55 protein-coding genes and 1 pseudogene (2 of these 56 only partly in view) are annotated in these 57053 nt (G+C 61.9%); 38 read left to right on the plus strand and 18 right to left on the minus strand.

Going from position 1 to position 57053, the window contains the following annotated elements; genetic code table 11:
- On the plus strand, window positions 1-87 hold the 3' portion of the coding sequence (purN, locus tag PYR71_RS21750; RefSeq protein ID WP_275620783.1) for a phosphoribosylglycinamide formyltransferase. 585 nt of this gene lie to the left of the window's left edge; the window shows 87 of its 672 coding nt (coding positions 586-672); its start codon lies beyond the left edge, outside the window; it ends in the stop codon at window positions 85-87.
- On the opposite strand, the gene PYR71_RS21755 is transcribed toward purN, so the two are convergent.
- The 3 genes from PYR71_RS21755 to PYR71_RS21765 form a co-directional block, all read right to left on the minus strand.
- A complete protein-coding gene (locus tag PYR71_RS21755) occupies window positions 84-1253 on the minus strand; it encodes an alpha-D-ribose 1-methylphosphonate 5-triphosphate diphosphatase (RefSeq protein WP_275620784.1) in 1170 nt (389 codons plus the stop codon). The genes purN and PYR71_RS21755 overlap by 4 nt on opposite strands.
- Window positions 1254-1382: 129 nt before the next feature.
- Window positions 1383-1961, minus strand: coding sequence for an NUDIX domain-containing protein (locus PYR71_RS21760; RefSeq protein WP_275620785.1), 579 nt, complete (start codon window positions 1959-1961; stop codon window positions 1383-1385).
- Window positions 1958-4162, minus strand: a complete 2205-nt coding sequence (locus tag PYR71_RS21765; protein WP_275620786.1) for a molybdopterin-containing oxidoreductase family protein — start codon at window positions 4160-4162, stop codon at window positions 1958-1960. The genes PYR71_RS21760 and PYR71_RS21765 overlap by 4 nt, the downstream gene beginning before the upstream one ends.
- 16 nt (window positions 4163-4178) lie before the next feature.
- On the opposite strand from PYR71_RS21765, the gene PYR71_RS21770 reads away from it, so the two are divergent.
- Together PYR71_RS21770 and PYR71_RS21775 are read left to right on the plus strand one after the other, a co-directional pair.
- Window positions 4179-5048: a 23S rRNA (adenine(2030)-N(6))-methyltransferase RlmJ gene (locus tag PYR71_RS21770; protein ID WP_183915024.1), complete on the plus strand. Its 870-nt coding sequence runs from the start codon at window positions 4179-4181 to the stop codon at window positions 5046-5048.
- 56 nt (window positions 5049-5104) lie between these two features.
- The gene (locus PYR71_RS21775; RefSeq protein WP_275620787.1) at window positions 5105-5701 is read left to right on the plus strand and encodes a glutathione S-transferase; all 597 of its coding nucleotides are present in this window, start codon (window positions 5105-5107) and stop codon (window positions 5699-5701) included.
- An 83-nt stretch (window positions 5702-5784) separates the two neighbouring features.
- On the opposite strand, the gene PYR71_RS21780 is transcribed toward PYR71_RS21775, so the two are convergent.
- Window positions 5785-6420: an outer membrane protein gene (locus PYR71_RS21780; RefSeq protein WP_183915028.1), complete on the minus strand. Its 636-nt coding sequence runs from the start codon at window positions 6418-6420 to the stop codon at window positions 5785-5787.
- 364 nt (window positions 6421-6784) lie between these two features.
- On the opposite strand from PYR71_RS21780, the gene PYR71_RS21785 reads away from it, so the two are divergent.
- From PYR71_RS21785 to PYR71_RS21805, 5 genes are all read left to right on the plus strand, one after another.
- Window positions 6785-7552: an SDR family oxidoreductase gene (locus PYR71_RS21785; RefSeq protein WP_183915030.1), complete on the plus strand. Its 768-nt coding sequence runs from the start codon at window positions 6785-6787 to the stop codon at window positions 7550-7552.
- The gene (uvrC, locus tag PYR71_RS21790) at window positions 7549-9588 is read left to right on the plus strand and encodes an excinuclease ABC subunit UvrC (protein WP_275620788.1); all 2040 of its coding nucleotides are present in this window, start codon (window positions 7549-7551) and stop codon (window positions 9586-9588) included. The genes PYR71_RS21785 and uvrC overlap by 4 nt, the downstream gene beginning before the upstream one ends.
- A 165-nt stretch (window positions 9589-9753) precedes the next feature.
- Window positions 9754-10338: a CDP-diacylglycerol--glycerol-3-phosphate 3-phosphatidyltransferase gene (pgsA, locus tag PYR71_RS21795; RefSeq protein ID WP_275620789.1), complete on the plus strand. Its 585-nt coding sequence runs from the start codon at window positions 9754-9756 to the stop codon at window positions 10336-10338.
- 2 nt (window positions 10339-10340) lie between these two features.
- A complete protein-coding gene (moaD, locus tag PYR71_RS21800) occupies window positions 10341-10595 on the plus strand; it encodes a molybdopterin converting factor subunit 1 (RefSeq protein ID WP_183915035.1) in 255 nt (84 codons plus the stop codon).
- 259 nt (window positions 10596-10854) lie between these two features.
- Window positions 10855-11316: a molybdenum cofactor biosynthesis protein MoaE gene (locus tag PYR71_RS21805; RefSeq protein ID WP_275620790.1), complete on the plus strand. Its 462-nt coding sequence runs from the start codon at window positions 10855-10857 to the stop codon at window positions 11314-11316.
- Window positions 11317-11417: 101 nt separating this feature from the next.
- Here the strand turns inward: PYR71_RS21805 and PYR71_RS21810 are convergent, their stop codons facing one another.
- Window positions 11418-12314, minus strand: coding sequence for a branched-chain amino acid ABC transporter permease (locus PYR71_RS21810; protein ID WP_275620791.1), 897 nt, complete (start codon window positions 12312-12314; stop codon window positions 11418-11420).
- Between the two features lie 65 nt (window positions 12315-12379).
- On the opposite strand from PYR71_RS21810, the gene PYR71_RS21815 reads away from it, so the two are divergent.
- Window positions 12380-12925 carry a CGNR zinc finger domain-containing protein gene (locus PYR71_RS21815; protein ID WP_275620792.1) on the plus strand — a complete coding sequence of 182 codons (546 nt, stop codon included), beginning with the start codon at window positions 12380-12382 and terminating at the stop codon, window positions 12923-12925.
- A complete protein-coding gene (locus PYR71_RS21820; protein ID WP_275620793.1) occupies window positions 12922-13425 on the plus strand; it encodes a hypothetical protein in 504 nt (167 codons plus the stop codon). The genes PYR71_RS21815 and PYR71_RS21820 overlap by 4 nt, the downstream gene beginning before the upstream one ends.
- Window positions 13426-13510: 85 nt before the next feature.
- Here PYR71_RS21820 and ndk read toward each other — a convergent pair whose 3' ends face one another.
- A complete protein-coding gene (gene ndk / locus PYR71_RS21825; protein ID WP_004680549.1) occupies window positions 13511-13933 on the minus strand; it encodes a nucleoside-diphosphate kinase in 423 nt (140 codons plus the stop codon).
- A gap of 81 nt (window positions 13934-14014) precedes the next feature.
- Window positions 14015-14704, minus strand: coding sequence for a glutathione S-transferase family protein (locus PYR71_RS21830; protein ID WP_275620794.1), 690 nt, complete (start codon window positions 14702-14704; stop codon window positions 14015-14017).
- A gap of 138 nt (window positions 14705-14842) precedes the next feature.
- Between PYR71_RS21830 and PYR71_RS21835 the strand changes: the two genes are divergently transcribed.
- The 6 genes from PYR71_RS21835 (at window position 14843) to PYR71_RS21860 (ending at window position 22660) form a co-directional block, all read left to right on the plus strand.
- Window positions 14843-15352, plus strand: coding sequence for a DinB family protein (locus PYR71_RS21835; protein ID WP_275620795.1), 510 nt, complete (start codon window positions 14843-14845; stop codon window positions 15350-15352).
- A 143-nt stretch (window positions 15353-15495) separates the two neighbouring features.
- Complete coding sequence (locus PYR71_RS21840) at window positions 15496-16545, plus strand: GGDEF domain-containing protein (protein WP_275620796.1); 1050 nt, start codon at window positions 15496-15498, stop codon at window positions 16543-16545.
- A 109-nt stretch (window positions 16546-16654) separates the two neighbouring features.
- The gene (locus tag PYR71_RS21845; protein WP_275620797.1) at window positions 16655-18538 is read left to right on the plus strand and encodes an ABC-F family ATP-binding cassette domain-containing protein; all 1884 of its coding nucleotides are present in this window, start codon (window positions 16655-16657) and stop codon (window positions 18536-18538) included.
- Window positions 18539-18666: 128 nt separating this feature from the next.
- Window positions 18667-19509, plus strand: coding sequence for a polysaccharide deacetylase family protein (locus PYR71_RS21850; RefSeq protein ID WP_275620798.1), 843 nt, complete (start codon window positions 18667-18669; stop codon window positions 19507-19509).
- 65 nt (window positions 19510-19574) lie between these two features.
- Entirely contained in the window at window positions 19575-21617 is a 2043-nt protein-coding gene (locus PYR71_RS21855; protein WP_275620799.1) for a prolyl oligopeptidase family serine peptidase, read from the plus strand.
- Window positions 21618-21733: 116 nt separating this feature from the next.
- The gene (locus PYR71_RS21860) at window positions 21734-22660 is read left to right on the plus strand and encodes a Gfo/Idh/MocA family protein (protein ID WP_183915048.1); all 927 of its coding nucleotides are present in this window, start codon (window positions 21734-21736) and stop codon (window positions 22658-22660) included.
- A gap of 55 nt (window positions 22661-22715) precedes the next feature.
- Here the strand turns inward: PYR71_RS21860 and PYR71_RS21865 are convergent, their stop codons facing one another.
- Both PYR71_RS21865 and PYR71_RS21870 read right to left on the minus strand, forming a co-directional pair.
- Window positions 22716-23165: a DNA polymerase III subunit chi gene (locus tag PYR71_RS21865; RefSeq protein ID WP_275620800.1), complete on the minus strand. Its 450-nt coding sequence runs from the start codon at window positions 23163-23165 to the stop codon at window positions 22716-22718.
- Window positions 23165-24655 carry a leucyl aminopeptidase gene (locus PYR71_RS21870; RefSeq protein ID WP_275620801.1) on the minus strand — a complete coding sequence of 497 codons (1491 nt, stop codon included), beginning with the start codon at window positions 24653-24655 and terminating at the stop codon, window positions 23165-23167. The genes PYR71_RS21865 and PYR71_RS21870 overlap by 1 nt, the downstream gene beginning before the upstream one ends.
- Before the next feature lie 144 nt (window positions 24656-24799).
- On the opposite strand from PYR71_RS21870, the gene PYR71_RS21875 reads away from it, so the two are divergent.
- The 7 genes from PYR71_RS21875 to rsmA all read left to right on the plus strand — a co-directional run bounded on the left by PYR71_RS21875 (window position 24800) and on the right by rsmA (window position 33261).
- Window positions 24800-25573, plus strand: coding sequence for a phosphatase PAP2 family protein (locus tag PYR71_RS21875; protein WP_275620802.1), 774 nt, complete (start codon window positions 24800-24802; stop codon window positions 25571-25573).
- Between the two features lie 100 nt (window positions 25574-25673).
- Complete coding sequence (gene lptF, locus PYR71_RS21880; RefSeq protein WP_183915055.1) at window positions 25674-26855, plus strand: LPS export ABC transporter permease LptF; 1182 nt, start codon at window positions 25674-25676, stop codon at window positions 26853-26855.
- Window positions 26852-27940 carry an LPS export ABC transporter permease LptG gene (gene lptG, locus PYR71_RS21885; protein WP_064682109.1) on the plus strand — a complete coding sequence of 363 codons (1089 nt, stop codon included), beginning with the start codon at window positions 26852-26854 and terminating at the stop codon, window positions 27938-27940. Before lptF ends, lptG begins: the two co-directional genes overlap by 4 nt.
- Complete coding sequence (locus PYR71_RS21890; RefSeq protein ID WP_275620803.1) at window positions 27940-30270, plus strand: LPS-assembly protein LptD; 2331 nt, start codon at window positions 27940-27942, stop codon at window positions 30268-30270. Before lptG ends, PYR71_RS21890 begins: the two co-directional genes overlap by 1 nt.
- A gap of 184 nt (window positions 30271-30454) precedes the next feature.
- Window positions 30455-31399 carry a SurA N-terminal domain-containing protein gene (locus tag PYR71_RS21895; RefSeq protein WP_275620804.1) on the plus strand — a complete coding sequence of 315 codons (945 nt, stop codon included), beginning with the start codon at window positions 30455-30457 and terminating at the stop codon, window positions 31397-31399.
- A gap of 6 nt (window positions 31400-31405) precedes the next feature.
- Window positions 31406-32434: a 4-hydroxythreonine-4-phosphate dehydrogenase PdxA gene (gene pdxA / locus PYR71_RS21900; RefSeq protein WP_275620805.1), complete on the plus strand. Its 1029-nt coding sequence runs from the start codon at window positions 31406-31408 to the stop codon at window positions 32432-32434.
- Window positions 32434-33261, plus strand: a complete 828-nt coding sequence (gene rsmA, locus PYR71_RS21905) for a 16S rRNA (adenine(1518)-N(6)/adenine(1519)-N(6))-dimethyltransferase RsmA (RefSeq protein ID WP_275620806.1) — start codon at window positions 32434-32436, stop codon at window positions 33259-33261. Before pdxA ends, rsmA begins: the two co-directional genes overlap by 1 nt.
- A gap of 44 nt (window positions 33262-33305) precedes the next feature.
- Here rsmA and gmk read toward each other — a convergent pair whose 3' ends face one another.
- From gmk to fabD, 7 genes are all read right to left on the minus strand, one after another.
- A complete protein-coding gene (gene gmk, locus PYR71_RS21910; RefSeq protein WP_097580303.1) occupies window positions 33306-33968 on the minus strand; it encodes a guanylate kinase in 663 nt (220 codons plus the stop codon).
- 3 nt (window positions 33969-33971) lie between these two features.
- Window positions 33972-34859 carry a YicC/YloC family endoribonuclease gene (locus tag PYR71_RS21915; RefSeq protein ID WP_275620807.1) on the minus strand — a complete coding sequence of 296 codons (888 nt, stop codon included), beginning with the start codon at window positions 34857-34859 and terminating at the stop codon, window positions 33972-33974.
- 19 nt (window positions 34860-34878) lie between these two features.
- Entirely contained in the window at window positions 34879-36096 is a 1218-nt protein-coding gene (mltG, locus tag PYR71_RS21920; protein ID WP_275620808.1) for an endolytic transglycosylase MltG, read from the minus strand.
- Window positions 36097-36226: 130 nt separating this feature from the next.
- Window positions 36227-37489 carry a beta-ketoacyl-ACP synthase II gene (gene fabF / locus PYR71_RS21925; RefSeq protein ID WP_183915068.1) on the minus strand — a complete coding sequence of 421 codons (1263 nt, stop codon included), beginning with the start codon at window positions 37487-37489 and terminating at the stop codon, window positions 36227-36229.
- A gap of 92 nt (window positions 37490-37581) precedes the next feature.
- On the minus strand, window positions 37582-37818 hold the full coding sequence (locus tag PYR71_RS21930) for an acyl carrier protein (RefSeq protein ID WP_003547058.1): 237 nt from the start codon (window positions 37816-37818) through the stop codon (window positions 37582-37584).
- Window positions 37819-38104: 286 nt separating this feature from the next.
- Window positions 38105-38842: a 3-oxoacyl-[acyl-carrier-protein] reductase gene (fabG, locus tag PYR71_RS21935; RefSeq protein WP_010061153.1), complete on the minus strand. Its 738-nt coding sequence runs from the start codon at window positions 38840-38842 to the stop codon at window positions 38105-38107.
- Window positions 38843-38872: 30 nt separating this feature from the next.
- Window positions 38873-39817: an ACP S-malonyltransferase gene (fabD, locus tag PYR71_RS21940; RefSeq protein WP_275620809.1), complete on the minus strand. Its 945-nt coding sequence runs from the start codon at window positions 39815-39817 to the stop codon at window positions 38873-38875.
- 208 nt (window positions 39818-40025) lie between these two features.
- On the opposite strand from fabD, the gene PYR71_RS21945 reads away from it, so the two are divergent.
- From PYR71_RS21945 to alr, 9 genes are all read left to right on the plus strand, one after another.
- Window positions 40026-41069, plus strand: a complete 1044-nt coding sequence (locus tag PYR71_RS21945; protein WP_275620810.1) for an aldo/keto reductase — start codon at window positions 40026-40028, stop codon at window positions 41067-41069.
- Window positions 41070-41259: 190 nt separating this feature from the next.
- Window positions 41260-42579 (plus strand): hypothetical protein, encoded by a 1320-nt coding sequence (locus PYR71_RS21950; RefSeq protein ID WP_275620811.1) that lies wholly within the window; start codon window positions 41260-41262, stop codon window positions 42577-42579.
- Window positions 42580-42677: 98 nt separating this feature from the next.
- Window positions 42678-43034: a hypothetical protein gene (locus PYR71_RS21955; RefSeq protein WP_275620812.1), complete on the plus strand. Its 357-nt coding sequence runs from the start codon at window positions 42678-42680 to the stop codon at window positions 43032-43034.
- Window positions 43035-43289: 255 nt separating this feature from the next.
- Window positions 43290-43748, plus strand: coding sequence for a 30S ribosomal protein S6 (gene rpsF / locus PYR71_RS21960; protein ID WP_004680499.1), 459 nt, complete (start codon window positions 43290-43292; stop codon window positions 43746-43748).
- Between the two features lie 12 nt (window positions 43749-43760).
- Window positions 43761-44009, plus strand: coding sequence for a 30S ribosomal protein S18 (gene rpsR, locus PYR71_RS21965; RefSeq protein ID WP_004680498.1), 249 nt, complete (start codon window positions 43761-43763; stop codon window positions 44007-44009).
- A gap of 147 nt (window positions 44010-44156) precedes the next feature.
- On the plus strand, window positions 44157-45143 hold the full coding sequence (locus PYR71_RS21970) for a DUF2232 domain-containing protein (RefSeq protein ID WP_275620813.1): 987 nt from the start codon (window positions 44157-44159) through the stop codon (window positions 45141-45143).
- A gap of 21 nt (window positions 45144-45164) precedes the next feature.
- A complete protein-coding gene (rplI, locus tag PYR71_RS21975) occupies window positions 45165-45743 on the plus strand; it encodes a 50S ribosomal protein L9 (RefSeq protein WP_183915081.1) in 579 nt (192 codons plus the stop codon).
- A 370-nt stretch (window positions 45744-46113) separates the two neighbouring features.
- A complete protein-coding gene (locus tag PYR71_RS21980; protein ID WP_275620854.1) occupies window positions 46114-47610 on the plus strand; it encodes a replicative DNA helicase in 1497 nt (498 codons plus the stop codon).
- Window positions 47611-47729: 119 nt separating this feature from the next.
- Window positions 47730-48890 (plus strand): alanine racemase, encoded by a 1161-nt coding sequence (gene alr / locus PYR71_RS21985; protein ID WP_275620814.1) that lies wholly within the window; start codon window positions 47730-47732, stop codon window positions 48888-48890.
- A 10-nt stretch (window positions 48891-48900) separates the two neighbouring features.
- On the opposite strand, the gene PYR71_RS21990 is transcribed toward alr, so the two are convergent.
- Complete coding sequence (locus tag PYR71_RS21990; RefSeq protein ID WP_275620815.1) at window positions 48901-49536, minus strand: LysE family translocator; 636 nt, start codon at window positions 49534-49536, stop codon at window positions 48901-48903.
- Between the two features lie 166 nt (window positions 49537-49702).
- Here PYR71_RS21990 and radA point away from each other — a divergent pair, with 166 nt between their 5' ends.
- The 4 genes from radA to PYR71_RS22010 all read left to right on the plus strand — a co-directional run bounded on the left by radA (window position 49703) and on the right by PYR71_RS22010 (window position 54342).
- Complete coding sequence (gene radA, locus PYR71_RS21995) at window positions 49703-51103, plus strand: DNA repair protein RadA (RefSeq protein WP_183915087.1); 1401 nt, start codon at window positions 49703-49705, stop codon at window positions 51101-51103.
- Window positions 51104-51193: 90 nt separating this feature from the next.
- Window positions 51194-51808 (plus strand): CvpA family protein, encoded by a 615-nt coding sequence (locus PYR71_RS22000; RefSeq protein WP_275620816.1) that lies wholly within the window; start codon window positions 51194-51196, stop codon window positions 51806-51808.
- 223 nt (window positions 51809-52031) lie between these two features.
- Complete coding sequence (purF, locus tag PYR71_RS22005) at window positions 52032-53522, plus strand: amidophosphoribosyltransferase (protein ID WP_275620817.1); 1491 nt, start codon at window positions 52032-52034, stop codon at window positions 53520-53522.
- A gap of 79 nt (window positions 53523-53601) precedes the next feature.
- Window positions 53602-54342 (plus strand): SDR family NAD(P)-dependent oxidoreductase, encoded by a 741-nt coding sequence (locus PYR71_RS22010; protein WP_275620818.1) that lies wholly within the window; start codon window positions 53602-53604, stop codon window positions 54340-54342.
- Window positions 54343-54351: 9 nt separating this feature from the next.
- On the opposite strand, the pseudogene PYR71_RS22015 reads toward PYR71_RS22010, so the two are convergent.
- Window positions 54352-55102: pseudogene (locus PYR71_RS22015) on the minus strand (glycoside hydrolase family 25 protein).
- A 286-nt stretch (window positions 55103-55388) separates the two neighbouring features.
- Between PYR71_RS22015 and cysS the strand changes: the two are divergent.
- Both cysS and PYR71_RS22025 read left to right on the plus strand, forming a co-directional pair.
- The gene (gene cysS / locus PYR71_RS22020) at window positions 55389-56780 is read left to right on the plus strand and encodes a cysteine--tRNA ligase (RefSeq protein ID WP_275620819.1); all 1392 of its coding nucleotides are present in this window, start codon (window positions 55389-55391) and stop codon (window positions 56778-56780) included.
- Between the two features lie 163 nt (window positions 56781-56943).
- Window positions 56944-57053 carry the beginning of a GFA family protein gene (locus PYR71_RS22025; protein ID WP_275620820.1) on the plus strand. 367 nt of this gene lie beyond the right edge of the window, so the window shows 110 of its 477 coding nt (coding positions 1-110); it begins with the start codon at window positions 56944-56946; the stop codon falls past the right edge of the window.

Here is a 57053-nt window from a genome sequence, read left to right on the forward strand (position 1 = left end):
ATGCAAGGCGGCAAGGCGATCGGCGCCGAGGCTTCGGGCGTTGCGCCCAAAGCTGAGCTCATCTCGCTGATCGGCGATCGCGCTTAAGCCGCCAGCGCCCGCAACGGATGCAGCGTGCCGTCGCTGTAGACGAAGCGGCCGGCGCGGAAAGTGGCGCGGATGCGGTTGATGTCGCCCGGCTCGACCGCCACCAGATCGGCGCGCTGGCCGATGGCGATTTCGCCCCGGTCCAGGAGGCCGGCGGAGCGGGCGGCGTTTCCGGTCGCCATGGCGACGGCGGCCGGCAGGCCGCCATCCACCGTGTCGGCGAGCTTGAAGATGCCGGGCACGAAAGCGGCCGGGTGATAATCGGCAGCGATGACGCTGAGCAAGCCCGCCCTTCCGGCATCGAGAGCGCTGAGATTGCCCGACATCGACTGGCCGCGCAACGCGTTCGGCGCACCCATCAGCGTCCAGAGCCCTCGGCGGCGCGCCTCTTCGGCTGCCGGGGCGGTGACCGGAAACTCGCTGATGGTAACGCCGAGGTCGTGCATTTCGGCAACCTTCTCGACGCTGTCATCGTCATGCGAGGCAAGCGACAGCCTGTGCTTCAGCGACAGCGCGACGATCTCTCTCAGCTTGGCCTCGATGTCCGGGTTATTGCGCATGGCGATGCGCTTGGCGACGATCTCGGCGGCCATTTCCTCGGAGATGGCGCGGCGCTCGGAAATGCTGAGGATATAGCTTTGCAGGTTGTTGTACTGTCCCTGCCCCGGCGTGTGGTCGGTCAGCGAAACCATGTCGATCTGGTCGGCATTCAGCAGGCGCTCGAGCGCAGGCGCTGCGCCAACATTGGTGATTTCATAGCGGGCGTGGACGCGGTGGTCGATCAGCAGATCGTCGCGCAGCCGGTTGATGCCCTCGATCACCGCCGACGTCGTCTCCAGCGAGCGGACATGGCCGTAGACGCTTTCAGTGGCGAAGGAGACAGCGGCAAAGGCCGTCGTCACACCGGCGGCGGCAAGTTTCTTGTCGAGCTCGTGGATGCCGAAATCGATCGGCATGGTCGCATTCGGTCGCGGCGCGATCTCGCGCTCGATCATGTCACCGTGCAGATCGACGAATCCCGGCATCAGCAGCCGTCCGCCGCCATCAATCGCAGCCGCCACCACCGGCTCCGGCTGGATTTCGGCGATAGCGCCATCCTCAACACGCACGGAACCTTCGCTCACCACCTGGTCGGGGAGAACGAGGGTGAAATTACTGAGCCACATAGGCCTTCTCCTGACCGATCCGAGATTGGCAAGCCCGCAGCGGATAGAACCGCTCCATGACATTCGTATGAAATCGTAAGCGCTATTATCTCAACCTGGAAAACGTCATGGGCTCAACCGCCTCATCCGCTATCTGTTCAAGGCTGCCCACTGCAGCAGCACGATCGTCTTGGTGTCGAAGATCTCGCCGGTTTCGATCATCCGGGTTGCCTCGTCCAGCGGAATTTCAAGAACCTCGATATCCTCATGCTCCTCGGCCAGACCGCCGCCTTCCGCGATGCGGTCGGCGGTATCGATGAAAGAAACGAAGAAATGGACGACCTCGGCGATAGCGCCGGGCGAGGGATAGGATTTGAAAAGGAAGCGAGCCTCACGCAGGCGGTAGCCGGTCTCCTCCATCGCCTCGCGGCGGATCGCCTGTTCGGGATGGTCGTCGTCAAGAAGGCCGGCCGGCACCTCGATCATCCAGGCGGGATCGCCGTTGAGATGGACGGCGAGACGGAACTGGCGCACGAGGACGACGAGATCGCGTTTCGGATCATAGAGCAGGATGCAAGCGGCCGGCGTGCGGTGGTAGACCTCCCGCTTCAGCCGCTGGGTCGCGCCCTTGCGGTCGATATAGTCGAGCAAATAGCTGCTCAGCCGCGTCCATCCATTCGACAGGATTTCCTCGCCGACGATCTTCACCCGTGATTTCGGCTGCATCATACCGTGTCCTTACGAAGCCAGACCTTGTTGTCGTGCACGGCCGCGCCGCCATAAGGCGCGACCGGATCGGCGCCGGTCAGGACGTTGATCCCCTCGCCGTCGACATGCGCCTTGTTCGGCCAGAGGCCCTCGGCGATCAGCACGCCCGGCCTGACCTCGGTGGTGATGCGGGCGTGGATGCGCAGATCGCCGCGGCCGTTGCCAATGCGGACAAGGTCGCCATGCGCAATGCCGTTGGCCTCGGCATCAACAGGATTGATCATGACCTCGGGACGACCTTCCTTCTGACGCGACGTCTTGGTTTCGGAAAAGCTCGAATTGAGGAAGTTGCGGGCCGGCGACGTGGCCAAGCGGAAGGGATGCTCGGGATCGGCCACTTCGATGACATCGACCTGATCGGGGAAGACAGGAAGCTCCCCATGCGGGCCGAGCGCGCCGATCGCCGCCGGCGGCTTGTTCGGCGCCGGCTGGTTGATCCAGTCCGGCCGGAAGTGGAACTTGCCATCGGGATGGGCAAAACCGTTGAGGAAATGCGCCTCCTCGAAAGCCGGCTGACGATCGAACCATTTGTGTTCGAGGAAATAGTCGTAACCCGGCAGGCCACTCGATTCGAGCACGCGGTCGACCATCTCGCGTGCGGTGAAGCCGAAGCCGGGACGATCGGCGACGCCGAGGCGTTTTGCCAGCTCCTCGATGACGAAGAGATTGGTGCGCACGGTTGGCGGCGGCTCGACCAGCTTCGGCCCGAGCAGAATATGGTTCTGGCCGCCGGCCCGGTAGATATCGTCATGCTCGACGAACATCGTCGCCGGAATGACGATATCGGCGATCTCGGCAGTCTCGGTCATAAACTGCTCATGCACGGCGACGAACAGCTCGTCTCGGGCAAAGCCGCGTCTGACCAGGCGCTGCTCGGGCGCGATGTTGGCCGGATTGGTGTTCTGGATCAGCATTGCCGTTACCGGGCCGCGATGGCGCAGGGCCACCGGATCGCCGGTCAGCACGCGGCCGATCTGCGACTGATCGAGCATGCGGATATCGGCATTCTTCATCGAGCGGCCGGTCAGTTCCGCATTGTTCATGCGGAAGATATCGCTGTTCGAATGGAAGGCGCCGCCGCCCTCATATTGCCAGGAGCCGAGCACGGTGGCGACCGAGGCGGCCGCATGCATGGCGACCGCGCCATTGCGCTGGCGAGTGAAACCGTAGCCCAGGCGGAAAAAGGTCTTCTTCGTCGCGCCCACGAGGCGGGCGAAGGCCTCGATCTCCTCGGCCGAAAGGCCGGTGATATCGGCCGCCCATTGCGGCGTCCTGGTTTTCAGATGCGCTTCGAGACCTTCGGGATCATCGGCATATTTCGCCATATAATCCCGGTCGGCATAGCCGTCGCGGAAGGCGATATGCATGACGGCGCAGGCCAGTGCCGCGTCGGTGCCGGGCCTGACGATCAAGGCCATGTCGGCCTGCTTCATCGTCGGATTGTCGTAGATGTCGATGACGACGATCTTGGCGCCGCGCTCCTTGCGCGCCTTGATGGCGTGGGTCATCACGTTGACCTGGGTCGAAACCGCATTGGTGCCCCAGATGACGACGCAATCGGTGCGGCCCATCTCGCGCGGGTCGGGGCCGCGCAGCACGCCGGTCGCCACGGTGAAGCCGGTCCAGGCCGGATTGGTGCAGATCGACGAGAAGAAACCGGAATAGCGCTTGGCGTGGCGCAGACGGTCGATCGAATCGCGCTGCACCCAGCCCATGGTGCCGGCGTAGAAATAGGGCCAGATCGCCTCGCTTCCGTCACGTGCCTCGGCCTTGACGAAGGCTTCGGCAATCTCATCCAGCGCGTCGTCCCAGGAGATCTGCTGCCACTCCCCTGCCCCCTTGGCGCCGCTGCGGCGCAAGGGATGCATCAGCCGCTCGGGATGGTAAAGACGTTCGGCATAACGGGCGACCTTGGCGCAGATGACGCCCGCGGTGTAGGAATGATCATTGGCGCCGCGCACGCGGCCGATGCGGCCGTCCTCAGATAGTTCGACCTCCAGCGCGCAGGTGGAGGGACAATCGTGTGGACAGGCCGTGTGGCCCAGCCTGGTGTCCGACTTCGGGGATTTGGCGTCGATGGGGGTCGCAATGTTCATGGCATTTGTATATTCCAAGCCTGGAATGGCCAAAAGCCAGAAAAACTCCCCATGACGCGAATTCATACGGACATCAGCGAAAATGAACTACCGCCACATCTACCACGCGGGCAATTTTGCCGATGTGCTGAAACACGCCGTGCTGGCGCGGATGATCCGCTACATGCAGAAGAAGGAAGGCGGATTCCGCGTGCTCGACACGCATGCCGGCACAGGGCTCTACGACCTTTCCTCCGAGGAGGCGCAGAAAACCGGCGAATGGCTTGAGGGCATCGGCAGGCTGATGGAAGCCGACCTCGGACCGCAGGTTTCCGAGCTGCTGGAACCCTACCTCTCGGCAATTCGCGAACTCAATCCCGAGGGCGGCATACGCTTTTATCCCGGATCGCCGAAACTGGCGCGCATGCTATTCCGGCCGCAGGACCGACTGTCGGCGATGGAGCTGCATCCCGAGGACTATGCCCGCTTGCACCGGCTGTTCGAAGGCGATCACCATGCCCGCATCACCGAACTCGACGGCTGGCTGGCGCTCGGTGCGCATCTGCCGCCGAAAGAAAAGCGCGGCATCGTACTCGTCGATCCGCCCTTCGAGGAAGAGGACGAATATCAGCGTCTGGCCAAGGGGCTGGAGAGGGCCTATCGGCGCTTTCCCGGCGGCACCTACTGCCTGTGGTATCCGCTGAAGAAAGGCGCCCCGATCAAGGAATTCCACGAGACGCTGCAGTCGCTCGACATTCCGAAAATGCTCTGCGCCGAACTGACCGTGCGCAGCGATCGCGGCATAACGGGACTGACGGGCTCCGGCCTCGTTATCGTCAATCCGCCTTTCACGCTGAAGGACGAATTGCATCAGCTGCTGCCGGCGCTGAAAGACCATCTGGCGCAGGACCGTTTCGCTTCGCACCGCGCCTTCTGGCTGCGCGGCGAGAACAAGACGGCCGCGGGCGATTGACCCTGCAACCGGCTTCGGGGATAGTCCGCGCCATCCACAATCTCGTCAGGTGTCCCATGAAGCTCCTTTGTTCGCCCGCATCGCCCTATTCCAGCAAGGTGCGGATGGCCGCGCATTTCCTGGGTATCGAGTTGAACGCCATCCGAGTCGACACCAATACCGGGCCGGCGATCCTGGTGGACAACAATCCGCTCGGCAAAATTCCCACCCTTCTGACCAATGACGGCGCTTCGATCTTCGACAGCGTGGCGATCATGCATTATCTCGACCGGCTGGCGAAGGGCGGGCTCTATCCATCCAAGAAGAGCAAGCGCACCGATGCGGAAGTCCTCGAAGCGCTGTGCGACGGCGTTTGCGATTGCCTGCTCACGATCGTCTACGAGCGGCGCTTCCGCGACGAGGAAAAGGTCCATCAGCCCTGGATCGACCGGCAATGGAAGAAGGTGACGGCCGGGCTTGCCCATCTCAGCGCCAAGCCGCCGAAACTCGGAAAGAGGCTCAATGGCGGACATTTTGCACTCGCCGCCATGCTCGACTATCTCGACCTTCGATTCAAGGACCAATGGGAAGCCGATCATGGACCGTTGATCGACTGGCTGGCGCAATTCGAAAAGAAATTCCCGGCTCATAGCGAGCTCAAGGCCAGCGCCTGATCCGGCAGCCGATTTACGAAGGATCGTGCCAACAAAAAAGCCGGGCGACGTGCCCGGCTTCCTCGTATTTCTGTCCAGTCGGCTTAGAACTTGACGCCGATACCGAGCTTGACGCTGTTCTCGTCGTAACCGCGCGAGAAGCTGCCGGAGTCGAGGTCGTAATCCTTGCTCTGGTAGTCGGTGTAGCGATATTCCAGGCGCGTCGTGATGTTGTTGGTCACGAAGGCTTCAACACCGGCGCCGACCGTGTAGCCGTAGTTCGTTTTGCTTTCGTCCGAGGTGCCATCGGAAACCTTGACATTGCCGAGGGCAAGACCGGCCGTGCCGTAGAGCAGGAAGGGGTTCATGTCGTAGCCGACGCGGCCACGGACGGATCCGTTCCAGCCATACTTGTTCTTGACGCCGCCCGAGGAAACGTCGTCACCGCTGTAGCCGAGATCGGATTCAACGCCGTAAACGATCTGGCCTGCTTGCCAGTTATAGCCGGTGAAGACCTGGCCGCCGAAACCGTAGGTGTGACGGTCGGAGCCGAAGTCACCCATATTGTAGGTGCCGGCGCCGCCGAGGTAGAAGCCCTCCCAGTTGCCGGCCGGCTTGACCGGGGCGTCCTGGGCGACCGGTGCTTCCGGAACCTGATCGACGGCATCGGCCGCCTGAGCTGCCGAGATGCCCGCGATTGCAAAAGCAGAGGCCATGAGGCCAGCAATGAGTACACGCATACTTTTCTCCTTTCAGTCCCGCGCCGCTTTCATCTGTCTATCAGCGAAGCATTGGCGGGGAAATTGCCAGATGTCCCTTCCGGATCGAGGCTGAAATTGAAACTGAAATGCGGATTTGAAAGAGCCAAATTGTGATATCATTGTGGCGGCCGCATGGCTGAAATTCGATGTTGCTTAAGCGCAACATACACTTCATTAACCATACCAAAGTGTTAAACTTAAAATACTTATTTTAAGAAATCGCGTTCTTAAATAATACATAGAATATCAGGGCGACGAAGGCAGCCGCAGCGGCCTATTTATATAATCTCCCCGGCCACCTATATAGTCTGCCAACAGACTCGCGGGATCAGAAGGCAAGATTTTGAACCACAAAAGACTTCGCGCGGCCCTAATAACAGGGGCTGCCAAGAGAATAGGCCGGGCAATCGCCGAAGACCTTGCTGCACATGGCTTTTCCGTCGCCATCCATGCAAACGGCTCCCTCGGCGAAGCCGAAGAGCTGGCGGCGGAATTGCGGCGGAAGGCATATCAGGCGATCGCGCTCAAGACCGACCTTACCGATATCGGCGAAACTAGCGAACTGATAAAAAGAGCGTCGGAAGCACTCGGTCCGATCGACCTGCTGGTCAACAATGCCTCTATCTTCCGCCAGGATTCGGCTCGCGCTTTCGATGCGGAAGCATGGGCGCAGCATTTCGATATCCATGTGCGCGCGCCCTCGATTCTGGCCGCAGCCTTTGCCGAACAGTTGCCTGACGAAACGAACGGACTGATCGTCAACATCATCGACCAGCGCGTCTGGGCGCTCAATCCGGGCTTCTATTCCTATACGCTCTCGAAGGCGGCGCTGTGGACCGCGACGCAGACGATGGCACAGACCTTTGCGCCGAAGCTGCGAGTCAACGCCATCGGCCCCGGCCCGACGGTGCGCAGTGCGCGGCAATCGGAAGAGGACTTCCAGGCTCAGATAGACGGGCTTATCATGAAGGCAGGGCCGGGATTCGGCGAGTTCGGACAAACGATTCGCTTCCTCTTCGACACGCCCTCGATCACCGGCCAGATGATTGCCCTCGACGGCGGCCAGCACCTCGCCTGGCAGACGCCCGACGTGGCGGAGATTACGGAATGAACGGACGAAAGCTGCCGGATGGCGGCGTTCTCTACGACGATACGGATGAGAGCGAAGACGATCTCGAGGTGGAAGGCGAGGTTTCCGCCGCCCCCCTCGCGGCAGCGGTCGACTGGAACGCCGGCAGCCTCAACGAGACCGGACTCATCGGCGCAGAACTGATCGGCGAATTCGTCAAGCGGCTGCCGAACAGCCCCGGCGTATACCGCATGTTCAATGCCGAAGGCGACGTGCTCTATGTCGGCAAGGCGCGCAGCCTGAAGAAGCGCGTTGGCAATTACGCCGTCGGCCGCGTGCATTCCAACCGCATCGCCCAGATGGTGCGGCAGACGGCGAACATGGAATTCGTGACGACGCGCACGGAAACCGAAGCGCTGCTGCTGGAAGCGAATCTGATCAAGCGCTTGCGGCCGCGATTTAACGTGCTGCTGCGCGACGACAAGTCGTTTCCCTATATCCTGATTACCGGCGATCACCGGGCGCCGGCGATTTTCAAGCATCGCGGCGCCAGGGCGCGAAAGGGTGATTACTTCGGGCCGTTCGCTTCGGCCGGCGCGGTCGGGCGGACGATCAATTCGCTGCAGCGCGCCTTCCTGATCCGCACCTGCACCGACAGCGTCTTCGAAACGCGCACCCGCCCCTGCCTGCTCTACCAGATCAAGCGCTGCTCCGGGCCCTGCACGCACGAGGTCAGCGACGAGGGTTACGCCGAACTGGTGCAGGAGGCGAAGGACTTCCTGTCCGGCAAGAGCCAAAAGGTGAAATCGCACATGGCCGAAGCGATGAACCAGGCGGCTGATGATCTCGACTTCGAACGGGCGGCGATCTACCGCGATCGCCTGGCGGCACTTTCACATGTGCAGAGCCACCAGGGCATCAATCCTGCTGGAGTCGAGGAGGCCGACGTTTTCGCCATTCATCACGAAGGCGGCGTCTCCTGCATCCAGGTGTTCTTCTTCCGCACCGGCCAGAACTGGGGCAACCGTGCCTATTTCCCGAAGGCCGATCCGCAGCTTTCCAGCGCCGAAGTGCTGGGTGCCTTTCTGGCGCAGTTCTATGACGACAAGCCGGTGCCGAAACAGATCATGCTGTCGGAGACGGTTGAGGAACTGGAGTTGCTCGCCGCAGCGCTCAGCGAAAAGGCTGGCCACAAGGTGTCGATCCTGGTGCCGCGGCGCGGCGAAAAGCGCGATCTCGTCGACCATGTCGTCGGCAATGCACGCGAGGCGCATGGGCGAAAACTTGCCGAGACCGCGTCGCAGTCACGGCTGCTCGAAGGCTTCAAGGACACCTTCGGACTCGCCTATGCGCCGCAGCGCATCGAGATCTACGACAACTCGCATATTATGGGCACCAATGCCGTCGGCGGCATGGTGGTGGCGGGGCCGGAAGGCTTCGTGAAGAACCAGTACCGCAAGTTCAACATCAAATCGACCGACATCACCCCGGGCGACGACTTCGGCATGATGCGCGAGGTGATGACGCGGCGGTTCTCGCGGCTGATCAAGGAGGAAGGCATTCCCGACCGGACGGCGCAGGCAGCTGCCGCCGACGCCGCCGACATGCCCTTCCCAGCCTGGCCCGACGTGATCCTGATCGACGGCGGCCAGGGGCAGATGACGGCGGTGCGCGCCATCCTAGCCGAGCTCGGCATCACCGACAGCGTCACGGCGATCGGCATCGCCAAGGGTGTCGACCGCGATGCCGGGCGCGAACGCTTCTTTCCGCCGGGGCGGGAGAGCTTCACGCTGCCGCCGCGCGATCCGGTGCTCTACTTCATCCAGCGCATGCGCGACGAGGCGCATCGCTTCGCGATCGGCTCGCACCGGGCGCGGCGCAAGAAGGAAATGGTCAAGAACCCGCTCGACGAGATCGGCGGCATCGGCCCGTCGCGCAAGCGGGCGCTGCTGCAGCATTTCGGGACGGCGAAAGCGGTTTCGCGCGCCGCTCTTTCCGACCTGATGGCGGTGGAGGGCATCTCGGAGGCCGTCGCCAGGCAAGTTTACAACCATTTTCACGACGACGCCGCGAAATAGCCGGGGGCCGTCGTAAATTCCACGCAAAGGCAGTGAAAAGACAGAAACAATGTTGACGGTCTGCGGGCAAAGCCGTCATCTACGGCATCGGCCTCGAAAATCGGAATCGATTTTCGTAAAGACGCGCGGCGCTATCGCGGCGCATCAGTTCAGAGAAACGATCCCATGGCATCGCGTGCGTACAGCCTTCCCAACCTTCTGACTTACGGCCGCATCCTCGCCGTGCCGTTGATCGTCCTCTGCTTCTTCATCGAAGGCAGATTGTCGATCAGCAATACGGCGCGCTGGGTGGCGCTGTGGATCTTCATCATCGCCTCTCTCACCGATTTCCTCGATGGTTACCTCGCCCGCATCTGGAACCAGACGTCGAATATCGGCCGCATGCTCGATCCGATCGCCGACAAGCTGCTGGTCGCCTCGATCCTTCTCCTGGTCGCGGCCGACCAGACCATCGCCGGTTGGTCGATCTGGGCGGCGATCACCATTCTCTGCCGCGAAATCCTGGTGTCCGGTCTGCGTGAATATCTGGCGGCGCTGAAGGTCAGCGTGCCGGTGACACGGATCGCCAAGTGGAAGACGACGCTGCAGCTCGTCGCCATCGCCTTCCTGCTCGCCGGCCCTGCCGGCGACGAGATTTTCCCCTATACGACCCAGACCGGCATCGCGCTGCTGTGGATCGCCGCATTGCTGACCATCTATACCGGCTATGATTATTTCCGCGCCGGGTTGAAACATATCGTGGATGACTAGGAATGACGCGACTTGTCTATTTCGCCTGGGTGCGCGAGCGCATCGGCAAGGGTGAGGAGGAGATCGACCTCCCCTCTTCCGTCGTTACCGTCGCCGATCTTCTGAATCATTTGAAGAGCCTGGGCGAAGAATATCAGGCCGCACTTCAATATCCCGAGGTGATCCGCGTGGCGCTCGACATGGAGCATGTCGAGCATGACGAACCAATCGCGGGGGCGCGTGAAATTGGAATATTTCCGCCGATGACGGGGGGGTGATTGCGGTGACGGCCGTGCCAGATCTCCCTCCTCTGCCCTGCCGGGCATCTCCCCGACAGGTGGGGAGATTGGCTGGGAGTGCCGGCTCGCCCAAACAATCAATGTTTCAGCCCGGCGGAAAGGTAAAGGGGCAGGAAGGTCGTGCCACGTGTGATCTCCCCACCTGTGGGGGAGATGGCCGGCAGGCCAGAGGGGGGCTTCCGCGGTACAGCGTTTCCGCATTCTTTGCAGTTGCATCAAAGCAGCGGAGGATTTCGCTGTGACCATCACCCCCACCATCCGCGTCCAGCGCGAGGATTTCGACCTTCAGGCCGAGGTAGACCTGCTCTCCAAGGGCAAACCCGGCGTCGGCGCCGTCGTCACCTTTTCCGGCCTATGCCGCGATGACGGCGGCATGCTCGCCGCGCTCGAACTCGAACATTACCCCGGCATGGCCGAAGCCGAGATGAGCCGCATCGGCGCACTCGCCATCGCCCGTTTCGGGCTGCTCGGGCTGACCGCCATCCACCGCTACGGTAAGATCGCCGTGGGCGAGAATATCGTTCTCGTCGTCGCGGCCGCGCCGCACCGGCAGGCGGCGTTCGATGGCGCCAACTTCGTCATGGATTTCCTGAAGACCGCGGCCCCTTTCTGGAAGAAGGAGCACGGCAAGGGCGGCGCCGCCGGCGACTGGGTCGCGGCAAAGGATGCCGACGATGCAGCACGCGACAAGTGGAAATAAATCAGCGCATTTCCTGATTATCCGAGCGAGGGAAATGCGCTGCTCTTCTTGTTTTACGCAATTCCGGACGCAAAACCGCTGCGCACTTTTGCTGGAATTGCTCAGAGCACCACACGCTCTCTGCGGCTCATGACCAGCAATAGGACGAGCAGCGAGAAGATGACGAGATCGCGCCAGACGAAGGGGCCGTAGGCGCCCCATAGGGTTTCGACGACGGCAAGCGCGGCGGCGCCGCCGGCCGAGCGCAGGGGATCGGAATAGCCGCCGACAGCGGCGATCAGCAGCACTTTCAATCCGAACATCAGGCCGGCGCCGAAATCCATCGAGCCGTAATAAAAGGTGGCGAGGATGCCGCAGATCGTGGCGACCAGGGCCGCCGCCGCATAGGCAACGAGGAAGACGCGGCTGGCGCTGGTGCCGCAGAGCTCGGCGGCCAGCGGATCGTCGGTGACGGCGCGCCAGATGCGGCCCCAGGCGGTGCGCCTGAGGATTAACGCACCCACCGCGACGATGGCCGCCATCAGCGCCGTGTCGATCAGCTGGATATAAGTGAGGGTCACCTTGAACGGGCCGTCGCGCCAGAAGACGACCGTGTCGTTCAGAAACGGCGGCAGCCAGATCGCCCTTGTATCGGCGGCGAGCCGGGCGGTTTCCATCAGCACGATCATGATGCCGAGGGCGGCGACGATCACCGTATTCGGCGACTTGCTGATCAGCGGCAGCATGATCGAACGGCCGATCCAGATGCCTGCCGCCAGTGAATAGATGATCGCGGCACAGGCCCCGAGGGCAAGGGCCGCCGGCAACACCAGCCAGAAACGGTTGAAAGCGAGCTCGGTGAAAAGCAGCAGGATCTGGCCGGAGAAAGCGAAAATCGCCCCATAGGTGATGTCGGCCCGCTTGGTGACGCCGAAGGCGACGGCATAACCGAAGGCGAGCGCGGCATAGAGGGCGGCAAGCGGAACCGCATTCGCCAGCTGCTGCAGAAGATAGGCCATTCCGGACACTCCGCGTCGCCAAAATTATAACTGGTAAAACTCATTTCGCCAGTTATAATTTCATGATGAGCTTTTCCTGGACCCCTCACCGCTTTGCCGGCGGCGCGCTGGCACTCGATGTCGCCAACAGCGTCGTTCTGCGCCACGATGCAGCACGGCGGATCGACCGCTTTGCCGCCAGCAATCAGATGCGCGACTTTCCGCAGGCTGCCGCCGAATTCTGCGCCGAGCGCGCTCTCTTCGGCAAGATCGTCCCGGTGGCTAGGGAAAACGAGGCGGATTTCATCGCGCTGCGGGAAGCGATCGACCGCTATTTCCGCGAGCGTATACTAACGGGCGGCGACGACCAATCGCTGGCGGCACTGCTGGAGGCGATGGCGAAGGTGCTGCGCGAAGCCAACCCCGGCAGCGTGGCGGCGGCGACCGCCCATTCGGTGCTGCGGCTGATCGCCATGCCCGATCCGGAGCGCATGAAGATCTGCGGCAATTGCGGCTGGCTGTTCATCGACCGCAGCAAGAACAGGAGCCGGGCCTGGTGCGACATGGCGGTCTGCGGCAACCGCGCCAAGGCGAACCGGCACTACCGCCGCAAGAAGGAGGAAATTCCATGAGGAAACATCTGATCGTCACGGCGGCGGCAATTGGCCTGGCGTTGTCCGCCTGCCAGCGCCAAGCGGAAAACCTGGTCGAGGTCACCGGCCATCTTTTCGTCTTCAACTATCGGGTGGCGAGCGCCACCTATCTGCTGACGCTGAAGAAGACCGGTCCCATTCCCGACGGCTCGGTCATCATTGCCGAATTCGAAAATCCTCAGGGCGGCGCGCCGCTGGTGCTGAACCAGAAAATCTACCCCATCGACGACAAGATCGCGCTGCAGAGCGAAAGCCTGCACTGCGTGCGCAAGGACCGTCCCTATTCCGTCAGCATCCGGCTGGTCGACAAGGACGGCAAGGTGCTGCAGGAATTGAAGACGCAGTTCCGATCCGACCTGGATCAGACCGTATTGCCGAGCAAACCGCTCGTGGTTGGTGCGTTTTATGACAAGAACCCGGAGGTCTTTAAGCCCGACGGCAGCGTCGATTTCTCGAACACCGACAAATGCCCGGCCTAGAAGAAATGCATAGAGAAAGCCGGAGCGAAGCCCCGGCTTTCGAGAGTCAATTCAGGGCATTGCCAGCCAATGCCGAAGCGTGGGCTCAGCCGACGATTTCGGTGTCGGAGAACCAGTACTTGATTTCCTGGGCAGCCGTTTCCGGAGCGTCCGAGCCGTGAACGGAATTTTCGCCGATCGACAGCGCATGAACCTTGCGGATCGTGCCTTCATCAGCGTTTGCCGGGTTGGTCGCGCCCATGATCTCGCGGTTCTTCAGGATGGCGCCTTCGCCTTCCAGGACCTGAACGACGGTCGGGCCGGAGGTCATGCCTTCAACGAGTTCGCCGAAGAAGGGACGGTCCTTGTGAACGGCATAGAAGCCTTCGGCTTCGCGGCGGCTCATCCAGACGCGCTTGGAGGCGACGACGCGCAGGCCGGCATCTTCGAGCATCTTGGTGATGGCGCCCGTCAGGTTGCGCTTGGTTGCATCCGGCTTGATCATCGAGAAGGTGCGTTCAATCGCCATAGTCAAATCCTCTGTTTTCTCGGGAAAAGTGGGCGGTCTTTACCCGCCCCAACGCCCGAAAACAAGAGGTCGACGGCAATTTCACGCTGCTGTCACAGTCCGGCCGCGGCTTTCATGGAGATCGAGGCAGCGTTCGAACCAGGCCAGGACGGGATCGTCGACGGCCAGCATCGCGACACCAACGCAGACACGCAGCCACTGCAGCGCGCCGAAGACGATATAGTCGGCAAAGAGCGGCGTCTCACCGCCGATGAAAGGCTGGAACTTCAGCATGTGCCGGAGCGGCTCCAGCTTGGCGCCGAAGGCGGCTTTCTCCGCCTCACTGTCGGCGGCAATTACTTCCATCGACTTGCCGAGACGAGCTTCGCGGCTTTGACGGAAATAGGCCTTATCTCCCTCGTCGAGGATCGCATGGATGTCGAGAAGGGCGATCCGCATGATCGACGGATGGACGATCATCTGCGAATAGCCCTCCACCATGCGCGACAGCGCCTTGCCGCCCTCGCCGTTGAAGAGCGACGGCCGCTCCGGATAGGCCTCCTCCAGATAGAGAGCGATGGCGAAACTGTCGGGGATCAGCCTGCCGTTGTCATCGAGGACGGGCAAGGTCGGCGAGACACCGCCGCCGATTTCGCGGATTCGGGCGTATGTGGTCGGAATTTCTTCGAAATCGAGCCCCTTATGCGCCAACGCCATCACCGCCTTCCAGCAATGGGGCGAAAAGAAGCGCCGCTCATCGGCGCCGCAGAGGGAGTAGAGGGCTCTGGTCATGACAGTCCTTTCGAGATCGAAACTCTGTGCATTCGACGACAGAAAACGCCTGCGATCAAATCAGGAAATTTCATGGCGTCATCACTGCGATTTCGGCGGAAGCAAGCTAGATTGCCCTTCCCATGACAGGAGGAACGCATGCTCAGGCAATACAGGATGTTCGCCGCGTATAATCGCTGGGCCAATGCCAAGGTCTATGCGGCGGCGGCCGAACTCAGCGATCCGGAATTCCGCAGCGACCGCGGCGCCTTCTTCGGCTCGCTGCATCGAACCCTCAACCACCTGCTCGTTGCCGACCGGATATGGATGAAACGCTTCACCGGCACCGGCGAGGCGCCGACGAGCCTCGATGCCGTGCTCTTCGAGGAGTTCGATGCGCTTGCCGCTGCGCGTAAGGCAGAGGACGAGCGGATCATTGCCTGGACGGGCACGCTGGACGAAACAAGCCTTGCTGCCAACTTCACCTACTCGCCGGTGACCCAACCGATCGTGATGACCCAGCCGCTGTGGACCGCGCTCTCGCATCTCTTCAACCACCAGACCCACCATCGCGGCCAGTGCCACATGACGCTGACGGCGCTCGGCAAGCCGAGCCTCGGGCTCGACCTCATCTATTTCCTGCGCAGCGAGGGCCGCGAGTGGATGTGAGCGTCTCCGCATCAACAGGGCATTAACCGCCTTTACCGGTTGCGCCTGGAATCCAGCACTTCCCATCCAGAGATTCAGCCTCTCTTAAAAGCTTGAGGGGCATAGCGGAATGACGGAAAAGGCCGGGGCCGCGAGGGATCATCATGCCGAATGCAAGCGCAAACGCACTGGTGCCGCGCGAAGCGGTGCGCCCTGGACCTATCGCGGACATCCAGAAAATCGCCCAGCACATGGCGCGTCTCAACATCGCCGGGCTACCGCGCAATTACGAACTCTTCCATGAGGCGATCGTCGGGCTCAATGGAGGCCTCGCACAGGATATCGCCGCACTCGGACCTCACCCGCAACAAGCAATGCTTGACGAGCTCGGGTTGAAATACCGCCTCGTCGGCCATTGCGGGCTGGCTGGCGAGACCTCGCGGTACGAGGCGAGCCGTTTGCTGCGCGAGGTGGCGGAGAGGCTTGCCGAAGGGTTGCGGCACCGGGACGCCTTCGCGCGCGCCTGCGACACGATCCTGAAATCCGTCTCCGATCATGAAGACCAGAGCCTTGCCGCCTTCATCGGCGAGCTCGACTACCTCTCGGCCTCGCTGATGAGCGTGTCCGCTGCGGAGATGCAAATCGGTGCCAGGCTGGCGGATGACATCAAGAGACTGGAAACGCTCGAGCGCGGCATTTCGGCGATGCAGGCGGCCGCCGTCGCCGACAGGATCACCGGACTTCCCAATCGCATCGCGCTCAACCGCGTGATCGCCGACCTCTACGAGCGCGAAGAGGGTGCCGCCGGCAGTGCGCTTGTCATGGTCGATGTCGACAATTTCACCGATCTCAATGAGAGATATGGCACGCCGGCAGGCAACAAGCTCTTGAAGAAGCTCGCCGGCCTCTTCCAAAAGTCGGTCAAGAAGAACGACTTCGTCGTCCGCACCGAGGCGGACGAATTCGCCTTGCTGTTTTCCAATGTCGGCATGCAGGATGCGATGGCGATTGCCGAGCGCCTGCGCGCCTCCGTCGAAGACAATCTGGTCTTTGCGACCTCAGACAAGGGCGACAGCGGCAGGCTGACCATCTCGGTCGGCGTGGCGCTCAGCACGGACGCGGCAACACCGGGGCAGTTGCAGGCCAATGCCCGCGTTGCCCTCCTCGCCGCTCAATCGAACCCTCGCCAGCCGGTGCAGGCCTTCGGCCGCTGAGGCGGATTCGATCTCTTGCGGCGGATGAGAGCCCTGCCGGGCCGGCAAGCAAGCTGACCGGCGCCAAGTGCTCTTGCCTTGGCGGGCGCTTTCGGCGAAAACGCCGGCCATGATCACGCTCACCGAAATTTCCGCCCGCATAGCCGGGCGCCTGCTTCTCGACAATGCCAGCCTGTCGCTGCCTTCGGGCACCAAGGCCGGCCTCGTCGGCCGCAACGGCGCCGGCAAGTCCACGCTGTTTCGCGTCATTACCGGCGATCTCGGCCCAGAAACCGGATCGGTGTCGATCCCGAAGGCTGCGCGCATCGGCCAGGTGGCCCAGGAAGCGCCGGGAACCGAGCAGCCCCTGATCGAGATCGTGCTTGCCGCCGACAAAGAGCGCGCGGCCCTGCTTGCCGAAGCGGAAACGGCGAGCGATCCGCACCGCATCGCCGAAATCCAGATGCGCCTCGTCGATATCGATGCGCATTCGGCCGAGGCGCGCGCGGCGAGCATCCTCGCCGGCCTCGGCTTCGACAGGGAAGCGCAAGCCCGGCCCGCCTCCTCCTTCTCGGGCGGCTGGCGCATGCGCGTGGCGCTCGCCGCCGTGCTGTTTGCCGAGCCGGACCTGCTTCTGCTCGACGAGCCGACCAACTATCTCGATCTCGAGGGCACGATGTGGCTGGAGGACTATATCCGCCGCTATCCCCATACGGTCATCATCATCAGCCACGACCGCGACCTCTTGAACAATGCGGTCAATTCCATCGTCCATCTCGACCAGAAGAAGCTCACCTTCTACCGCGGCAATTACGACCAGTTCGAGCGGCAGAAGGCGGAAGCCGACGAACTGCAGACGAAGGCCAAGGCCAAGAACGAGGCAGCGCGCAAACATCTGCAGAGCTTCATCGATCGCTTCAAGGCCAAGGCCTCCAAGGCCCGGCAGGCGCAGTCGCGCGTCAAGGCGCTCGAGCGCATGGGCACTGTTGCGGCGGTTATCGAGGACCACGTACAGCCGATCACCTTTCCCGAGCCCGAGAAGCAGCCGGCCTCGCCGATCGTCGCGGTCCAGGGCGGCGCCGTCGGCTACCAGCCGGGCAAGCCGATCCTGAAGAACCTCAATCTGCGCATCGACAATGACGACCGCATCGCCCTTCTGGGTTCGAACGGCAACGGCAAATCTACCTTCGCGAAATTCATCTCCGGCAGGCTTGCCCCGGAGAGTGGCGAAGTGAAGCTTGCGCCCTCCCTGAAGATCGGCTTTTTCGCGCAGCACCAGCTCGACGACCTCATCCCCGAGCAGTCGGCGGTGGAGCATGTGCGACGGCTGATGCCTGGCGACCCGGAGGCCAAAGTGCGCGCCCGTGTCGCCCAAATGGGACTGGCGACCGAGAAGATGGCGACCGCCGCCAAGGATCTTTCCGGCGGCGAAAAAGCCCGCCTGCTGATGGGCCTTGCCGCCTTCCATGCGCCGAACCTGCTCATTCTCGACGAGCCGACCAACCATCTCGACATCGACAGCCGGCGCGCACTGATCGAGGCGCTGAACGACTACGAAGGCGCCGTCATCCTGATCTCGCACGACCGTCACCTGATCGAGGCGACGGTCGACCGGCTGTGGCTGGTCAACGGCGGCACGGTCACCGCCTTCGAAGGCGATATGGACGAATATCGTGACCTGATCGTCGCCTCGGGCAAAAAAAAAGAAGAAAAGCCGCAGCCGGCTGACGATGCGACCTCCAAGGCCGATCAACGCAAGCTCAATGCGGAAAGGCGCGCTTCGCTGACGCCGCTGAAGAAAAAGATCAACGAAATCGAATCGTTGACGGCGAAGCTGGAGAAACAGATTCAGGCGCTTGACGCGGAACTTGCAAATCCCGCTCTCTACGAGAAAACGCCCGCCAAGGCCGCCGAAAAGGTAAAGCAGCGCGGCGAGGCCGCGGCAAAACTCGCTGCTGCCGAGGAAGAATGGCTGATGCTGTCGTCGGAATACGAAGAAGCGATGGCGGGATAGCCACAGTCCTGGTCGAAAGCGCGGCGAAATGGCGCGCATCAAGACAATTCCCGGCGATCTCAACCGATCGTTAACCATAATTCGAAAGGTTGTCTCAACATTCATTACCGATTTGTTGAGCCCTTTCCATGCATCGCTTTTTCGTCCTGGCCTGCATCGCCCTCACGGCCGCCCTCTCCGCCTGCAGCACGACCAGACAAGCCCCTGACACATCGATCAAGACCTCCTCGGTGATCGTCCCCGAGGAGCACAAACTCGCCTATGCCCGCGACGAAGCGGTGCCGCGCATGACCGGCTGGCACCATCTGGCAGGACGGACGCTGGAAGTCTCCTCGCTCGCCGATCTCAAGCTGCAGGATAAGGAAGTGATCCTCAGCTTCGACGACGGCCCGATCCCCGGCCGGACCGACAAGGTGCTGGCGATCCTCGACCAGTTCGGCGTCAAGGGCGCATTCATGATGGTCGGCGCGATGGCGGAGATGCACCCGGCGCTCGCCCGCAAGGTGGCGATGGACGGCAATACGATCGGCAGCCATACCTATGACCATGCCGACCTCAGCTCGCTGAGTTTCGATGCGGCGATGGCGGAGGTGATAAAGGGCCAGCTGGCGGTGACCAAGGCGACGGGAAGCGACGTCTCCTTCTTCCGCTTCCCCTATCTCTCCGAGAGCCACAGGCTGCGTGCCGCGATCGCCATGCGCGACATGGTGGTCATGGATGTCGACATCGACAGCAAGGACTATTTCGCCACGACGCCGGCCTCCGTCACGCAGCGGACAATGGACCAGTTGCACAAGCGCGGCCGCGGCATCATTCTCATGCATGACATCCATAAGCGCACGGCGAAGATGCTGCCGACCCTGCTTTCGAAACTCGAAGCCGAAGGCTATAAGGTTGTGACGCTGAAGTTCAAGAAGACGCAGGCGCCGACCAATCTCGTCGCTTCGGCCGATTTCGTGATGACCCGCTAACGCGGGTTGTCAAGTCGAGACCGGCTGCCTAGATCTGATCGACGTCAACGGAAGCCGGTAGGGACATGAACCTTCATCTCGAAGCGGACGAGGATCCGCGCACCCGCCAGTTCATCGACGAACATAACGCGCTGTCCGACGCGGCATTGAGGACGCCGGGATTCGCTGAGGATCGCGACGCGATCAAGACTCTGATCGAGCGTCAGGACCGGCTGATCGTGCCGATGCGCCGCGGCGGGTGGCTGTTTGATTTCCGTCAGTCCAAGGACAATCCGCTCGGCGTCTGGCTGCGCCTGCCGGCCGATCAGCAACCGTTGCCGGAGGCCGATTGGGAGGAGGTCTTCGATCTCGACGCCTTCTGCCTCAGCGAAGGCAAGCGCTGGACCTGGCGCGGCGTCATCACCTGCCCCTGGGAACCGACGCGCGTGCTGCTCACGCTTTCGGACGGCGGCTCGGACCTTGTCCGCCTGCTCGAATTCGACGCAGAGAACAAAGAGATCGTGACGGGCGGCTTCGACACGCCGGCGGCGCGATCGCATGCCAATTGGCTAAGCCGCGACGAGATCTGCTATTTCGGCTCCATCGACCGATTTTCGGCGACCCGTTCGGGATGGCCGCGCGTCGGGCGGCGATTGAGACGCGGGCAGCGGCCGAAAGATGCCTCCATCCTCTTCGAAGCCGCCGACGAGGACGTCTATGGCTTCAATCTCGTAATCGACCCTGCCCTGTCGGGCACCTCAGCGGATGCCGGCTTGATCGACATCTTCGTCGCCGCGCACGAGATCGGCGTCGCCAGCGCCTATCTGATATCCGATGACGGCAGGCAACAGCGCATCGACCTGCCTAAGGAGGCGGACTTTCAGTTCAACCACGATCGCTGCCTCTGGCGGGCAAAGACCGACGAGCGCGTTCCGACAGGCAGCCTGGTGCTGCAGCGCTTCGATCCGAACTCTGAGACAGTTCCGCTCGGGCCGGAGCGGATCTTGTTTCAACCCGGTGAAGCCCAGTCGATCTCGCAGATGATGCTGATGCGCGAGTGGTGCGTGTTCATCGTCTCCGACGGGCTGCGCCCGCGTCTCATGGTGCTCGACCTGACGAAGCCCGATGCCGAACAGCGGGAAATCGCGCTGCCGGCGGATATCCAGACGGCTCATTTCAGGCCGCTCCATGCGGATCTGCATCTCGGCGACGACACGCTCTACATCGTCGGTCAGGGTTTCCTGCAGCCACCCACCTGCTATCGCCTCGAACTCTCCGATCGCAGCAAGCCGCCCGAGCCGGTGTTGACCGCCGTGGCGCCGAGCTATTTCGATGCGACCGGCATGTCATCCGAGCTGCTGGAGGCGGTTTCCGAAGATGGAACGAGGGTTGCCTATCGGCTGGTCCTGCCGAGACAGTGGGCTAGGGGCGCGCTGCCGGTGCTGATTTACGGTTATGGCGGCTTCGACGTTGCGCTATCGCCGAATTATTCCGGCGTGACCGGTCGCTGGCTTGAGCAAGGCGGCGCCTATGTACAGGCTTATATCCGCGGCGGCGGTGAATTCGGGCCCGACTGGTATCGCAGCGCCAAACGGCAGGGGCGAGACAGGGCCTTTGCCGATTTCGTCGCCATCGCCCGCGATCTCGTCGCCCGCGGCTACACCGTGCCGTCGCGGATCGCCTGCCAAGGCGGCAGCAATGGCGGTCTGCTGACCGGCGTAATGCTGACGCGCTACCCGCACGATTTCGGCGCGATCTGGTGCCAGGTGCCAGTGCTCGATATGACCCGCTTCCACCTGTTCAGCGCAGGGCAGGCCTGGATGGACGAATATGGCGATCCGGACGTTCAGGTCGATCGGGACTTCATGCTCGGTTATTCGCCGCTTCACAATGTCAGGCCGGCGAGCGAGATCGCCTATCCGCCGATTTATATCGAAAGCTCCACCAATGACGACCGTGTGCATCCCTCGCATGCGCGCCGCTTTGCCGCGCGGCTGGAGGAGGAAGGACACAAGCCGCTCTTTCATGAATTCGGCCTGGGCGGGCATGGCGGCGACGGCGATTCGCAAGAGCGCGCCGCCCGCGCGGCGATGGGTTACAGCTTCCTTCGCCAAACTATCATGAGATAGACGGCCATCATGGGGTAGGATGAAGCAATAGAATGAAGGGAGAGCTTGTCGGCGCTCCTCTTTCTGCTACAAGACGCGCAATAAATCATACTTTTCACAGGTTCGAGCGAAACACCATGTCCCCCATCAATCTCGCCATCGTCGGCGTCGGCAAGATCGTCCGCGACCAGCACCTCCCGTCCATCGCCAAGAACGCCGATTTCAAACTCGTCGCCACGGCCAGCCGTCACGGCACGGTCGACGGCATCAACAGCTATACGACGATCGAGGCGATGCTCGACGCCGAGCCTTCGATCGACGCCGTTTCGCTCTGCATGCCGCCGCAGTACCGCTATGAGGCCGCTTATAAGGCGCTCGTCGCCGGCAAGCATGTCTTCCTGGAAAAGCCGCCCGGCGCGACGCTGAGCGAAGTGGCCGACCTGGAGGCGCTTGCCGGAAAGCAGGGCGCGTCACTTTTTGCCAGCTGGCATTCGCGCTATGCGCCGGCGGTCGAAGCCGCCAAGGCGTTTCTTGCCTCGACGACGATCAAGAGCGTTCATGTGATCTGGAAAGAGGATGTCCGCCACTGGCATCCGAACCAGGACTGGATCTGGCAGGCCGGCGGTCTTGGCGTTTTCGATCCCGGCATCAACGCGCTGTCGATCGTCACCCACATCCTGCCGCGGCCGATCTTCATCACCGAGGCGGTGCTCGAATTTCCCGAAAACCGCGATGCGCCGATCGCCGCCGACATTCATTTCCGCAATGCCGACGGCCTGCCGGTCCGCGCCGAATTCGACTGGCGCCAGACCGGCAAGCAGAGCTGGGACATTGTCGCCGAAACGGCAGCCGGCCAGATGGTGCTTGCCGAAGGCGGCGCCAAGCTTTCGATCAACGGGACGCTGACCTTCGCCGAACCGGAGCAGGAATATCCCTCGCTCTACCGTCGCTTTGCCGAAATCATCAAGGCCGGCAAATCGGATGTCGATCTGGCGCCGCTGCGCCATGTTGCCGACGCCTTCATGCTCGGCAAGCGGAAATTCGTCGAAGCCTTCCACGATTGAGCCACTTGGCGGTCCTTGCCCGTCAGCCCGACGGCAAGGACCTGGAGGGGCCTGCTCAGGCCTTCTTCTCCCACCGTCCTTCCGGCGTCTGCTGCCAATAGGTGAGGTTATGCCCCTCGCCTTTCAGCCTCTTCCATTGCGCGCGCGCCGCTTCCAGTTGCTCCTGATCGTGACCGTCGAACATGAACACGATGCGCTCGTAAGGGTCTGCCGGCGGCGGCTCGGCGCCGTCGACGATGAAACGCACCGTCGCCGCATTGGCGTTGTCCGACGTGACCGTCAAAAGCACCGGCTGGTTCTCGGCGAAATCGGCCTGGTCGGTGCCGTGCGGCAGGAAACTCTCTTCGCGGAACGTCCAAAGATGCGCATCGAGGGCATCGCGCCGCGCCGGCTCACGCGTCTGAACGGCGACGCGCCAGCCGCGCTCGACGCTTTTGTCGATGAGCGGCGGAAGCGCGTCTTCCAGCCTGGTTTCGGTCAGATGATAGAAGAGAATGTCGGTCATCAGGCTTCATAATGGGCGCGGACGAGCTCGTCGAGCAGGCGCACGCCGAAACCCGATCCCCAGGACTGGTTGATCTCGTCCTGCGGCGAGCCCATCGCCGTGCCGGCGATATCGAGATGCGCCCAGGGCGTCTCCTGCACAAAACGCTTGAGGAAATGCGCCGCGGTGATCGAGCCGGCCTGGCGGCCGCCGGTGTTCTTCATGTCGGCGAACTTGCTGTCGATCAGCTTGTCATAATCCTTGCCGAGCGGCATGCGCCAGAGTTTCTCATTGGTCGAAAGGCCGGCTGCCGTCAGCTGGCCGGAAAGCTCATCGTCATTGGAAAACAGACCGGCATGAACATTGCCGAGCGCCACGACGATCGCGCCGGTCAGGGTGGCGAGATTGATCATGAACTGCGGCTTGAAGCGATCATTGCAATACCAGAGCGCGTCGCAGAGCACGAGGCGGCCCTCGGCATCGGTATTGATCACCTCGATCGTCTGGCCGGACATGGAGGTGACGATGTCACCGGGACGCTGGGCGTTGCCATCAGGCATGTTCTCGACCAGGCCGATGATGCCGACGGCGTTGACGGCCGCCTTGCGGGAGGCGAGCACATGCATCAGCCCGGTCACGGCTGCGGCGCCGCCCATATCGCCCTTCATGTCTTCCATCCCGGCGGCCGGCTTGATGGAAATGCCACCGGTATCGAAGACGACGCCCTTGCCGATGAAGGCGACGGGACGATCCTTGGATTTGCCGCCTTTCCACTGCATGATCGCGAGACGCGGCGGGCGCACGGAACCCTGGGCGACGCCGAGCAAGGCGCCCATGCCAAGACGGCGCATTTCCTTCTCGGTCAGGATTTCCACGTCGACGCCGAGCTTTTCCAGCTCCTTTGCCCTGGCGGCGAATTCGACGGGGCCAAGTGCATTCGGCGGCTCGTTGACAAGGTCACGGGCAAGATTGACGCCGCCTGCGATCGCTTCGGAATCGGAAAATGCCTTCTTGGCGCCGGTCGCATCGGCGGTGACGATCGTCACCTTGACGGGTTTCGCCGGTTTCTCCTCGTCGTCATTCTTCTTTGTCTTATAGGCGTCGAAGCTGTAGCCCCGTAGCAGCATGCCGAGCGCAAAATCGGCGGCCGCGCGCGCGTCCGTCGTCAGGCCGGGAACGTCGAGGAAGACGGCCGCCTTGTCGGTATTCTTGATTTTCGATGCCGCAGCACCGCCGGCCTTCAGCCAGTCGTGGGCGGTGAGTTCGGCGGCCTTGCCAAGCCCGAGGACGACGATGCGTTCGACCGGCGCACCTTCCGGGGCGACGATATCGAGCGCGGCCATGGATTTAGCGGAGAATCGAGCGATCTTCGCAGCTTTGGCGATCACGCCTGCCGGATCGGCCGTTTCAGCGCCTGCTGCACCGTCGGCCTCTGCAGTCTTCAGCAGGATCGCCAGCCCGCCATGGAGCTTCGCCGACTTCGAGAATGAAATTTCAAACTTTGCTGACATGTCTTCTCCGCTGGGATTCTCTGAAATCCGTCCCTGGCGGATAATTTCGCGTTTGTCGGGTCTGTCAATGGCTTGCGACACTTGTTATGGTCGCCCGCGGCCGTCCAGGCTCACATGTTTTCGTCAGTTTCGTAGATATTCGCGTTGGCAGTTTTTTCGAAAAATCGATGGCGGGGCCCGGTGATCCGCCTGCCGAAGACGAGTTTCGGTGCATTCATGCTGTTGTTCTGGGCGTGGTGGGGGCTGCTGATCGTCTTCCGCGCCTTCCCCGGGATCGACATCTATTTTTCCCAGCTTTTTTTCGTTGGCACCGAGTGCGACGCGACCGTCTCTGCCGGAAGCATCTGCGGCGGCTTTCCCTATCGCGACTCGGGAAACTTCGACCTGCTGCGCACCATCTTCTTCCGCCTCCCCTATGTCGTCGCGATCGTAATGGCGTGGAAACTCATCGAATGTTACCAGCAGCACGGCGCAACCTTCAACGCCGAGCGGGCGCGCAAGCTCAAAGTCGCCTTGGGAACGCTGCTGATCGGGCCGGTGCTGCTCGTCAATGTCATCCTGAAGGAACATTGGGGCCGGCCGCGGCCGGTGCAGACGGATATTTTCGGCGGCGCCCTGCATTTCGTCGAAGCCGGTTCGCTTGCCGGCAAATGCGTTTCAAACTGCTCCTTCGTCTCCGGCGAGGCGGCGAGCGCAGGATGGCTGTTCTGCCTGCTGCTTTTCGTCCCGAAATCGCTGCGCTACGCGCTGGTGCCGCCCATCGCCGCGATCTCGATCCTTACGCCGGCCATGCGGCTATCCTTCGGCGCGCATTACCTCTCCGACGTGACGCTCGGATGGCTGTCCTCGCTTGTCGTCTTCGCAGCGCTGCTGGCGTTAACTGAGTCGCAACAGAGCCAAAAAAATTCTGAAATTTGAATGAATTTTTGACACCTGCTTGTCGCAAAAGCGCGACAAAGAGCGTAGAGGGATTCTCCTGCAAGCCGTTTGGGGCCTGCAGGTGCTTTCAAGGGCCGGCATGAAACTACTCGAGACATACATATTGCGGCGCGTCGGCCAGATGTTTCTCGTGGCGCTCCTGCCCGTGCTGGCGATCATTTGGACGACACAGGTGCTGCAGCGCATCAACCTCGTCACCGACAGCGGCCAGTCGATCGGGTCGTTCGCCAAGCTGGCGACGATGATCCTGCCGTCGATCATTCCTGTCGTGCTGCCCTTCGCGCTTGTCATCGCCATCACCCAAACGCTGACGACGATGAACAACGATTCCGAGCTGACCGTCATCGACGCGGCCGGGGCACGGCGCAGCATTCTGATCCGCCCGATCCTGTTGCTTGCCGCCGTCATCAGCGTCTTTTCCTTCTTCGTCGACAATATCGTCGAGCCGCGGGCAAAGACCGTGGCGCGTCAGATGATCGCCGAAACCTATGCCGATCTTCTCTCCTCGGTTATCGAGGAAAAAACCTTCCGCAAGATCGACGAGGGGCTCTATGTGCAGATCTCGAAGCGTCTGGCGGGCCGCATGCTGAAGGGCCTGTTCGTCGCCGACGAGCGGGACCCGGCCTACGAGCTGATCTATTACGCCAAGGAAGGCGCGGTCGACGACACCGGCACGACGCTGATCATGCATGACGGCGAGGTGCATCGCAAAACGCCAGACGGCAACGTCTCGGTCATCAATTTTGATTCCTATTCCTTCGACCTCTCTGACATGACGGAGAGCCGCGGTCAGGCGACGCTGAAAGCCAGCGACCGCGACCTGTGGTTCCTGTTCAATCCGGATCCGAACGACAAAGACTATACGATCCGGCCGCAGAGCTATCGCGCCGAACTGCATCGGCGACTGACGGACTGGATCCTGCCCGTCGTCTTTGCCCTGTTTTCGCTGGCGATCGCCGGCGATGCGCGGTCGCATCGCGAAGCACGGCTGCATCCGATGGTGAGCGCGCTCGCCTATGCCTTCGCGTTCCGATGGGCTGCGTTCTACGCGGCGAACCAAATCGACACCGATCCGGAATATATCGCCGTTCTCTACGCCATCCCGATCGTCAGCAGCATCGTTTCGATCATCTTCCTCAGCATGCACAAGCGGCTTGTCATGCCTTCGTTCATCCGGGAGCGGATATCGGCTTCCTGGAGACGCACGCAGGAAAGACTGCTTGCCGCGACCAGCAGGTCCGGCGGGGGCGCTGCCCAATGATGTTCGGAACATTGTCGCGTTATTTCTTTCGCCGCTACCTGGCGACGACGGGCTGGTTCCTGATCGGCGTGTCGGCGATCGCCTTTCTCCTCGATTTCAGCGAGACGGCGGGCCGCATGTCCGGCCTGCCCGGCTACACCATCGGTGGCGGCATCGTGATGACCGCCGTGCGCCTGCCGCTCATCCTGCAGCAGACAATCCCCTTCATCGCGCTCTTCGTCGGCATGACGGTGCTGATCGGGCTCAATCGCAAATATGAGCTCGTCGTTACCCGCGCGGCCGGCATCTCGGTCTGGCAGTTCATGTTTCCCTTCATTGCCGGTTCGCTGGCGCTCGGCGTGCTGACGATGACTGCGCTCAACCCGCTTGCCGCCTGGGGGCAACGCCAGGCACTGCTCGTCGAATCCGACTGGCGCGGCGAAAACGCGGTTCTGCGTAAGGCACCGCAGATTCCGTGGCTGCGCCAGATCAGCGGCCGCGACGATGTCATCATCGGCGCCCAGACGGTCCAGGAGAACGGCACCAAGCTGGTTGACGCCGTGTTGATCCATTTCGATTCAAGCGGCCGAGTCATTCTGAGACAGGATGCCGCCACGGCAAAGTTGGAAGATGGTTACTGGCAGCTTAACGGTGTCGTTGAGCGTAAGCCTGGGGAAATCCCGCTGCGCAAAGCTTCGGTCCAACTTCGCACCAATCTGAAACAGGATTTCGTCCAGGAGCGGCTGACAGCGCCGGAAACAATTGGTTTCTTTGACCTTTCCAACCGCATCGCGGCGGCCAAATCCTTCGGCATCTCGACCAAGGCATTGGAGACGCAATTCAACTCTCTGTTGTCCCAGCCATTGCTGCTGGTGGCCATGACTCTCATTGCTGCAACAGTGTCCCTAAAATTTAGCCGGTTCAACCAATCCCGCCCCGTGATTCTGGGTGGAATCCTGTCAGGCTTCATGCTTTATGTCATCACCGTGCTTGTAAAAGCATTCGGAAGCAGTGGAGTCGTGCCTCCCTTCGTGGCGACCTGGATACCGGTGGTCGTCGCGCTGGCCTTGGGCGCGACTATTTTGCTTCATCAGGAGGACGGCTAGTGGCGGTAGGCGACCGCAAGTATTTTAGTAAACAACTGGTTGCCCTGCTTGTCGGTGCGGCTCTATGTTCCTATTTCGGCAGCGCCCCGGCATCCTACGGCCAGACCAGCACGCCTGAGCAAAATATCGAGAATAAGATTCCCGAAGGCGCCAAGCTGCTGCTTTCGGCCAATGAACTCGTCTATAATCGTGACGCCGACCTCGTCTCGGCGGTCGGCGGCGTGCAGATCAATTATGGCGGCTACAAGATGGTCGCGCAGAAGGTCGAGTACAATCAGAAGACCGGCCGGATGATGGCGATCGGCAATGTCGAGCTCGTCAGTCCCGACGGCAACCGCATCTACGCCGACAACCTAGACGTGACCGACAATTTTGCCGACGGGTTCCTGAACTCGCTGCGCATCGAGACCTCCGACAATACGCGTATCGTCGCCGAAAGCGGCGAGCGTGTCGGCGGCACGAAGATGATTCTCAACAAGGGCGTCTACACCGCCTGCCTTCCCTGCGCCGAAGATCCGAAGCGTGCGCCCTTCTGGCAGGTCAAGGCCAAGCGCGTGATCCAGAACGGCGAGACCCATACGATCCGTCTGGAGCGGGCCCGCTTCGAGCTGCTCGGTTACCCGATTGCCTTCGTGCCATTCATCGAGGTTCCCGACAATACGGTGAAACGCAAGTCCGGCTTCCTGTTCCCGACGATGAGCCTGTCGCAGAATCTCGGCTTCGGTCTTTCCATTCCTTATTATTACGTGATCTCGCCGAGCATGGATGCGACGGTCACCGCAACCGGCTACACGGCCCAGGGCTTCCTCGTCGAAGGCGAATTCCGTCAGCGCTTCGAAAACGGCACGCATATCCTGCGCGTCGCCGGCATCGACCAAGCGAGCCCGGGCAATTTCAGCTCCGGTACGAGCGATGCCGAAGCCGAACAGCGCGGCATGGTGGCGTCAAAGGCGGAGTTCCGCATCAATCCGCGCTGGACGTTCGGCTGGGACGTCATGATGCAAAGCGACAACAATTTCTCGAAGACCTACAAGCTCCGCGGTCTGAGCGGCACGGATCGCACGAACCAGATATACCTGACCGGACTCGGCAAACGGAATTATTTCGACATGCGGGCGTTTTATTTCGACGTCCAGGATGCCGACCGCACGAACACCGCCGAAAAACAGCAGGCGATCGTCTATCCCGCCCTCGATTATCATTATGTCGCTCCCCAGCCGCTTGCAGGCGGCGAACTGTCCGCGGATGTCAACCTGACGAATATTTCGCGCACACATGGCGACTTCTATACTGTCGACGGATTCGACCGCTTCCGCGGCCTGAAAGGCCAGACGTCGCGCCTGACCGCCGAACTTCAATGGAAACGCACCTACGTCACGCCGACCGGCCTGGTGATCACGCCGCTTCTGGCCGCGCGCGGCGACGCTTTCGCGCTCAATATGAACGATCCGACCGGTTACGCCGGCAATTACCTCGACGACAATTCCGCCACCCGTTCGATGCTCACGGCCGGGTTGGAGGTGCGTTATCCAATTCTGATGACGACGGAAAACAGCACGCATATCCTCGAGCCGATCGCGCAGATCTACGCCCGTCCCGACGAGCAGCTCGCCGGCCGGCTGCCGAACGAGGATGCACAAAGCTTCGTCTTCGATGCCACGTCGCTTTTCGATCGTGACAAGTTCTCAGGCTACGACCGTATTGAAGGCGGCACCCGCGCCAATGTCGGCGTCCAGTATACCGGAACGTTCGACAGCGGTTACAAGCTGCACGGCATCTTCGGCCAGTCCTATCAGATCGCCGGCCGGAACTCGTTCGCCACCGATGACCTCGTCAATGTCGGCGCGGATTCCGGCCTCGAAACCGACCGCTCCGATTATGTCGGCCTCGGCGGGGTCGAAACGCCATACGGTGTGTCCGTCGCCGCCTCCTATCGTCTCGACGAGAAGGATTTCGAGTTCCGGCGCGGCGACCTGACGACCGCATACCAAAACGACACCTTCCAGACGCAGGTGACCTACACCCATCTCAGCGCCCAGCCGGCCTACGGCTTCGCCGAGGACAATGACGAGATCCAGACCAGCAGCAAAGTCAAGTTCAAGGACTACTGGTCGATCTTCGGCGGCATCGCCTGGGATCTGAACAATGATGTGATCAGTCGCCGGACGCTCGGCCTTTCCTATGAGGACGAATGCACGATCTTCACGATCGCCTATACGGACAGCAGGGATTCCGAAGACGAGTCGGCAAGCGACTGGACGATCGGCGCGCGGCTGACGTTCCGCACGCTCGGCGACATCAAGATCGGCTCCGATACCCTCTCAAACTAGCAGGCGGACGGCGTAAACATGGCCGCAAGTCATTCTTTCGCCGTAAGCCTGTGCAGGACATTGCCGCCAGCCGATATCTGAGGCATAGGGGATTCGCGCCGTGACGGAAGCGATTTCCGCGTGTCTCGCACTGTGGTAAGAACGCCGCGAACAACGTCTCGCGGCGCTATTGGGAGGTCAACAGATGATTGACGCGAAAAAAGCCATAACCGCCTTTCTCGCCGGCGCAGCGCTTGCCTTGCTGACGGGCCTTGCCGGCCCGGCGCTGGCAGCAAGCGAAGTCCAGGCCGTGGTGAACGGCACTGCCATCACCAGCGGCGATGTCGCCAAGCGACAGGCGTTCCTGCGCCTGCAGCATACGGCAGCCGATGCCAAGACCGCCAAGGAGCAGTTGATCGACGAAACGCTCAAGCGGCAGGAGGTCGCCCGCGTCCATATGTCGGTTTCGCAGCAGGACGTCGATGCGTCTTTCGCGCGCTTTTCGGCCGGCAACAAGCTTTCCGTCGAGCAGATGTCGCAGATCCTCGATCGTGCCGGCGTCGGCGTCGACCATTTCAAAGGCTTCATCGCCGTGCAGATGAGCTGGCCGCGTGTCGTCAATGCGCGTTACGGCTCGACCTCGCGGCTGTCGAATTACGATCTCGTCTCGCGCATGATGCAGAACAACAAGCAGAAGCCGGTGACGACGGAATATATGCTGCAGCAGATCATCTTCGTTATTCCGCAAGCCAAGCGCGCCGCCATCACCGGCAAGCGAAAGGGCGAAGCCGAGGCGTCGCGCTCGAAATTCCCCGGCTGCGACCAGGCAAAGGTCTTCGCCGCAACGATGCGCGATGTCGCAGTGCGCGACCTTGGCAGGATGCTCGCTCCCGAGATCCCGCCGGATTGGAAGCCGCTCGTCGAGCAGGCCAAGGGCAACACGACCGGCACCCGCGTTACCGACAAGGGCGTCGAATACCTGGCGATCTGCAGCCAGCGCCAGGTCTCCGACGACCAGGCCGCTGAAATGGTCTTCCGTCAGGAGGATCTCGACAAGTCCAAGGCCGGCAAGAACGGTCCGCCGGAGAATGAGAACAGCAAGAAATACCTGGATGAACTGCGCAAGAAGGCGCAGATCGCCTATCGCTGACCGACGATGGCGACACCGTTCTCACGACCGCTTGCACTGAGCCAGGGCGATCCCGCCGGCATCGGGCCGGATATCACGCTGATGGCCTGGCTTCGGCGGCGTGAACTCGGGCTCCCGCCTTTTTTCCTGATCGGCGATCCTGATGTCTTGGCCTTGCGAGCCCGCCAGCTCAACCTGGCGGTTTCCATCCGTGAGATCGCCAGGGCCGACGAGGCCATCGGCATGTTTGCCGATGCGCTTCCCGTCATCAACGTGCCTGTTGGCATTGAGGTCGTGGCCGGTGAACCGCATGTGGCAACGGCGAAAGGCACGATCGCGGCGATCGAAAAAGCCGTATCGCTTGTCATCGGAGGCGAGGCGCTCGCGGTCGCCACCAATCCGATCGCCAAGGCCGTTCTCTATGAGGCGGGCTTCCGCTTTCCCGGCCATACCGAATTTCTCGCCGATCTGGCTGCCAGGGCAACCGGCAGCCCGGTGACCCCTGTCATGATGCTGTCCGGACCGAAGCTCAGGGCCATTCCCGTCACCATTCACATTCCGCTTCGGGACGTGCCGCAGGCGCTGACGGAGGAATTGGTCATGGAAACCTGCAGGATCGCTCACGACGATCTGAGGCAGCGCTTCGGTATCGATGCGCCGCGGCTCGCGGTTGCCGGCCTCAATCCGCATGCCGGTGAAACCGGGACGATCGGCAGGGAAGACGAGGATGTCATCCGCCCGGCCATCGAGCGCCTGCGCGACGAGGGCATTGACGCCATCGGCCCCCTGCCCGCCGATACGATGTTCCATGACGAGGCGCGGGCGCGATACGACGTCGCCATCTGCATGTATCACGACCAGGCCCTGATCCCCGCCAAGGCGCTCGGCTTCGACGACAGCGTCAACGTCACGCTCGGACTTCCGTTCGTGCGCACCTCGCCGGATCACGGCACCGCTTTCGGCATTGCCGGCAAAGGGCTGGCGCGCGAGCAGAGCCTCGTTGCGGCGCTGAAGCTCGCCTTTCACCTCGGCCGCACTTGGGAAAGCCGCCGCTGATGGCAGCACTCGATGGCCTGCCGCCGCTTCGCGACGTCATTCAGCGTCACGGCCTCGATGCGCGAAAGGCGCTCGGGCAGAACTTCCTGCTGGATCTCAACCTGACGCAGAAGATCGCCCGCACGGCCGGCGCGCTCGAAGAAACGACCGTGATCGAGGTCGGCCCAGGCCCAGGTGGGCTGACGCGCGCGATCCTGGCCCTCGGCGCCAGGAAGGTGGTCGCCATCGAGCGGGACACGCGCTGCCTGCCGGCTCTCGCCGAGATCGCCGATCACTATCCGGGCCGGTTGGAGGTGATCGAAGGCGATGCGCTGAAGACGGATTTCGAGTCCCTGGCGCCGGAAGGCCCGGTCAAGATCCTCGCCAACCTGCCCTACAATGTCGGCACGCAGTTGCTGGTCAACTGGCTGCTGCCGAGGGCTTGGCCGCCGTTCTGGCAGTCGCTGACGCTGATGTTTCAGAAGGAAGTCGGCGAGCGTATCGTCGCCAGCGAGGACGACGACCATTTCGGCCGTCTCGGCGTGCTCTGCGGCTGGCGGACCGAGGCGCGCATGGCCTTTGACGTGTCACCGCAAGCCTTCACGCCGCCGCCGAAGGTGACGTCTACGGTGGTGCATCTGACGCCCCGGGAAAATCCCATCCCCTGCTCCGTCGCCAATCTGGAAAGGGTGACGCAGGCCGCCTTCGGCCAGCGCCGCAAAATGCTGCGCCAGAGCCTGAAGTCCCTCGGCGGCGAGAGTTTGCTCGTCAAGGCCGGGATCGATCCGGCGCGGCGAGCGGAGACGTTGTCCGTCGAGGAATTCTGCCTTCTGGCAAACAGCCTTTAAAGCGCCCTCAACCGCTGCGCAGCCTTGCGCGATATGCTTTTAATTTAGAGCGACGGCGTCTCTTCCAGCAATCCACGGACGAAATCGAACATGCCATGGCGGCGGTCGCGGCGCAGGCGTTCGGCCTTGACGATCGACTGGACGGAGTCGAAGGCGGCGTTGAGATCGTCGTTGACGATGACATAGTCATATTCGCGCCAGTGGCCGATCTCGGCGCGGCTGTTGGCAAGACGCGTCTGGATGACCTCCTCGGAATCCTCAGCGCGGCGATGCAGCCGCGACTGGAGTTCCGTCATGGTCGGCGGCAGCACGAAGATCGAGACGACGTCGGCCGACATCTTCTCCTGCAATTGCTGGGCGCCCTGCCAGTCGATGTCGAAGAGCATGTCACGTCCCTCGGCCATGGCTTGCTCCACAGGCTCACGGGGCGTGCCATAGAAATTGCCATGCACCTCGGCCCATTCGAGCAGCGCGTCGCTATCGCGCAGCCGCTCGAACTCGCGCACACTCTTGAAGTGGTAGTGCACATCCTCGACTTCGCTCGGGCGGCGCTGCCGCGTGGTGACGCTGACGGAGAGGCCGATTTGCCTGTCCTGCTCCAGCAGCGTGCGCGCGATGGTAGACTTGCCGGCGCCGGACGGCGACGAGATGACAAGCATCAGACCGCGACGGGCGATCTGCACGGGCGAGGATTTCGCCGGTTTCATGTCCTACTCCAAATTCTGGACCTGCTCGCGGAACTGGTCGATCACGACTTTCAACTCGATGCCGGCGGCGGTAACCGCCGAGGCATTCGACTTCGAGCAGATGGTATTCGATTCGCGGTTAAATTCCTGTGCAAGGAAGTCCAGCCGGCGTCCGGCAGGTCCGCCTTTCACCAGGAGATCGCGCGCTGCAGCGATATGCGCCTTCAGGCGGTCGATTTCCTCGCGCAGATCCGCCTTGGTCGCCAACAGCGCGGCTTCGGCATGCAGTCTGTCGCGGTCGAGCGCGGCCATGCCGTCCATCAACAAGGCGACCTGTGCCGCGAGCCGGGAGGCGATCTCCTGCGGCGAGCGCGAGGGATCCGTCTCGATCGTCCGCGTCAGGCCCTCGATCGTTGCGACGTGGTCGAGAAGGATGCGGGAGAGCGCCGCGCCTTCCTGCTCGCGCATCGCCCGGAGGTCGGCAAGCGCGCCCATGAGGCCGGCGGCAATATCGGCATCCCGGGCGGCCAGCGCCTCCTCGCCGTCCTCACCCTCGCGGAACTCCACGATGCCGCGCACCAGAAGCAGCGTATCGAGCTTCAGCGGCGCCGGATCGATTACGTCCACCAGCTGCTCGCGCATCGCAAGCACGGCGGCAAGCGCTTGTCTGTTCAGCACCGCCTCGAAACGGTTCTCGTCGGCAGTGACCGAAAGCGAAGCCTGCAGGTTGCCGCGGCTGAAACTTTCGCCGGCAAGGCGGCGGACCTCCGCCTCCATGCGTTCAAGGCCGGGCGGCAGGCGCAGGCGCAGGTCGAAGCCCTTGCCGTTGACCGAGCGCAACTCCCATGCCCAGCGCCAGCGGCCGCTCGTTCCCTCGCGCCGCGCAAAACCGGTCATGGACTGCAAAGCCATGCGAGCCTCCCGAAATCTGTCAGTTGATCTTCTTTTTCTTCGGCGGCACGACAGTTGCGCCGTTCTCGCCCGGCTGCTCTTCCGGCTGGCCATCGACCGCAATGTTCGGATCCGAACCCTTGTCAGCCTCGAGCTTGCGCCAGCGCTTGACGTTGGCATTGTGCTCTTCGAGCGTCGCGGCGAAAACGTGGCCGCCAGTGCCGTCGGCGACGAAATAGAGATCCTGGGTTTTCCAAGGGTTGGCGACGGCTTCCAGCGCATCCTTGCCGGGATTGGCGATCGGCGTCGGCGGCAGACCCTTGATGACATAGGTATTGTAGGGCGTGTCCCGCTTCAGGTCCGACTGGTAGATCGGCCGGTCGGCCGGCTTTCCCTCGCCCCCGAAGAGCCCGTAGATGATCGTCGGATCGGACTGCAGGCGCATGCCCTTGCCAAGCCGGTTCAGGAAAACGGAGGCGACATGGGCACGTTCGTCGGGAACGCCGGTCTCCTTCTCGACGATGGAGGCGAGGGTGACGAATTCTTGCTTGGATCGCAGCGGCAGCGAGGAATCACGCTTGTCCCAGACCTGATCGACGAGCTTCTGCTGTGCCGCCGCCATCTGTTCGATGATTTCCGAACGCTTGGTGCCACGCGAGAACTTGTAGGTGTCAGGACGCAGGCTGCCTTCGGCCGGCAGTGCGGCCGGCAGGTCACCTTCCAGGACCGGATCCTGCAGCATCCGGTCAAACATCTGGCGAACCGTCAGGCCTTCGGGGAAGGATACCGAATAGAGAATGGACTTGCCCGATTTCAGCAGCTCCATGATATCGCTCATGGAGGCTTTCGCCTTGATCTCGTATTCGCCCGCCTTCAAGCTCTCGCCGGCGGAAAGATGCGTCGCCGTCAGATATCGGAAGATGCGGGCATCGGAGATGATCGCATTGCGCTCGAGGTTCGAAGCGATTTCGGCGAGACCCGCGCCGTTGCGGACGATGAAATTGGTGTTCGTCTGCAGCGGACCCGGGCTCTGATAGGTCGATGTCGCGTAGTAGAAGGCGATGACCGCGACGACGCAGACCAGGACCGCCATCGTCATGATGAAGTTCAGAAAGAGGACGATCTGGCTGCGCGCGTTCCTGGAGCGCTTCGGCGGCTCCGGAACACGCTCCGGACGCAGGGCCTCGTTCGGCGACTTCGGGATGATCGGTCCCTTCTGCGCTTGGCTGTCGTTGCTCTGGTTCGTCGTATCGCTCACCGGCAATCCTCTAAAACTTGGCCCTCATTCCGCTATTTCGCGAAGCAATGCGGCAAAAGCAGGTTCTGCCACAGTTCAACGAAGCCGCTGCCGGTCGTTCAACTCCAGCGCGCCCGCTATGGCAAGCCCTTTACTGCGCGTAACGGCGCAGCACGAGCGACGCGTTCGTGCCGCCGAATCCGAACGAATTGGACAGGGCCACGTTGATTTCTCGCTCGCGCGCCTTGTGCGGAACAAGATCGATCGCCGTCTCGCGTTCGGGATTGTCGAGATTGAGCGTCGGCGGCGCGATATTGTCACGAATGGCCAGCGTCGCGAAGATCGCCTCGATGGCGCCGGCCGCGCCGAGAAGGTGTCCGGTCGCCGACTTGGTTGAGGACATGGAGATCTTCGACGCCGCATTGCCGACCAGCCGCTCGACCGCTCCGAGTTCGATCGTGTCGGCCATGGTCGAAGTACCATGGGCGTTGATGTAGTCGATATCGGCCGGCGTCAACCCGGCGCGCTTCAGCGCCATCGCCATGCAGCGACCGGCCCCCTCGCCGTCTTCGGACGGCGCGGTGATATGATAGGCATCGCCCGATAGGCCGTAACCGACGACCTCGGCGTAAATTCTGGCGCCGCGCGCCCTGGCATGTTCCAGCTCTTCGAGCACGACGATGCCGGCGCCCTCGCCCATGACGAAGCCGTCTCGGTCGCGGTCATAGGGGCGCGAGGCCTTCTGCGGATCGTCGTTGTGCTGGGTCGACAGCGCTTTGCAGGCGGCAAAGCCTGCGAGCGAAATGCGGCTGACGGGGGATTCCGTGCCGCCTGCGACCATGACGTCGGCATCCCCAAGCGCGATCAGCCGCGCGGCATCGCCGATCGCATGCGCGCCCGTCGAGCAGGCGGTGACGACCGAATGATTGGGTCCGCGCAGCTTGTGGCGGATCGACACCTGACCGGAAACCAGATTGATCAGGCGGCCGGGAATGAAGAAGGGGGAGATACGGCGCGGGCCCTTGTCGCGCAGGGTGTAGCCTGCCTCGACGATGCCTTCGATGCCGCCGATACCGGAGCCGATCAGCACGCCGGTGGCGATCTGGTCCTCGTCGCTCTCGGGATGCCAGTTCGCGTCGGCAAGCGCCATGTCGGCGGCGGCCATGCCGTAGATGATAAAGGGATCGACCTTGCGCTGTTCCTTCGGCTCCATCCACTGATCGACATTGAAGGTGCCGTCGGCGCCGTCACCGAGCGGAATACGGCAGGCGATCTTGGCGGGAAGGTCGTCGACCTCGAATTCGGTGACGAGGCGGGCGCCGTTCTGGCCGGCGAGCAGCCGCGACCACGTCACCTCAGTCCCGCATCCCAAGGGTGATACCATGCCGGTACCAGTGATGACGACACGTCTCATCGCGTGCTTCCCCCGTCTCTTATGTTCTATGGAGAAATAGGCCGAAAAGAAAAGGGCGGACTCCAGGCCCGCCCTTTCTCAAATCTACAGGATCAGGCCTGGGCCTTCTCAATAAACTTCACTGCATCGCCAACCGTCAGGATCGAGTCGGCAGCGTCGTCGGGGATTTCAACGCCGAATTCTTCTTCGAAAGCCATGACAAGTTCGACCGTGTCGAGCGAGTCGGCGCCCAGATCGTCGATAAAGCTGGCGCTCTCGACGACCTTGTCGGCATCGACGCCAAGATGATCAATAACAATTTTCTTTACGCGTTCTGCGATATCGCTCATGTCGGTTTCCTCGACCTTATGTCCTGATCGGAATGCCGTTGCGGCACCCCTACCCTGTTTCAGCCTGCGATGTATTCAGACATCCTCGGCAAACTCGTTTACCCGGCTTCAGAGATTTCCGAGGCTTGCGAAAAGCCCGCCGGTCCGTCTGCTTTCTCGGGACGACTGTTCACAGTCATGGCCCGCTTAACATGGTTTAAGTCTGCCGCAAAGCCAGAAAATCAACGCTTCGTGATTGCTCAACATGCTATTGGCGGAATTATCCCTGCGCCGATGGTTTGTCGTTTCAGATCATCGCCATGCCGCCGTTTACGTGCAGCGTCTGACCGGTCATGTAGGCAGCCTCGGAGGACGCAAGATAGGCAACCGCCGAAGCGACTTCGCCGCCCGTGCCCATCCGCTTCATCGGGATCGCCCCCATGATAGCTTCCTTCTGCTTATCGTTCAGCTTGCCGGTCATGGCGCTTTCGATGAAGCCGGGTGCGACACAGTTGACGGTCACGTTGCGGGTGGCGATTTCCTGCGCCAGCGACTTGGTGAAACCGATCATGCCGGCCTTGGAGGCGCAATAGTTGGCCTGCCCCGGATTGCCGGTAACGCCGACGACGGAGGTGATGTTGATGATGCGGCCATAACGGCGGCGCATCATCGGGTGCGTCAACTCGCGCGTCAGGCGGAACGTCGACGTCAGATTGACTTCGAGGACGGCGTCCCAGTCCTCGTCGCTCATGCGCACGAAGAGGCCGTCCCTGGTGATGCCGGCATTATTGACGAGGATATCGACGCCTTCGAGTTCGGCTTCGGCCTTCTGGCCGAGCGCCTTGACCTCGTCGCGGTCCGACAGGTTGGCCGGGAAGATCTTGACGCGCTCGCCGAGCTCGGCCGCCAGCGCTTCCAGCTTCTCGACGCGGGTGCCGTGCAGGCCGACGATGGCGCCCTGCTTATGAAGAAGGCGGGCGATTTCCTCGCCGATACCACCCGATGCGCCGGTGACGAGAGCCTTGCGGCCGGAAAGATCGAACATGGAAACGTTCCTTATATCTGGAGATATCAATCAGGCCATGAGGGCGGCGACGGCCGCGTCGATATCCGCCGGGCCGCCGATGGAGATGCCGTTGACTGTTTTGTCGATGCGGCGAGCAAGACCGGTCAGCACCTTGCCGGAACCGAGTTCATAAAGCGTGGTGACGCCATTGCCGGCGAACCACTCCACGGTCTCGCGCCAGCGGACCTGGCCGGTCACCTGTTCGACCAGGAGGTTCGCGATCTCGTCGGCACCGGTCACAGGGGCGGCGCGAACATTGGCGATGAGGGGCACGAGCGGATCGGACTTGGCGACCGTCGCCAGCGCCGCGCGCATGGCCTCGGCCGCAGGCGCCATCAGCTTGGAATGGAAGGGAGCCGAGACGGGCAGCAGAATGGCGCGCTTGGCGCCCTTGTCGGTTGCCAGACCGGCGGCCTTTTCGACGGCTGCCTTCTCGCCCGAAATGACGATCTGGCCTCCGCCATTGTCGTTGGCGATCTGGCAGGCGCCGGTGGCGGCGGCCTCTTCGCAGACGGCGGCGACATCGGCATGTTCCAGCCCGATGATCGCCGCCATGGCGCCGATGCCGACGGGAACGGCGGCCTGCATGGCATTGCCGCGAATGCGCAGCAGCCGCGCCGTATCGGCGAGTGAAAAGGTGCCGGCGGCGCAAAGTGCCGAATATTCGCCGAGCGAGTGGCCCGCGACATAGGCGACCTTGGACTTCAGATCCAGCCCCTTGGCTTGGAGAACACGGACCACGGCGATCGAGACGGCCATCAGCGCCGGTTGGGCGTTCGCCGTCAAGGTCAACGTGTCCTCCGGACCGTTGAACATGACGTCCGAAAGCTTTTCACCGAGCGCCTCGTCGACTTCTTCGAAAACGGCGCGGGCTTCCGCGAAATTCTCGGCCAGATCCTTGCCCATGCCGACGGCCTGACTGCCCTGGCCGGGAAAAGTGAAAGCAATGGTCATTCTGATGTCCCTGATTGCGCCCCTGAGGCTGTTTTGCCTCCAATTGACATTCTTTCCGGCAGAGTCAAGTGGCGGCACCTTCTGCGCAAAGCCTTTCGCCCCGGCGCAAAAGCCCGGTTTTTGCTCTTGCGCTCTGTCGAATCCGGCCTAGATTTGCCCGGTCCTCCCAAGGCTTCCATCTCCAGATCGTTCCCAGGGTTTTTTCTCCATGAAGTACAAGTCACTCGGCCGCACAGATATTTCCGTTTCAGAAATCTGCCTTGGCACCATGACCTGGGGCTCGCAGAATAGCGAAACCGACGCGCATGCGCAGATGGATTACGCCGTCGAAAAGGGCGTCAATTTCTTCGATACCGCCGAGCTCTACCCGACAACGCCGGTCTCGCCCGAAACGCAGGGCTGGACCGAAGACTATATCGGCAGCTGGTTCAGCAAATCAGGCAAGCGCAGCGATATCGTCCTGGCCACCAAGGTCGCCGGCCGCGGCCGCGATTATCTGCGCGGCGGCGAGGGCGCGAATGCAAAAAACGTCCGCCTGGCGCTCGAAGCCAGCCTGAAGCGGCTGCAGACCGATTACGTCGATCTCTACCAAGTCCACTGGCCGAACCGCGGCCATTTTCACTTCCGCCAGAACTGGGGCTACAATCCGTTCACCCAGGATCGCGAGAAGGCCGTCGCCAACATGCTCGAGATTCTGGAGACGCTCGGCGCGCTGGTGAAGGAGGGCAAGATCCGCGCGATCGGCCTTTCCAACGAAACCACCTGGGGCATACAGAAATATCTGACGCTCTCCGAACAGAAGGGCCTGCCGCGCGTCGCCAGCGTCCAGAACGAATACAATCTGCTCTACCGCCATTTCGACCTCGATCTCGCCGAGCTCTCGCACCACGAGGACGTCGGACTACTCGCCTATTCACCGCTCGCCGGCGGCATACTGACCGGCAAATATGTCGATGGCGGCAGGCCGAAGGGGTCGCGCGCTTCGATCAATCCCGACATCGGCGGTCGCCTGCAGCCGCTGCAGGAGCCGGCAACCAAGGCCTATCTGGAAATCGCTGTCCGATACGGTCTCGACCCGGCGGCCATGGCGCTCGCCTTCTGCCTGTCGAGACCCTTCATGACATCGGTCATCATCGGCGCGACGTCGATGAAACAGCTCGATACTGACCTGAGTTCCGTCAATCTCAAGCTGTCGATCGAGGTTTTGGCTGAAATCGAAAAGGTTCACCGCCAGTACCCGATGCCGATGTGAGGCAAACGGAGATCCCGCAATCGATGCGGCCATTCGCGGTCGGAACCCTCCCGCCGAGCGAACATCGCCCAGCCCTCGCACCACGAACTGCAACGACGAGTTCACGCTCCGGAGGCGATTTCGCTTCTCCGTTCTCGGCATTTCAGCTAGATTTATATAGTTCTGGCGGCGCCGCAGGAGCGCTCACCCCGTGGAACGAAAGCTAGCAGTGATACTTGCCGGCGACGTTGCCGGTTACACTCGCCTTGTTGCAGCCAACGAGGAAGACGCCCTTGCGACACTCAGTGTCTATGGCGCCACCATCGGTGATCTGGTGCGCGAGCATGGCGGGCGGATTTTCGGCAGCGCCGGAGATAGCGTGGTCGCCGAATTCCACAGCGCAGTACAAGGCGTCCGTGCAGCCGTCGCGATCCAGCGCGCCCTCCATCGCCGAAATGCGGACCTGCCTGTGGATCGACGCATGGAGTTCCGCCTTGGGCTCAACCTCGGCGATGTCGTCGTCTCCGGAGACAACTTGCTTGGCGACGGCGTGAACGTCGCCGCCCGCCTTCAAGAAGTGGCGCTGCCTTCAGGTATCTGCATTTCCGGGGCTTTGCGGGAGCAGATCGAGGGCAAGCTGGACTTTCCGCTCGTGTCGATGGGCGATCGCGCTCTGAAAAACATTCCCCGCCCCGTGCCCGTGCATCGAGTTGACTGGAGCCGCGAGGATCCTGTTGAAGCGGGGGTGCTCGGCGGACCACTCAGACTGCCTGACAAACCCTCGATCGCCGTATTACCCTTCGTCAACATGTCCGATGACCCGGAGCAGGAGTTCTTCGCCGATGGCTTGACCGAAGACATCATCACGGCGCTCTCGCTTTATCGCTGGTTTTTCGTCATCGCTCAGAACTCGTCCTTTGTGTTTAAGGGGCGCGCGGTTGATGTGAAGCAAATCGGGCGCGATCTCGGCGTGCGCTATATCGTAGAAGGCAGCGTGCGCAGGGTCGGGATGCGTATTCGCGTCACAACCCAGTTGATCGAGGCGGAAAGCGGCGTGCACCTCTGGGCACAACGCTACGACCGTGAAATCGCCGATATCTTCGCCATTCAGGACGAACTTACCCAAAACGTCGTCGGGGCCATCGAGCCTGAAATCCTTATCGGCGAGAGACGCCGTGCGCTGCTGCGAACCACGGACAACCTGGATGCCTACGAGAGCCACATGCGCGGCACCTGGCTGCATAACGCACAGGATACGGCCGAGCATTTCACCGAGGCCATCATCTGGCATCGGCGAGCCATCGAACTCGATCCCAGCTTTGCGCGCGCCCACATGATGTTGGCCCGCTCGCTCTACGCCCGCTGTCTCCGCGGCTTCAGCGACGACGTCGACAGGGACAGTACTGAACTTCGCCTCGAGGCAGAGCGTGCTGTCGCGCTCGACCCGCGCGATCCCTACTCTCATTATGTTATGTGCCTCGGCCATTTTGCGGCCCATAACGCTCCAGCCGCGGTCGAGGCGTCCCAGTAGGCGATCGATCTCAACCCCAATTTTGCACTAGCGCATATGGCGTTGGATGGGCTCGCATTTTCGCCGGCCATTTCGCCGAAGCCTGCGACCCGCTCCACATGGCCCTGCGGCTCAGTCCGCATGACCCCTTTACCTATCTCTTTTTCGACCGACTAGCGTTGTCTCATTACCATCTCGGCAACTACGAGGAGGCCACTCACTATTCCGAACGCGGACTGTCGCTCCGCCGCGCCTATTTCAACCGACTCGTGCTCCTCGCGAGTCTAGGACAGCTCGATCGCCACGACGAAGCGCGGCGGCTAATACCGGAAATTCTAGCACACGCACCGATGGACCTCGAACACTACTGGAAGTTTCTGACACCATATGTCGCCACCAACCACTACGACCATTTCGTCGACGGTTTACGCAAAGCAGGACTACCTTTGTTGAACTCGCCGCGAGAACAATGCTGACTGTCCCTTGCGTTTCGCGCAAAAATCCGTATAAGCGCGCCTGTTCGTTAGCCCGGTCTTCTGGCTGGTGGCTGAACGGAGGGCCGGTTTCCTCTCGGAAATCGTTCGGAACGGAAGCGTTCCAGCCTCCCGTGTCTCCGCTCTCGACCGTCTCGGAAACGCTTTTCTTGCCTGGGTCAGCCCAATCAGGAGCAGTCGTTGAGGCTTAGCCGCCGAATACCGGGTTGAACCAAACGCAAGAAAGGCAAAGCTGTCATGGCTCTTTATGAACATGTATTCCTTGCCCGGCAGGATATTTCCGCTCAGCAGGTCGATGCCCTCGTAGAACAGTACAAGGGTGTGATCGAAGCAAACGGCGGCAAGGTCGGGCGTATCGAGAATTGGGGCCTCAAGTCCCTCACCTACCGCATCAAGAAGAACCGTAAGGCGCACTATGCGCTGATGGACATTGATGCCCCGGCTGCTGCGATCCAGGAAATGGAACGCCAGATGCGCATCAGCGAAGACGTCCTTCGCTACATGACCATCGCCGTCGAAAAGCACGAAGAAGGCCCGTCTGCCATGCTGCAGAAGCGCGACCGCGACGACCGCGGCCCGCGTGAAGGCGGCGACCGTGGCCCGCGCCGCGAATTCGGTGACCGTCCGCCGCGCCGTGACGGCGACTTCCAGCGTGGCCCGCGTCCGGATCGCGCCCCCCGCGAAGACCGTGCATAAGGAGATATAAGAATGTCTGAAGCTTCCTCCGCACCGGTCCGCCGCCCGTTCCATCGCCGCCGCAAGACCTGCCCGTTCTCCGGCGCAAACGCTCCGCGGATCGACTACAAGGACGTCCGCCTGCTGCAGCGCTACATTTCCGAGCGCGGCAAGATCGTTCCGTCCCGCATCACGGCCGTTTCCCAGAAGAAGCAGCGCGAACTCGCCCAGGCGATCAAGCGCGCCCGTTTCCTCGGCCTGCTGCCGTACGTCGTCGCCTAATAGAATATGTGACCCCCGGATTTCTGATCCGGGGGTTGCTCCCTTCCGCGATGGGCGCGGATCGGAACTGTTAAAACCCATGTTGAGACGTTTCTGAATTCGATTCAGCAACATCCTCTAACTGCTTGATGAAGCAGGACAGCGACCTTGAAACGACTGGATCTTAAAACGCTGCTGACCGGCGCACTCGCCGGCTTGACCGCTGCCCTGCTGGTGCTGGGCGCGAGCGTGCAGCCGTCGTTTTTCAGTGCGCTCCTCTATACTGCTTCGGCACTGCCGATCCTGCTTGTCGGGCTCGGCTGGGGCAATGTCGCCGCGATTGTGGCCGTCGTCACTGCAGCCGCACTCGGCGCGGTCTTCATCTCGCCCTCCTTCGCGCTGATCATGACGCTGGTGACGCTGCTGCCGGCCGGCTGGCTCAGCCACCTCGCCAATCTCGCCCGCCCCGCATCCGAACTCGGCGGTCCGGACCACCTGCTCGCCTGGTATCCGCTCTCCGATATCCTGCTGCATCTTTGCGGCCTGGTGACGTTCGCCGTCATCGTCATCGGTGTGATGATCGGCTACGGGCCCGAGATCACCGATTCGATCGTCGACCTGCTGATTGCCTCGGTCAAGCAGCAGCAGCCGGAATTCATGCCGGATCCGGCGGCGACCGCGCAGACCAAATCGGTGATCTTGCTGATGCTGCCGGCTTTGCAGGGCGGCATGTGGGTGACGATGCTGTTCGCAGCCTATTATTTCGCGGTGCGCATTGTCGCAGCATCCGGCCGCGGCCTTCGCCCCCGCGAGGACATTCCCTCGTCGCTGCGCATGAACCGCAACTCGATCTTCATCTTCCTGGCCGGGCTTGCCGCCTGCTTCTTCGGCGGCGTTCCGGCGCTGATCGGCGCAACCGTGATCGGCACTTTCGGCGCTGGCTTCATGCTCTCCGGATTCGCCTCGCTGCATTTCCGCACGCGCGGCAAGGACTGGCGTTTGCCGGCCCTCATCCTCTGCTACCTGGCTTCGATGCTCATGCTGCTGCCAGCCCTCCTCATCCTGGTCGTGGGTCTTAGCGATACGCGCAAGGCGATCGCGCTGACCCCGACGAAAGATGCCGATACCCCGAAACAATCCGATACGAAAATCTGAGACACAAGAAAGGAAAAGAAAATGGAAGTCATCCTTCTCGAACGCATCTCCAAGCTCGGCCAGATGGGCGAAACCGTAAAGGTTCGCGACGGCTTTGCCCGTAACTACCTGCTGCCGCTCGGCAAGGCGCTGCGCGCCAACGCCGCCAACAAGACCCGCTTCGAAGCCGAGCGCGCGACACTTGAAGCCCGCAACCTCGAGCGCAAGTCGGAAGCCCAGAAGGTCGCCGACGTTCTCGACGGCAAGTCCTTCATCGTCGTGCGCTCCGCCGGCGAAACCGGCCAGCTCTACGGCTCGGTCGCTGCCCGTGACGTCGTCGAGATTCTCGCCGCCGAAGGCTTCAACATCGGCCGCAACCAGGTGCACCTGAACACGCCGATCAAGGCGATCGGCCTGCACAAGGTCGAGCTGCAGCTGCATGCCGAAGTCGAAATCCATGTCGAGCTGAACGTTGCCCGTTCCGCCGAAGAGGCTGAGCGCCAGGCCAAGGGCGAAGAACTCACCTCGGTCGACGCGATCTACGGCGTCGACGAAGACGCGCTGCGTCCGGAAGATTTCTTCGATCCGGAAGCCGACGGCATCGACGAAGACGAAGCATAAGGTTCGTCGGACACAATCCGCGACAGGAAGCCCGGCCGTTGCGCCGGGCTTTTTCGTTCGTCCGCTTCATGGGAAACAACCGGGGAGACACCTTTTACCGGGGATTTCCTGATGTTTTTGCTGCGTGCCCGATGTCATCGCGTTACCATGTCCATCTCCGGAACGAATGAGCTGAGTCGGCTCCGTGCCGTGTCCTCAGGGTGACACTTCCGGTATTTCTCGCTTGTGTCGCTGAGGACTGTGGAGAAGTCGAACAACGTGCACAGCGTTCGAGATTAAGGCGATGCGGGCCTCCGCTCCTTTGCAGCCCCTTGATTTTCTCCATCCGGAATTGCAAATCCGGAGTTGGAAAAAGACAGAACGGATGATGATGAACGACGCCGCTCGAAAGATTGCAGCCGTTGCTCCCTCGGAGCAGCATTATCGCGAAGCACCCAACAACATCGAAGCTGAGCAGGCGCTTCTGGGTGCCATCCTGATGAACAACGACGCCTATTATCGGGTGTCCGATTTCCTCAAGCCGATCCATCTCTACGAACCGCTGCACCGGAAGATCTTCGAGGTCGCCGGCGACATCATCCGCATGGGCAAGATCGCCAACCCGGTGACGATCAAGACCTTCCTCAAGGCCGACGAGAAGGTCGGCGAGATGACGGTTTCGCAATATCTGGCAAGCCTCGTCAGCAATGCCGTCACCGTCATCAACGCCGAGGATTACGGCCGGGCGATCTATGATCTCGCGCTGCGCCGGGCGCTGATCACCATCGGCGAGGACGTCGTCAACATCGCCTATGACGCGCCGCTCGACATGCCACCGCAGTCGCAAATCGAGGATACCGAACGCCGGCTCTTCGAGCTCGCCGAAAATGGCCGTTACGATGGCGGCTTCCAGTCCTTCAACGATGCCGTGGCGCTCGCCATTGACATGGCGGCCGTCGCCAAGGAACGCGACGGTGGCCTTTCCGGCATTTCCACCGGCATCCATTCGCTTGATGCCAAGATGGGCGGCCTGCAGCGTTCGGACTTGATCATCCTCGCCGGACGCCCCGGCATGGGCAAGACCTCGCTTGCCACCAACATCGCCTACAATATCGCCGCCGCCTACGAGGGCGAAGTGCAGTCGGACGGCAGCATGAAGGCTAAGAATGGCGGCGTCGTCGGCTTCTACTCGCTCGAAATGTCGTCAGAACAGCTCGCCACCCGTATCATCTCCGAACAGACGGAAGTCTCCTCCTCGAAGATCCGCCGCGGCGACATCAACGATGCCGATTTCGAAAAGCTCGTCGCCTGCTCGATGATGATGCAGAAGGTGCCGCTCTATATCGACCAGACCGGCGGCATCTCGATCGCCCAACTTTCGGCGCGCGCGCGCCGTCTCAAGCGTCAGCGCGGCCTCGACGTGCTGGTGGTCGACTACGTGCAGCTGATGACCGGTTCGGGCAAATCGAGCGACAATCGCGTCCAGGAAATCACCCAGATCACCACTGGCCTGAAGGCGCTCGGCAAGGAGCTCAACGTTCCGATCATCGCGCTGTCGCAGCTGTCGCGTCAGGTCGAAAGCCGTGACGACAAGCGGCCGCAGCTTTCCGACCTTCGTGAATCCGGTTCGATCGAGCAGGACGCCGACGTCGTGCTCTTCGTGTTCCGCGAGGAATACTACGTCAAGAACCAGGAGCCGCGCGATCCCCATGATCCGAAATATCCGGAATGGGAAGCGCTGTTCGACAAGGTGAAGGGCACGGCCGACGTCATCATAGCCAAGCAGCGTCACGGCCCGACGGGCACGGTGAAGCTCGCCTTCCAGGCGGAATTCACGCGTTTTGCCGATCTCGCCGATCCCTCCTTCATACAATATGAAGAGCATTGATCACGATGAAGAGCATTGATCACGGTGCGGCTGTCATCCGGCCTCGGCCTTTCCCTCGACAGGGTTGAGCTTTAGACTGGCCGGAGAATCCTTCTCCGGCCTCTTTTTCGACGGGGATCATGAGCGAATTTCTGGACGCCTCAGACGACGACAATTTTGCCTCGGCGGGTCTGCGGCTGACCGTCGACCTCAGCGCGCTGACGGAAAACTGGCGCGACATGGCGCGCCGTTCGGGCGCCGCGCGCGCCGCAGCCGTTGTCAAGGCCGATGCCTACGGCCTCGGCATCGAGGATACCGGCGAAGCGCTCTACACGGCAGGCGCACGGGATTTCTTCGTCGCGACCGTCGATGAGGGCGTGACACTTCGCCTCTATGCGCCGGATGCGCGCATCTTCGTGCTGGCAGGCATATGGCCGGGCACGGAACGGCGCTTCTTCGACAATGACCTGGTGCCGGTGATTTCCTCCGACGAGCAGTTCGCCTTCTGGATGGCGGTGCTTGCCGATTATGGCGATTACCCTTGCGCGCTGCATGTCGACACCGGCTTCAGCCGGCTAGGGCTGCGTATCGACGATGCGATCGCGCTTGCTGACGACGTGTCACGGCCGGCAAGCTTCGCACCGGTGCTTGTCATGAGCCACCTCGCCTGCGGAGACGATCCCACCCACGTCATGAACCGGCAACAGCTCGAATCATTCCGCAGGGTTACCGCCGCCTATGAAGGCATCGATTCAAGCCTTGCCGCCTCGGCGGGCATCTTTCTCGGCGAGGACTATCACTTCAACCTGACCCGCCCCGGCATCGCGCTCTATGGCGGCGAAGCTGTCTTCGGCATGGCGAACCCGATGCGCCCGGTCGCCACCGCTGAGGCGCGCGTCATCCAGGTGCGCAGCGTCGAAGCCGGTGAGAGCGTCAGCTACGGGCGGGCGCTGGAGTTGCGCCGCGACAGCCGGCTGGCGATCGTCTCGGCCGGTTATGCCGACGGCTATATGCGCAGCCAGTCGAGCGGCGGCGTGCCGCTGCGCCAGGCCGTGCCGCAGGGCGGACATGGCTTCATCGCCGGACACAAGGTTCCGGTCGCCGGCCGGATCACCATGGATCTGACGATCTTCGACGTCACCGATCTGCCTGAAAACGCGGTGCGCGCCGGGGACTATGTCGAGCTGTTCGGAAAGAATATGGCTCTGGACGAGGTGGCACGCGCGGCAGGAACGATCGGATATGAGATTCTGACCAGTATGGGGCTTCGCCACGAACGGCGCTATGTAGCCGAAGAGTAGTGTTTGTCCGTCAGTGGCTGATGAGCGCGAGACGCACGCCGAGCGCTACGAAAAGCGCGCCGAGGCCGCGATCGAGCCACCGCTCGATTTTGCGATTATTTTTAAGGATGTCTGCGAGGCGCCCGCCGAGAAGGACGAGCGGCGGCTCGATGAATGCAGCGACGCCTATGATTAACCCGCCGTGGAGCATCAATTGAGCCCAGGCCGGCCCTGCGCCTTCGACCACGAATTGCGGCAGGAAGGCCAGGAAGAATATCGCGACTTTCGGATTGAGGAGCGACACCAGGACACCCTGCCGGTAGATTTTTCCGACCGGCATTTGTTCGCGCGCTGCCTTCATAAGGCCGTCACCGCCCCCGGCGCGCAAAGCCTGAATGCCTAACCAGACGAGGTAGGCCGCACCAACCCATTTGACGGCGGAAAAGGCGACGGCCGAGGCCGCCAGCACGGCCGAAAGACCCAGTGCCGCCATCAGAACGTGCAAGCAGGCCCCCGACCAGACGCCGAACAGCGCCGAAAAACCGGCGGGTTTCCCGCCTCTCATCGTGTGGCCGAGGATAAAGGCGATGTCGGGGCCTGGCGAGAGGTTGAGCAAAACCGCCGCCGACAGAAATGCAAGCCAGTGCGCAAGCGAATATTCGAACATCTTCTACCGTTCCGGATGAGCAGGAACGAAAAGCATAGGCACGGCAAACGCTGATGGGGAAATCATTAGTTTTGATCCGTCGCGATAGCCATTATCTCAAGCACGACAATGATTCGATGAAGCACGCGTCGGCTTCATCTGGGCAACTCGACCGAAAGAGCGATTGATGGCGAAGGCCAGGACACAGTTCATCTGCCAGAATTGCGGCGCGGTGCACAACCGCTGGGCCGGCAAATGCGACAGTTGCGGAGAGTGGAATACGATTGTCGAAGAAGATCCGATGGGCGGCATCGGTTCCGGCCCCGGCAAGACGCCGAAGAAGGGCCGTCCTGTAACGCTGACGGCGCTTTCGGGCGAGATCGAGGAAGCGCCCCGAATCCACACCGCCATGTCGGAGCTCGACCGGGCGCTCGGCGGCGGTTTTGTGCGCGGCTCGGCGGTGCTGATCGGCGGCGATCCCGGCATCGGCAAATCGACGCTGCTGATGCAGGCGGCCGCGGCCCTTGCGCGGCGCGGCCACAAGATCATCTACGTCTCCGGCGAGGAGGCGGTGGCGCAGGTTCGCCTGAGGGCGCAGCGTCTTGCGGCAGCCGATACCGACGTGATGCTGGCGGCCGAAACCAATGTCGAGGATATTCTGGCGACGCTCGCCGAAGGCAAACGTCCTGACCTCGTCATTATCGATTCCATCCAGACGCTCTGGAGCGAGCTTGCAGAATCCGCACCCGGAACGGTGACGCAGGTGCGCACCGGCGTTCAGTCGATGATCCGTTTCGCCAAGCAGACGGGTGCGGCGATGGTGCTGGTCGGGCATGTGACCAAGGACGGGCAGATCGCCGGGCCGCGCGTCGTCGAGCACATGGTCGATGCGGTGCTCTATTTCGAAGGCGATCGCGGCCATCACTACCGTATCCTGCGCACGGTCAAGAACCGCTTCGGCCCGACCGACGAGATCGGCGTCTTCGAAATGTCCGACAGAGGTTTACGCGAAGTCGCCAATCCGTCCGAACTCTTTCTTGGCGAGCGCAACGAAAAATCACCGGGTGCGGCCGTCTTCGCCGGCATGGAAGGCACGCGGCCCGTGCTCGTCGAGGTGCAGGCGCTTGTGGCGCCGACCTCGCTCGGCACGCCGCGGCGCGCCGTGGTCGGCTGGGATTCGGCCCGGCTTTCGATGATCCTGGCGGTGCTGGAGGCCCATTGCGGCGTCAGGCTCGGCCAGCACGACGTCTATCTCAACGTCGCCGGCGGCTACCGCATCTCCGAACCGGCGGCCGATCTCGCCGTCGCCTCGGCGCTCGTTTCCTCGTTGGCCGGTATTGCCCTTCCCGCCGATTGCGTCTATTTCGGCGAAGTCAGCCTGTCGGGCGCCATCCGACCGGTTGCGCACACCGCCCAGCGCCTCAAGGAAGCCGAGAAGCTGGGCTTTTCGACAGCGCTGCTTCCTTCCGCCTCCGCCGAGTTGCCGAAGGGTTCAGGCGGGCGATGGAACGAGGTCGAAAGCCTGCCGGATCTGGTCGCGCGCATCGCCGGATCGAAGGGAGCGCTGCGTGTGGAAGACGAGGTTTGATCCTTTCATTGCCGGGAACGGTGATGATATAGGAAGCACACGATAAGGCACGACACGGCCGCCAAGCGGCAGTCCTGGAGTTGAATTTACATGCCCATTACGATTTTTGACGGTATTGTCATCGGCGTCGTGCTCTTCTCCGCCGTACTGGCGATGGTCCGCGGCTTCTCCCGCGAGATCCTTTCGATCGCAAGCTGGGGCGGCTCGGCCGCCGCCGCCTACTACCTTTATCCGTACCTGCTGCCTTATGCCAAGAAATACACCGATGACGACCGCATCGCGATCGCCGGTTCGGCCGCGGTCGTCTTCCTGATCGCACTCATCGTCATCTCCTTCATCACCATGAAGATCGCCGATTTCATCATCGACAGCCGCATTGGCGCGCTCGACCGCACGCTCGGCTTCCTGTTCGGCGCGGCGCGCGGCCTGCTGCTGATGGTCGTCGCCGTCGCTTTCTGGAACTGGCTCGTCGATGTCGACCACCGCCCGGCCTGGGTCAATGACGCCAAGTCGAAACCCTTCCTGGACTCGATGGTCGTGAAGCTGAAGGCCGTCCTGCCGGAGCAATTTGCCCAGATGATCGAGGCAAGCTTCCGTGATAAGATGCAGTCGCCGGCACAGGGCGGCGAAGGCACCACACCGGCTACCGATCAGGCTCCGGCGGAAGACGTGCCTGCAGGCGGCACACAGCAGCCGACGAATTGATACAGTGTTCAAGACCTTGACCCGCCGTTCGGCAATTGCCATTTGAGCGGGACGTGAAATAAGGGTCCGGCCGGGCATTCAGCTCCGCCGGACCTCAGCCGTTTCAGAGCCGACGAGCGGGCTTTGAAAGCGGATGTCGTTCAGCATGACGTTATCGGATCAGTTTCCGATATATGATACTGGAAATGCCGATCCATTCTTGTGAGAGCAGAGGCCCGCAGAAATGAACCAGTCCCATTCCTTCCCGACCGACGATCCGCTCGACGGAGATACACTGCATGAGGAATGCGGCGTTTTCGGAATTCTGGGACATCCTGATGCCGCCGCACTCACGGCTCTCGGCCTGCATGCCCTGCAGCATCGCGGACAAGAAGCGGCCGGCATCGTCTCCTTCGACGGCAAGCGCTTCTACCAGGAGCGCCATATGGGTCTCGTCGGCGACCACTATACCAATCCGATGACGCTCGCCCGCCTGCCCGGCAGCATATCGATCGGCCATACCCGTTACTCCACAACAGGCGAAGTGGCCATGCGCAACGTGCAGCCGCTCTTTGCCGAACTGGAAGAAGGCGGTATCGCCGTTGCCCATAACGGCAATTTCACCAATGGCCTGACGCTGCGCCGCCAGATCATCGCCACCGGCGCCATCTGTCAGTCGACCTCCGATACGGAAGTCGTGCTGCATCTCATCGCCCGCTCCCGTCACGCGTCCACCTCCGACCGTTTCATCGATGCGATCCGCCAGATGGAAGGCGGCTATTCCATGCTCGCCATGACGCGCACCAAGCTGATCGCCGCGCGCGATCCGACCGGTATCCGTCCGCTTGTCATGGGCGAACTGGACGGCAAGCCAATCTTCTGCTCGGAAACCTGCGCGCTCGACATTATCGGCGCGAAGTTCATCCGCGATGTCGAAAACGGCGAAGTCATCATTTGCGAAATCCAGCCCGACGGCTCGATCAGCATCGATGCCCGCAAGCCCGGAAAGCAACAGCCGGAGCGCCTCTGCCTGTTCGAATATGTCTATTTCGCCCGGCCGGATTCGGTCGTCGGCGGCCGAAACGTCTATACGACACGCAAGAATATGGGCATGAACCTCGCCAAGGAAGCGCCGGTCGCGGCCGAGGTGGTCGTTCCGGTGCCGGACGGCGGCACACCTGCGGCGCTCGGTTATGCGCAGGAAAGCGGCATTCCCTTCGAATACGGCATCATCCGCAACCATTATGTCGGCCGCACCTTCATCGAGCCGACGCAGCAGATTCGCGCCTTCGGCGTGAAGCTGAAGCACTCCGCCAACCGCGCGATGATCGAAGGCAAGCGTGTCGTGCTGGTCGACGACTCCATCGTGCGCGGCACGACGTCTCTCAAGATCGTGCAGATGATCCGCGAAGCCGGCGCGCGCGAAGTTCATCTCCGCGTCGCAAGCCCGATGATCTTCTTCCCGGATTTCTACGGCATAGACACGCCCGATGCCGACAAGCTGCTCGCCAACCAGTATGCCGATGTCGAAGCCATGGCCAAATATATCGGCGCGGATTCGCTCGCCTTCCTGTCGATCGACGGGCTTTATCGCGCCGTCGGCGGCGAAGACCGCAATCCGGCCCGCCCGCAATTCACCGACCACTATTTCACCGGTGACTACCCGACCCGTCTGCTCGACAAGAACGGCGAGTCCATGGGCAACAAGCTTTCGATGCTTGCCAGCAACGGCTGAGCCGCTTGCCACTTTGACTTTCGCTTCCGAGGGGCCTAATGCGCCCCTCACCTTCGCAAGCCAATCCGGAACCGGACAGATGAACATCAATCTTGAGGGCAAGATCGCACTCGTCACCGGTGCGTCGCGCGGCATCGGCTATTTCACGGCGCTGGAACTTGCCAAAGCCGGCGCCCATGTCATTGCCTGCGCCCGCACAGTCGGCGGGCTCGAGGATCTCGACGATGCGATCAAGGCGGCCGGCGGCAGTGCGACGTTGGTGCCCTTCGATCTCGCCGATATGAACGCGATCGATGCGCTCGGCGGCTCGATCTTCGAGCGCTGGGGCAGGCTCGACATCCTCGTCGCAAATGCCGGCGTGCTCGGCGTCATCTCGCCGATCGGCCACATCGAGGCGAAGGTGTTCGAAAAGGTGATGACCATCAACGTGACGGCGACATGGCGGCTGATCCGCTCGGTCGATCCGCTGCTCGCCCGCTCGGATGCCGGCCGCGCCATCATCCTGTCGTCGGGGGCCGCGCACAGATGCCGCCCCTTCTGGAGCGCCTACTCCGCATCAAAAGCTGCTGTGGAGGCGCTCGCCCGCACCTGGGCCGGCGAGACACAGTCGACGCCGCTGCGCATCACCAGCGTCGATCCGGGCGCCACCCGCACCGCGATGCGGGCGCAGGCCGTGCCGGGCGAAGATCCGCAGACGCTGCCGCACCCTTCCGAGGTCGCCAAGGCGATCCTGCCGCTGCTCGGCCCCGGCGTGACTGAGACGGGTAAACTCTTCATCGTGCGCGAGAACAAGCTCGCCGATTATCGGCTGCCGGAGTAGATCGACGCCTCAATTCGATGCAACGGCCGGAAACAGGTGAGCGAAGCCGGTTTCCGACGGGCAGAGCGCATTGAGATCTACCGCTCCCTGAACGCCGTTCACTGTGCCCTTGTCGGCAAACTGCCAGATCGACCAGCGGCCGCAGCCTTCCGGTGTCGGCTCCTTGAAATACGCTTCGCAGCCAAAGGTAATGTTCGGGGAAGCGGGCCTCATTGCCTTTCAAATAGTGATCGAAGAATTCCTGGGTGACGTAAAAGATCGGCCTTTCCGGAAAGGTGGCTTTCAGCTCGGTGAAGAAGGCATTCACCTCCCTCGCCATTTCCTCGAGCGTCGGGACCTTGTTGCAATTGCCGACAAACTCCAGATCGACCGCGATCGGCAATGTTCCCGGCGTCTTCGGCACGGTCGCCAGGACATTCTGCGCCTGATCCTTGCCCGGGCGGCAGAAAGTGAAGAAATGATAGGCGCCCCTGACCACTCCGGCATCGCCGGCACGCTGCCAGTTCTCCGCGAACCTCGAATCCCGGTGGTCGCCGCCTTCGGTCGCCTTCATGATCGCAAAGCGCACGTTCGGCTGCGTGGCCACCGTCTTCCAATCGATGTCGCCCTGATGATGGCTGACATCGATGCCCTGGATCGGATACCGCGACAGGGATGGATTGTTGAAGCGAAGCATGCCGAAATCGTATGCTAAATATGCAGCGGATGCGACCACCAGAATTGCGGCCGCTCCGACACTCCACCGAACCACGCTCCCCACTCATTCCTCCCCTATTTTCAGCTGCCTCTCGACCGGCTACAAGCGATATGTACCGGGAAAATGGCGGACGCGCCGAGCCGCCGGATCGTTCCTCGCCCCTCTTGACCAAACGTCATTCCCGCGCCATAAAACGCGGCATGAAAACGGTTATCTGCATTATCTGCGGAAAGATTATTCGCTAGCGCACGCGCTGGCCCGGCCGTTTTCGTCTCCCCAATAGTCAAGATGCGAAACGCCCTGGCCTGCGGGTCGCAATATTTTTCTGATAGTGCATTGGGAGAGTGAAATGGACCGCACGCCGGAACTGAAGCTGTACAACACGCTGACGCGGGAAAAGTCGGTCTTTGCGCCGATCGACCCGGACAATGTCCGCATGTATGTCTGCGGCCCGACGGTCTATGATTTCGCCCATATCGGCAATGCCCGGCCGGCTATCGTCTTCGACGTGCTGTTCCGGCTGCTGCGCCATGTCTATGGCGAAGATCACGTCACCTATGCCCGCAACATCACCGATGTCGACGACAAGATCAATGCGCGGGCGTTGCGCGATCATCCTGGCTTGCCGCTCAACGAAGCAATCCGAGCGGTGACCGAAACGACCGAGACGCAATATCACTCCGATGTCGCCGAACTCGGCTGCCTGGTGCCGAATGTCGAGCCACGCGCCACCGACAATATCGCGGAGATGATCGAGATCATCGTGAAGCTGATTGGCAACGGGCATGCCTATGTAGCGGCAGGCGAAGTGCTGTTCGACACGAGGTCCATGGCGGATTACGGCCAGCTGTCGAAACGTCCGCTCGACGAGCAGCAGGCCGGCGCCCGCGTCGCGGTCGAGGCGCACAAGAAGAACCCCGGTGATTTCGTGCTGTGGAAACTGTCGAGCCATAACGAGCCCGGCTGGGACAGCCCCTGGGGCCGCGGCCGGCCAGGCTGGCACATCGAGTGCTCGGCGATGAGCCGGCGTTATCTCGGCGATATCTTTGATATTCACGGCGGCGGGCTGGATCTGATCTTCCCGCATCATGAAAACGAGATCGCCCAGTCGCGCTGCGCTCACGGCACCGAGGTGATGGCGAATGTCTGGATGCATAACGGCTTCGTGCAGGTCGAAGGCCGCAAGATGTCGAAATCCGAAGGTAATTTCGTCACCATCCACGATTTGCTGCACACGGAAACCTTCGGCGGGCGGAAATGGCCGGGCGCGGTGTTGCGCCTTGCCATGCTGATGACGCATTACCGCGAGCCGATCGATTTCTCGATCAAGCGGCTGGAGGAAGCCGAACGGCTGCTCGCCAAGTGGCCGGCGACGGAAGCCGGCGACGCCAAGCCGGACGAGGCTGTGCTGAACGCGCTGGCTGACGACCTCAATACCGTCGCGGCGGTGCAGGCCCTGCATGCGCTGGCGCAGGCCGCCCATACCGATGCTGCCGCCGGCGCCCGGTTTGCCGCAACGGCTGCCCTCCTCGGGGTGCTGCCGAAGAAGACCGAAATTGACGAAGCCGTCGCCGCCGCGGTCGATGCGCTGGTCGCCATGCGTCTCGAAATGCTGAAGGCGAAGAATTTTGCTGAGGGCGACAAGATCCGCGACGAGCTGACGGCGAAGGGCATTCAGCTGAAGGACGGCAAGGACCCGGTGACGGGCGAGCGGGTGACGACGTGGGAGGTGAAGCGGTGAGAGTGGTGCCTGGCCGTAAGACCCCTCCCCAATCCCTCCCCACAAGGGGGAGGGGCTACGCCGGCACACCAGACGGAAACGAAGACGACGCCACGAGAGAGCCCTCCCCCTTGAAGGGAGGGGTTTTCTTTTTCTCCTCGACGTCGCTGCGGGAGAACCTGCCATGACCATCTATACCGGCGGCTGCCAGTGCGGAGCGATCCGCTTCCGTGTCAGCGGCGAACTCAAGGATTCGTCGATTTGTCATTGCCGCATGTGCCAGAAGGCGTTCGG

This window comes from Rhizobium mulingense (assembly GCF_029194105.1).
Taxonomy (GTDB): domain Bacteria; phylum Pseudomonadota; class Alphaproteobacteria; order Rhizobiales; family Rhizobiaceae; genus Rhizobium; species Rhizobium mulingense.

Coding starts and splice junctions, on each gene's coding strand:
- PYR71_RS21755 (WP_275620784.1), bottom strand. CDS start 1,253: ATGTGGCTCAGTAATTTCACCCTCGTTCTCCCCGACCAGGTGGTGAGC.
- PYR71_RS21760 (WP_275620785.1), bottom strand. CDS start 1,961: ATGATGCAGCCGAAATCACGGGTGAAGATCGTCGGCGAGGAAATCCTG.
- PYR71_RS21765 (WP_275620786.1), bottom strand. CDS start 4,162: ATGAATTCGCGTCATGGGGAGTTTTTCTGGCTTTTGGCCATTCCAGGC.
- PYR71_RS21770 (WP_183915024.1), top strand. CDS start 4,179: ATGAACTACCGCCACATCTACCACGCGGGCAATTTTGCCGATGTGCTG.
- PYR71_RS21775 (WP_275620787.1), top strand. CDS start 5,105: ATGAAGCTCCTTTGTTCGCCCGCATCGCCCTATTCCAGCAAGGTGCGG.
- PYR71_RS21780 (WP_183915028.1), bottom strand. CDS start 6,420: ATGCGTGTACTCATTGCTGGCCTCATGGCCTCTGCTTTTGCAATCGCG.
- uvrC (WP_275620788.1), top strand. CDS start 7,549: ATGAACGGACGAAAGCTGCCGGATGGCGGCGTTCTCTACGACGATACG.
- pgsA (WP_275620789.1), top strand. CDS start 9,754: ATGGCATCGCGTGCGTACAGCCTTCCCAACCTTCTGACTTACGGCCGC.
- moaD (WP_183915035.1), top strand. CDS start 10,341: ATGACGCGACTTGTCTATTTCGCCTGGGTGCGCGAGCGCATCGGCAAG.
- PYR71_RS21810 (WP_275620791.1), bottom strand. CDS start 12,314: ATGGCCTATCTTCTGCAGCAGCTGGCGAATGCGGTTCCGCTTGCCGCC.
- PYR71_RS21815 (WP_275620792.1), top strand. CDS start 12,380: ATGAGCTTTTCCTGGACCCCTCACCGCTTTGCCGGCGGCGCGCTGGCA.
- PYR71_RS21820 (WP_275620793.1), top strand. CDS start 12,922: ATGAGGAAACATCTGATCGTCACGGCGGCGGCAATTGGCCTGGCGTTG.
- ndk (WP_004680549.1), bottom strand. CDS start 13,933: ATGGCGATTGAACGCACCTTCTCGATGATCAAGCCGGATGCAACCAAG.
- PYR71_RS21830 (WP_275620794.1), bottom strand. CDS start 14,704: ATGACCAGAGCCCTCTACTCCCTCTGCGGCGCCGATGAGCGGCGCTTC.
- PYR71_RS21835 (WP_275620795.1), top strand. CDS start 14,843: ATGCTCAGGCAATACAGGATGTTCGCCGCGTATAATCGCTGGGCCAAT.
- PYR71_RS21840 (WP_275620796.1), top strand. CDS start 15,496: ATGCCGAATGCAAGCGCAAACGCACTGGTGCCGCGCGAAGCGGTGCGC.
- PYR71_RS21845 (WP_275620797.1), top strand. CDS start 16,655: ATGATCACGCTCACCGAAATTTCCGCCCGCATAGCCGGGCGCCTGCTT.
- PYR71_RS21850 (WP_275620798.1), top strand. CDS start 18,667: ATGCATCGCTTTTTCGTCCTGGCCTGCATCGCCCTCACGGCCGCCCTC.
- PYR71_RS21855 (WP_275620799.1), top strand. CDS start 19,575: ATGAACCTTCATCTCGAAGCGGACGAGGATCCGCGCACCCGCCAGTTC.
- PYR71_RS21860 (WP_183915048.1), top strand. CDS start 21,734: ATGTCCCCCATCAATCTCGCCATCGTCGGCGTCGGCAAGATCGTCCGC.
- PYR71_RS21865 (WP_275620800.1), bottom strand. CDS start 23,165: ATGACCGACATTCTCTTCTATCATCTGACCGAAACCAGGCTGGAAGAC.
- PYR71_RS21870 (WP_275620801.1), bottom strand. CDS start 24,655: ATGTCAGCAAAGTTTGAAATTTCATTCTCGAAGTCGGCGAAGCTCCAT.
- lptF (WP_183915055.1), top strand. CDS start 25,674: ATGAAACTACTCGAGACATACATATTGCGGCGCGTCGGCCAGATGTTT.
- lptG (WP_064682109.1), top strand. CDS start 26,852: ATGATGTTCGGAACATTGTCGCGTTATTTCTTTCGCCGCTACCTGGCG.
- PYR71_RS21895 (WP_275620804.1), top strand. CDS start 30,455: ATGATTGACGCGAAAAAAGCCATAACCGCCTTTCTCGCCGGCGCAGCG.
- pdxA (WP_275620805.1), top strand. CDS start 31,406: ATGGCGACACCGTTCTCACGACCGCTTGCACTGAGCCAGGGCGATCCC.
- rsmA (WP_275620806.1), top strand. CDS start 32,434: ATGGCAGCACTCGATGGCCTGCCGCCGCTTCGCGACGTCATTCAGCGT.
- gmk (WP_097580303.1), bottom strand. CDS start 33,968: ATGAAACCGGCGAAATCCTCGCCCGTGCAGATCGCCCGTCGCGGTCTG.
- PYR71_RS21915 (WP_275620807.1), bottom strand. CDS start 34,859: ATGGCTTTGCAGTCCATGACCGGTTTTGCGCGGCGCGAGGGAACGAGC.
- fabF (WP_183915068.1), bottom strand. CDS start 37,489: ATGAGACGTGTCGTCATCACTGGTACCGGCATGGTATCACCCTTGGGA.
- PYR71_RS21930 (WP_003547058.1), bottom strand. CDS start 37,818: ATGAGCGATATCGCAGAACGCGTAAAGAAAATTGTTATTGATCATCTT.
- fabG (WP_010061153.1), bottom strand. CDS start 38,842: ATGTTCGATCTTTCCGGCCGCAAGGCTCTCGTCACCGGCGCATCGGGT.
- fabD (WP_275620809.1), bottom strand. CDS start 39,817: ATGACCATTGCTTTCACTTTTCCCGGCCAGGGCAGTCAGGCCGTCGGC.
- PYR71_RS21945 (WP_275620810.1), top strand. CDS start 40,026: ATGAAGTACAAGTCACTCGGCCGCACAGATATTTCCGTTTCAGAAATC.
- PYR71_RS21955 (WP_275620812.1), top strand. CDS start 42,678: ATGGCCCTGCGGCTCAGTCCGCATGACCCCTTTACCTATCTCTTTTTC.
- rpsF (WP_004680499.1), top strand. CDS start 43,290: ATGGCTCTTTATGAACATGTATTCCTTGCCCGGCAGGATATTTCCGCT.
- rpsR (WP_004680498.1), top strand. CDS start 43,761: ATGTCTGAAGCTTCCTCCGCACCGGTCCGCCGCCCGTTCCATCGCCGC.
- rplI (WP_183915081.1), top strand. CDS start 45,165: ATGGAAGTCATCCTTCTCGAACGCATCTCCAAGCTCGGCCAGATGGGC.
- PYR71_RS21980 (WP_275620854.1), top strand. CDS start 46,114: ATGAACGACGCCGCTCGAAAGATTGCAGCCGTTGCTCCCTCGGAGCAG.
- alr (WP_275620814.1), top strand. CDS start 47,730: ATGAGCGAATTTCTGGACGCCTCAGACGACGACAATTTTGCCTCGGCG.
- PYR71_RS21990 (WP_275620815.1), bottom strand. CDS start 49,536: ATGTTCGAATATTCGCTTGCGCACTGGCTTGCATTTCTGTCGGCGGCG.
- radA (WP_183915087.1), top strand. CDS start 49,703: ATGGCGAAGGCCAGGACACAGTTCATCTGCCAGAATTGCGGCGCGGTG.
- PYR71_RS22000 (WP_275620816.1), top strand. CDS start 51,194: ATGCCCATTACGATTTTTGACGGTATTGTCATCGGCGTCGTGCTCTTC.
- purF (WP_275620817.1), top strand. CDS start 52,032: ATGAACCAGTCCCATTCCTTCCCGACCGACGATCCGCTCGACGGAGAT.
- PYR71_RS22010 (WP_275620818.1), top strand. CDS start 53,602: ATGAACATCAATCTTGAGGGCAAGATCGCACTCGTCACCGGTGCGTCG.
- cysS (WP_275620819.1), top strand. CDS start 55,389: ATGGACCGCACGCCGGAACTGAAGCTGTACAACACGCTGACGCGGGAA.